We start from the raw sequence: 41,853 nt of genomic DNA on the forward strand, positions 1-41,853 counted from the left end.
ACTTTAGACTTAATGTTACCGTAAACGATGAACTAAAAGGTTCTGGAACGTACAATATCGTTGGAAATATTGTTTGGATTGATAGCGAGTTTGAAGAGCTTTTGATAGAGAACAATATTGATACAGAGCTTGTTGCTGAAACCATCGAAAACCGAAAATCTGAATTTTACGAAAACACCATAAGCAAGCCGAACATTCTCACTACGAGAAAAGTAGCTTATGTCCAGCTTAAACAAGTCAGTCTTGCGGATTTTGCTGAATTTTGCTCATGTAAAGATAAGGTTAATCTTGACCCGAATGGTAGCAGTATTCACCTAACAGACTTGGGTGGTGATTTACTGCCTAGATTGGTTAAGGCTAAACACATAACACAAGAGCAAGTTATCGACATTGTAGAACAAGACATCTCCATGCTAATTTTTGAGTTTTAGAGATATGGAATCTCAAGAGGATTGGGTTTCAGTGGATTCAAGCTTTATTCAGGAAGTATCGCTATGCGTTCAAGCTAGAATCATTGCCTTTCGCATGAATGGTGAAGAGATATTTATTGAAGTTAGCAACCCTCGGATCAACATCGAAAGCCTGTTCCATTCCTTTTTGGCCAGTGAGTCTAAAGGACGGTTTTTCAATAAGGTCTTTCGGGGCAATAAACGACTTTCTTAATGGGAGACAGTAATGACAGGTTTTAAATCAAAAAACGAGTTCAGAAAATTCATGCTTAAACAGGGGTTGCAGTGCGATGTTAGCTATGACAGCCAGTTTCAAAGATATACAGCTAATAGCTTGAAATCAACCAGAATACAGGATGTTGACTACCTAGTAGAAAAATTGCCACAAATGTCTATTAGAAGACGTGACGTTAAGCTTATTTATTAAAAGAACCTACTTGCCAGAAAAGGGAGTTTTATGATTCAGGCGTTTAACAGCTATATTGTTGAGTTTAATTTAATCAAAGTGCTTGAAATTTTAGGTGCGGTGCTAGGTGCGACAGGGGCATTGATTATGTCGTTTGCTCCAGAGATTGCACTGATAGCCTGGTCTTTATGGTTATTAAGTACAATATGCCTTGGAGCATTTGCTTATAAAGCACGGTTACCATTTTTGTTTATGCTCCAAATTGTATTTTTTGTTATCAATTTAACAGGTGTTTACAATAATATTTAGCCTTAAAGTACGCACACTTACCAGGGCTTCTTTTTACCCGTTTATTGACTTATAATATAAAAGGTATAAATTAAAAGCGAAACGATATGAATATTACAGACAGAATTAAAGAGCTTCACTCTGAAGCGGCTAAAATCCATCAAGAAGGTGTTAAGGGGTATTCCCGAATAAAGACAGCTAGGCTTCTTGGGTTGAGCCAATTAATTCAGTTTGATAAGCAAAAAACACTTCGCTTGGATGTTGGGTGCTGGATGTTAGGTCAACTGAATGAAAAGCAGATTAAAAAACAAGACGAGTTTGTTAATACTTATGTTTTGCCTGTGCCGTTGCCTGGTGAAGTGAAGGATAAAGGTCTTTTAGAAGAGGTTCTTAGTGAGAGTCGTATAACTGATGCGTTCAAACCCGTTATTATTGAAATTCTTTATGAAGGCAAGGGTGTTAATGAAGTAGGTCTTTCTGGTGTAAAGAAACAAAATCTCATGAAGATTTTAGAAACAACCAAGGCAGCACTATTGCAGAAAATGGGGAAGAATTATCCTGCATCCGCATTTATCCAGCCACTTGAAGGTAAATTGAAATGTATGAGTCCTTGGTTCTTTATTCAGTTCATTACGCAGTCATCGGGAGATAAAATAAATCGTATAGCAAAGACTGAGTTGTTTTTAGATGCAAATGAAATAGCGACAGTTCATTTAGCCACAATCATGCCTAGAGAAAAGCTCGCTATTTATGAGAGTGCCGTATGCGAAATGCTGAGTCATATTGAGAGGTTTAGGCATGAGTATGATGTTCTCATTAAAAAGATGGCTCCGCTGCTTATTGAAAGCTCTACACCGATGAAGCCTCCATTATGGATTAGTTTCTTTGACCATGATTCAAGAGCAAGAACACCAGGCCTGGTAGATTTGACGACTGTTTACAATAAAGCCAGAATTCTATCAGACCTGAGTGCGGATCAGATTCGTGAAAAATTAAAAGAAGTTTATGGCGAAAATAGTCGAGTTCGTATAAATCAGTTTGGAGAAACAAAACGAGTTATGGATAAAACTGGATTATCCCTATCTGAAATCCATAAGAAGTTGGGTTTTAAAAGCGATGTAGCATTGTTTTATCGTTCATTTAAAAAATGGGAGAAAGATTCTTCTTATACGGAATATTGGAGGCAAATGTGAATAAGCAAGACCAATCATTTTTGGGTTTTATACCTGAAAACTCTAACGAAGGAGTTTTGATGCGTGAAGGTATTCAAGCGTTGTACCGAGAGCGTAATTTAGCGTTCAATGTGGCAAATTCGTTGGCAACATTAAAAGGAAGTCCTTTTCCTAAAAGAAGTGACTTTGAATTGCCAGATATAGAGAAGATTATTCGTAGGCTTGATATGGAGATTATGCCTAATCCTTTATAGCGGTTCAAATTACGAAATATCTAAATAACAAGGTGTTTACTAATGGGTTTTAAACTAAAAAAAGCCTGTCAAAACTGTCCTTTTAGAAAAGATGTCAATATGCAGCTTAGACCAGAAAGGGCGAGAGAAATCGCATCAGGAGTGATTCACGAAAACAAAACGTTTACTTGTCATAAAACGCTTAGTGATGACAAGATAAAAGAACAACAGTGTGTTGGTGCGTTATTGGCCGTAGAAAAAGCAGGAACTCCCAATCAAATGTTTCAAATAGTAGAACGATTGGGATTGTACAATTCAAGTAGTATTAATCGGGATGTAGAAGTTTTTGGAAGTGTATCTGAAATGGAAGCTCATTACGCTTAAATAAAGATATAAACTCTTACTGAGAGCTTGAATTAATAAAAAGACAGTCAATTAAAAAAGGGCTGTTTTTTTAGTTTTATCTATTGACTAATATATAAATCTGTATATAATATGTAATCAAGGACACGGGGAAATTATCCTCAATATTGATAAAGGAGAAAATCATGTCTAATAATCAAGTAGCTGTTGTAAACCAAGTTTTAACTGCCGAACAACAAGGCATTCGTGCCGCATTACCTACACATATTAAACCTGAAAAGTTTATGCAAATTTGTGCAACTGCCGCAATGGTAAATCCTGATTTACAAGCTTGCACACACAGCTCTCTAGCAAAGTCATTCATTCAATCTGCTAAAGATGGATTAATACCTGACGGCAAAGAAGCGGCTATTGTTATCTACAATAAAAAACAAGGTAACGTATGGATTAAAGAGGCTCAATATCAGCCTATGGTTGACGGTATTCTTAAACGCTTACGTCAATCTGGTGAGGTTCCCTACATTACTGCAAAACCTGTTTATGAGGGTGATGAATTCGATTACTACATGGATATGGAAGGAGAGAAGCTACATTATCGCCCACGCTTTCAAGACAATAAAGATGAGAATATTAAGTTATTTTTTGCAATGGCCAAACTACGCACGGGAGAAGCTATTGTTGAAGTAATGACTAAAGATGAAGTTGATAACATCATGTTTTCATCTAAGTCTGCAATTGATAAAGACGGAAAACTTAATCCTTATTCAGTTTGGGCTAAATTTTACAGTCGTATGGGGTTAAAAACAGTTATTCACCGAATTGCAAAACGTTTACCAAACTCTAGTGAAGTTATGGAAATGATTGAGCGTGATATTCAGCTAAAAGAAATGAAAAACGGTGTTTATGCAGAAGATAAATCTGACAATCAAACCGAAACCCAAAATGTCCAAACTATCAGTAAAGAAGATGCAGAACAACTAAGAAAAATGGTAATGACAAGCGGAAGCAATGAGCAACAAATGTTCTCATTTATTTCTTCTAAGTCTGGTCGTATCGTTAATTCTTATAAAGAGTTAGATCAAACTCAATACCAAACACTATTACAGTTAATTGAAAAAAAGATTGCTGATAATGTGGTCAAACAGCGTGAAGCGGATATGGCCAATCAAGAAGCTATGCAAGGCGAGTTAATGCCATCTGAACACCAGGCTCAAGCATAAATAATTCGGTATAGGAGAAGAGAAATGGAAGCTGTAAATCTAATTCAAGGTTCACCTGAATGGTTGGAATTTCGCAAAAATCATTATCCTGCATCGGAAGCCCCATCAATGATGGGTACGGGTAAGTTTGTTCCAAAAACTCCTGAAGACCTTGCTCTTGTACGTATGGGTCTTAAAGAGATGGAAATCAGTGAATATCAGCAAAAGATTTTTGATGATGGCCATGAGACTGAAGAGAATGCTCGCCCTCTAGCTGAAATGATTATTGGTGAATCATTGGCAAACATGACTTGCAGAAAAGATTTTTCAGAACTTGCACTAGGCCTATCCGCTTCTCTGGATGGTGTTAACTTCGGTGGTGATATTGTATTTGAGCATAAAATCTGGAATGCAAGCATTGCTGAAAGCATTAAAAAAGGACAGTTATCACCATATTACACTTGGCAGTTAGAACAACAGTTGCTTGTGTCGGGTGCAAAAAAAGCATTGTTCGTTACATCTGATTCTTTCAAAATTTCTCTTGAAGACTTTGAAAGTCGAAAAGACAGTTTAGCTATGTATAGTGATGTTCAAACCGAACCAGATGGTACAGAGTTTCGTTATGCGGCTAATGATTTTGCATACATTGAATATGAAGCACAGCCTGGTAAAGCTGAAGAATTGATTCAAGGATGGATGAGATTTGAGGAGATTATGGCGGAAGTTTTCGCAGAAGATGAGTCTTGGGTAGAAATTGCAGAAAACTTTCTACACATCAATCAAGAGATAAAAACTCTCAATGCGAAGAAAAAAGACTTAGAAAATCGTCTAAAACCATATAAAACATCGCTAATTGATACTGTAAAAAGTTCTGGAACAACGAAAATGATAGGTGCGGGTGTTGAGGTTGTTCAAATGGTTCGTAAAGGTGGTATTGATGAAAAACTACTTGAGCAATTTTTAACACCAGAACAAATCGAGCAATGCCGAAAATCGGAATCTGTTTCTTGGCAGGTAAAAGAGTCAAAAATCAAACCGACTTCAGAACAAATTGCAAAAGCCAATGAAGTTAAAAAGAAATCTGGTGACAAGCCAAGCATTTCTATTTCAGCTATTCCGCCAAGTCCAAACGTGGCTAATGCTGGTAACTTCGCTTTTTAAGGAGTAAAAAGTGAGCTGCACAAATACATTTGAGCAAATTTTAGATAAAACAATTGAAGATTCTAATAGAAAAAACCCTGATTGGCTTCATCAAGAAATAGACTGGGAATCTTTTACTATCAAGGCCTGTGCTTCAGTAATTGATAATATTGAGTATAACTGGTTTGACACAACAACAGTCAATGAGGATGAGGCTAGGGAAGATTTCATGTTTATTATAATTATGCTCTTATTGAAATGTTATCAAGATGAATTTATAGAATCTCGTAAAGAAGATATTAGCCTAGTAAGTGCGAGATTTTCTCAAAAATTCTTACTAGGTTTTTTCCATCAAAAAACTAAATCAGAACTTCCTCATTCTCATTGGGTTAAGCAGCTCGGACTAGGTTCTTTATCAAAAAATACAGCTCTTTTAATCTCATCTATTGGGTCATTATCATCTTCATTAAATCTTTCTCTTTGCGAGATTAAAAAAATGTTTTTTACAGCCATCTACTTTGCAGAATACATAGACTGCCCCTTCAGTGCTTGTCATGAGCATAATCTCTCTGAGATTGAAGGTAAAAATGAGTTTGAATGGTTTCAAGAGATTATCGAGAAAATTTTAATTGATGAGCCTGAATTGGATCACCATCAGCTTGAAGTCACAAGTCGAATAATTATGAATAAGGTTTATGACAAACTGAACAAGAAAGTATAACCAATATGGCTTTAACGCTCGCACAGGCTAAAAAATCTCTTGGTGAGAAAGCTTTTAAACAAATTCAAAAGCAAATCAAATCTACCAGGCCTGGTAAGAATACGGCAGCAGCTAATCTAAAAAAAATAAATCCTGCTGAAGAGGCGTTGTACGTTCTTTTAAAAGAAGTCTTTGAGCCTGAATATCCTATCGAGAGAGAAGTCTGCTTATGTAAGTCCGTAGACCGTCTATGGCGTTCAGATTTCGTAATTGAATCATTAAAAGTTTCAATTGAGCTGGATGGCTGGGAATCGCATGGAAAATTACATAATTTTAAAAACGACAGGGATAAGGATTTTGAGATTCTCATGCAAGGATATGAACGTATTCGTATTTACGCTTCCCAAGCGTTGAAATCACCAGGCCTGGTAAAAGAAAAGTTGGAAAGGGTGAAACCTGTGTTAATCAAAAGGGTAGGCGGAATAAATCATGAATCTGAAAAAATTTGCTCTTGAAGCAACCGTTTCTCTTCTGGCGTGTGTATTAGCTATTATTGGATTAAGTCATTTTTTGATGTGAGCTTTGGCTTTCTTTGTCCTTAAAGGAGATTCTATGAGTATTGTGACGCTTGAAATGCAACTGGTTAGACAGGCTTTAGGTGTAACAACCAAAGAGGAAAGAAAAGGGATTCTCGGTGGGAACGAAAAGGCAAAAGAACTTTTTTTAACCTTTTGGCATAAAAGAGAATTTGTTTGTGCAAGGTGTCGATATTTCCGTTCATTAGGCGGCAAGAATTCAGGAACTAATGGAACTTGCTCTGAAGTAGCAAAAAATGACTATACCAGGCCTGAAGAGGACGCTTGCAACAGATTTGAAGAACGTACCAAGGAGGTATAAAAGTGTATTCAGAAGATGGTGACTATGAGCTTGTTTATGAATCGTCTATCCCTCAAGGAGAGGTTTATTTAATTAAGCATTTAGATGAAAATGGGGAGCATACTTATCTTTTTGCGTCTAATTCCGTTCCACTAAAAGACAATTCTGGAGATAAGAAGTTGGAAGAAAAGCCTTACCGAATAACGTTGGTTTTTTGGACAAATCAAGTTTTAAGATATTGGTTCTTTTCCTTAGAAGACCTATTGGACTTTGAAATCCTGCTAGGCGACTTGAAGGAAGTTAAGAGCATTGTGAAAGCGGTTATCCATTACCTTTCTGTATTTGAAAATGACCATTATGGCACTAATGAGAGGTCTTCTGGTGGAGGGGTTACAGCCGTTTATTGTGATACATCAATACCTGAATTTCAATTGATTAAACCTCATAAGGAGTTTTCTCAAACACTGATAAAAAAATATCAAAGTGGTGAAATAACTGACCCTGATGTTTTATATGTAATGGGTAAGATTAGGAAAAAAAGGGTTAGTTGATATGAGGGGATTGGTAATAAGACAGCCTTGGATTGAGCTTATTCTGAGTGGCAAAAAGACATGGGAAATGCGTTCAGGCTCAATCAATATTAGAGAAAGGATTGCTCTAATTGAACAAGGAACAGGTTTGATTGGCGGAGAAGCTGATTTAACCGATTGCATAAAGGGGATGTCGCACAATATCTTATGCAGTCGCACTTCTAAGCATTTTATAGAAGATGAAACTCTATTGCGAAAATGGAATGTAGCGTGGGTGCTAGAAAACGTAAAAAGATATGACAAGCCTATCCCATACCAACACCCAAAAGGGGCGGTTATATGGGTAAAAAATCTAAATATCGCCAACAAGGAATAAGTATGCAATTATCTCTTTTTGAAACAACTGTATTGCAAGGTATTCATGCCACAGGAACTACAAAGGGCTGTTATTCACATATCGAAAATAGCTTAAAGACCGATATGAGCGAAACTGTTCAAAGAGGCCTAGCTAAAGTAGGGAAATGGCAACATCGAGTCAGACAGATACAGCAAAAACTTAAAGAGATGGCATTGGTCGATAATGGCCATAAAAAAGGCTCTTGGGGTATTACCGAAAAAGGACGAAAAGTTCTTGGTATCGTAAACCATAAAATTCCTAAAATGTACTTTCAGACTGCCGAAGGTGTGGCGTTTTGGGGTGACTCTACGGAGTTAACAGAGGCGTTTATCGGGCAGTTCGACTTAATCATTACATCACCACCGTATTTATTAACTAATCATCGTGAATACGGTCATATAGGAGAGACTGAAAAAGATTATGTAGATGGAATGGTGTCTTCAATTGAAGCGTTTCTACCCATGCTTACGCCCACTGCAAGTCTTGTTTTAAATATCGGTGATTCATACAAAAAAGGTTCAGGGCATCTCTCTTTATACAAAGAAAGATTATTAATTGCTCTTGAAGACAAGCTAGGTCTGCATTTGGTGCAAAACTTCGTTTGGTACAGTCCATCGAAAATGCCTAGCGGGTACTGGGCTACCAGGGCAAAAAGAGATTGTGTAACTTCAACTGAAAACTTCTACTGGTTATCTTTGAACCCAGAGCAATGCAAAGCCAAAAATCAAAATGTATTAGTTGAGTATTCAGAGAACCAAAAAAAGTATATCGAAAAAGCAAAAAACAAAAGTCCAATTTCTCGAAAACGACCAAGTGGACAAGTGGCAAACGAAGAGTCGTTTTATCAAGACAATGGCGGTGCAATCCCATCAAACCTTTTATTTGAAACTCCAGAAGGGGCAAATTCAAAGTACAGTCAATATTGTAAAGAGCATGGGTTGCCAAGACACCCCGCAATGTATAAGTACACATTACCTCAGTTTTTTGTTAACTACTTAACAAGTAAAGGGGATGTTGTTTTTGACCCTTACAGTGGTTCGGGCAATACGGCTCTAGGTGCAGAATTATCAGAAAGACACTGGGTAAGCTGTGAACTAGCAGAGAAGTATGTGCAAGGCCATTATGGGCGAATGTTAGTTAATGGTTTAAAGCCATTAGTAGTTAAATAAAGGAAAAATAATGAATACATTTCAAGGTTTGAAAAAACTAAAAGATAAAGGGTTAACCTTATCTTTAAGAGTATGTAAAAAAGGTCGTTTTGGAGTTAAGACAAGAGCTAAAAATAATTCAAAAGCTGTCATCTTAAAACCTTCTTTGATTAAAGCTGTTCAAGCAAATACGGCTTTTAAGGTTGTTCTGAAAGCAGGTTAATAATTTAAAACCAAGAAAATATGAATATTCGTATTTTTAAGAAATAAAGGAATGAATAAAAATGACTCCAGAAAATTTAGCTGTACAAATAAAAGAGGTTTTTGATTTAGAACCTGAATCACTGCCTGTTCTTGAAAGAATGTTAGAAGATTTATCCATTCAAAACTACCGTGTAGAGAGCCTATCAATGTTGGTTAAAAAGCTTGTGCATTCAATGAGAAAAGACCCTGAGCATAATGAAAGACTAGCTAAAGAAGCTATGGATTATCTAAAAAACAATGTTCTTATTGGCAGTCCTTTGAGATGAGGTTTAATTTCTGAAAAGCTTAGGATTAAAAAAAGTAACAGCAGTATGCACTCTATAATGCCGCTTAAAGAGAATGAAGAGAATAAAGATAATGAAAGACGATAAAACAGAATACCAACCCATCAAACTAATTCAAGAGTTTAGACCGCCAGGCGATTACACTCCTGAAGAAAACGGATGGATTTGGGAGTCTTTGAGTGAGAATGAGTTTTACGAAAAGCATGACGACCACCATTTAGTCATGACAGAAGACTTAAGCTATGCATTAAGTGATTTTATAAAGGGTGGCAGGAATATTTTTCACCTAGAGCCAGAGCTTATTGAGTTATTTAAAAAAACATCTATTGAAGACCTGGTTTTAGAAGATGTAAAACTGCCTTATAACTCTTTTTATATTCACTTCGGAGAAGAGGCTGGGCTTTTGGCTCCAGGATATTTTGACGAAAGAAATAAAGAGTTTAACCCTGAATGCTTAACGACTACATCAGTTTTTTTAATTGGGGCGTATCTACACCTATCTACGGACACAAGAGGTTACAGTTCTTTGTGGATATACCTGGTTACAGATATTGATGAAGATGAAAATTTCAGTTTTCAAATGGATTTTCCTCTTGAGGTGACTGACGGACATCATGTTAAAGGTAAAAAAAATAAGCTACTTCAGCTATTTAAAGAAAGCATCTACGACAACCCTCATCAAAACGATTTGATGAACCACAAAATGAACAAGCATCCTGTCCTTGGGAATGATTTCGACTGGCATAAAGCCAAAGAAGAATGGAAGCCTGATGCACTAAAAATAGCTTGGGAAACGACTTGTAATAAAGCTTTACATATAATATTTAACGCCATTATTTATCTGACAACGCATGATTGTGATATTGAAAATGACTACCCTGACAGCTACCCTCAAAAACTGGTGAGTAAAACAAAAAGTACAAACAAGAAAGAGGCTAAACGTGCTGAGTCCAAGCTTGAGTCACAAGGCTTTACTAAAATCAATTTCTTAGGAAGAAGTTTTAAAAATATATTTAAAAAGAATGAGGGTGGTTCAAATACTTCTGTTCATTGGCGTAGAGGTCACTGGAGAAATCAGTCTTATGGCTCGAAAGATGATTTAAAAAGACGTCTTATCTGGATTAAACCCACTCTTGTGAATAATAATCCTGAACAAGAGTGTGACTTGGTAGGGCATGTTTATAATTTGTAACCAATTTAATCAAGGAATATTATGTACGCAAATAGCGAAAAAGAAATTAAGGAGTTTATTGGTAGTCTTCCTCACACAAGAGCTGCTATTTACAATGATGAAACAGGATTGGTTCTTACTAAGAAAAGCAAATGGTTTGAACCTGTTTATGCTTCAGAAGATATTGTTAGCCCTATTTTTATTAGTTACTATGAAAATGGTGATTGCTGGGGGTTAATAGCAACTTTTGAACTTTCCAATAATCATATTTGTGATATTCCAATTTCTATTAATTGGAAGGAAAATGAGAATCTTTATTTAATCCAGCAAGATGGTGTTGCTACCGAAATGGAAATTGGATTAGTTAAAGGTTATTTGTTTGAGGGTCTTAATCTCTTAGTGGGTGTTGGTTCTGATGCTGACTTTTATAGTTCAAAAATTAGCAGGGCTATGACAAGTGAAAACATAAATTGTTATTTGGGTAAAATGCACAAACCTAAGAATCATCCTCCTGTTTATTGCTTTACAAAAACAACTAAAATTGAATACCAAACATTGAACATTGATGAGGCTGAAAAGTATTTTGAAAAGGTTAGATAAACGTGCTTTACTGGCTGTAAGGCATCGCTTCCATTATTGATTTGAAAGCGATAAGAAACAGTATTGTTAGATGAACTGAGGGGTGTGTATCGAGTTATATTTTTTTACCATTGTTAACTCTGTCATAGCTTGACTTGCTGATGTTTGAGGAATGTAGATGGAACTTTCAATTTCTTGTATTTGTTGAGGGTCATTACAAGCTACATCAATTCTTAGCCTGTAATGACCATCACCAATCGTAAAGTCTGGATTATCAATTTCAATATCTATGTAAATCTGTACTAATCTTTGTTCTGTAACTTCACCAGTATCCATATTGATAAATTCATAATTACTAAACGATTCATTGATAAAAAAGTTTTGAATTTTAAATTCAAACTCTTTCAAGTCTGGATTGGTTAGGAAATCAGGAAGATATTTATTCAGTCCTTTTTTTAGCTCGTTTAAACTCATAAAGTTAACTGGCTTCTTAAAGGTCTTATCAACTTTCTCATATAGGTTGTAAACGCTTAAAACCCTTAACATTGGTATTTCCTTATTTATTTATAAATCTAGCCACGTAGCCGTTTTTATAGCCATTGATGGGGCTTCCAGTGTTGTATGCCGATAGTGCATCTGCAACATTGCCGTACCTACGGTAAAAATCACTAAAAATCACCGCTCCCATTTTCAAGTTTGTACAAGGGTCAAGAGCATCTTCATATTTAAAACCTCTCTTTGAGAATAATTTACCAGGCCCGAAATGTTGGGAGTCAATTTGTGCCAACCCGATCCCAAAGCTTAACCCTTTATCAAGAAGCTTATGAATTTCAGATTTTGCTTTTGATTTTGATTTTGGGTAAAGGCTTTTATAGCCTTTCTCATTCACACCAAGAGCATAAAGCTGATTATTAGATTCTTTTTCAACAATCAACTTCATAACTTTCCAGTGCGATTCTGGTAAACATTGCTGAATATACTTTTGAGCTGTATCAGCCTGAACATTAATAGCTATTGATAATCCCCCAAATAAGAACGTTCTTTTTAATAGGTTTATCGTTTTCATGCCAGCACCATGTTTGATTGTTCTGGTGGTTCTAATTCACTGAGATATTGAGTAAGCAAAGTACCTTCTGGAGTTTCCGAAAGCCAGACTTCAGCCGCTAAAATACATCCATTATCGTAGATACAATACTGGCTAACTCGCCATTCATTTTCTTCAGAATTAAAAGTAGGAGAAAATAAAGTTTGCAGAATTTCTTCTGAGAATAAAGGGGTGGGAGTTACGGTCGTAAAATACATATTTGAAGAAGAGCGTTTTAACTCTTTTAAACTGCTTAAATAAGCGATACATTCATTTTTTGATTGAAATGATAACATCGGACACCTTTATTGCATTGCTTGGTGTCTATGATAGAGAAGTAAATTTTATGGCAAGGATAGATTATCTATACTTTTTGTTGAATTGGATGGATTTATCTTTTAAGGATAGGTATGTTATTTTTTTATCCTGCCGTTGAATTAACAACAAAAGGCATTCCAATTCTTTCAATTACGGCATCAAGTTTGGAAGCTCCAACACAAAAATCTAATACATCTCCCTTATCCAAAAGGTCATTAATCTGATTTTCTTTATCCGCATCTATAATGACAATCTCATTATCGCCAATCGTGTATGCTGAAAAGCGTTCTGAAGGACAGTTATTCATTAACTTCTGAAAATCGTTTAACCATTTTCTTTCTGTTTTATTGAGTTTCATGTTTTAAATTACCTTTTATACCAGTCCAGGCCTGGTAATTTTTGAGCGTGATTATACAAAATTGTCGCAATGGTTTTGTTTGGCAGTAAAGCCATTAAAAATGTTAGCAATAGTAAAACAGCTTCATAAATACCTAACGGTATAAATAACACCCATCTCATCAAGAAAATTCCTTCTGTCTGTAATGATTTAACAACTACTTATGATGTCGAGTAAACTCTTCCATGTTTTTTGATGTATCCAGATAGTAAGGATTTAAAAGCCTAGCTGTTTTACGGACATCTTCTTTGGAGAGCTTGTCTGGCAACTCTTTTAAGTGACCAACAATTTCTTTAGCGGAAAAAAATAAATTATCAAATTTCTCACTACCCCAATGGCCAGGCTCCCATCCATACTCATCTGCATCAATAACGGCTACAAAGTTTTCCACCCAAGTTTTAATGCCAAAACCTTTCAGAAGGTTATTAATGGCCAAGATGTGAAAAGAGTTCTGGCGAAACGGGTTCGTAAACCCTCTATCGTAAAGGCCGTCCTTTTTAAAAGCACTTGCTTGAGCTGAGTGCCATTTTTTAGAGTCTTTTTCACCAAACACTTTACCTGCAATTGACTTTGTTTCAATTGAAAAAACTCCCTTAGTGCAAACAAGCAGGTGGTCAACTTCAGTAAAGGGTTGGTCACGGTTTGTTTTTGGAGCTGGCAGCAGGATACCGTCAAATAGAAAAACATCTTCGTAGTAAGAATTAGACTCACTAAAACGCACAGCTCCGAAATCAGAGTGCAATGTGTTATTAATGTGGTATTCAGCCGCACGGCCTTTAATATCACGAATTTCTTGAAAATCACCAGACATAAATTACTCCTCTTGCGAATTCTCTTTTTCTTTATTTTTCTGAATCCAGTCTTTAATAGCCGCTTCAGCAGCCGTTTTCATGTGAAAACCTTTCTCAACACAAAGTTTTTTAAATTCTGTATGCAGTTCTTTTGGAATTAACGGTAATCGTTGCATTTCCTTCGTATTACTCATGAGCATCCTCCAAAATAGTAGCAATTGCTTTAGCAATCTCTTCAGCCGCTTCAGCAGAAGGAGCTTCAAATTTCATGTTGATTTTTTTACCTGAATAATCCAGCGAACCTTTTACTTTACCATTGTGATCCGTAAATTGATGTTTAGGCAGTTTCTTTGGTCTGGCAACAGGCTTTTCATTCTTGTTAAGAATATCTGTTTTAATTTTTTCAACATCCTGCTTACTTAAGTCGTTTTCAACAACTTTTTTAATAATGGAGTGAAATTCATCACCAGAACCTAGTTTGTCAAAAATCTGTGCCAAAGCGTAACCAGCATGAGTCTTAATAGGAGTTAATTTCTCACTAAGAGCAGCTAGATACTCAAATGGAATCGAACCGATGCGGATCACTTTACTCACTTCACCTTTTGAACGATTTGTGATGTCGCACAATTCAGTAAATGAAAGACCTTCAGTTTCTACCATTCTTTTCCAAGCAACCGCATCATCAAGCACACTTTGTACATCACGCTCTTCATTAGCTGCATAGCTGGCTTTAAAATAGTCAAACCCACTCATTCCTCCATGCAACACTTCGCACCGCAGCGTAAGTATATTTGAGAGGATTGCTGCCTTGTATCGGTAATGGCCGTCAATTAATTTATATTTATTACCATCCATAACCACAATGGCGGGAACCAACTGACCTTCTTTGGTAAGTGATAAGGCTCTCGATTTAATTTTTTCTTCAGAGTAAAAAATACGAGCGTTAAAATGGTTTGGCTCTATTTGCTCTAACGGGATGTCTAAAATCTGATTAAGAGAGTTCTCTACGACATCTTTCTGTGTTTCAGTTTCAGCCCCATTGATAAACAATTCAGCGTCTATATTCGACTGAAGACCTTTTGTGGTTTTGCTCTCTTTATCTTCACGGGGTTTTAAACTCTTTAAGCTAAATTTCTTCGCCATTATCAAAAAGCTCCTTTGTGAAAACCTCAATTTCTTGATAAGCCTTGTCTTTTACAGGATAAATTTCTGTGACTCCTGCACCAATGCCAGAGGCGTAAACGTAAGCATTTCTAAGATGGGTTTTTGCTTTCATTAATTCCAACTCAGGGAAGTTGGCTTCAATTAGTTCAATTGTTTCTTCGGTTAGCGTTACTTTGGAGTGCGTAGGGGCTTTGGAAATAATAGCTTTAATAATCAAACTTTCATTAAATATTTTAGCGTTAGTAACTAATTCAACAACTGTATCAAGTGTTTCAATATCTGCTGGCGATGCCCCTACTGGAGTAATAACTAAGTTAGAAACAAGTAATGAAGAACGGAATTCTTTAGAGTCCTGACCACCCGTATCAACTAAGACGACTTCATATCGGCTTTGTAAGTCTTTTAACGTCTTCTTAAGCTCAACAGACTTCTCAACACACTCAATAGGCTTAAGGTTTAGTTTTTGGTCTTTATAATCTGGATCACTTTCAGCTTCAATTAATTCATTGCGTCTATCAATCCATTTTCGTGCTGTGCCTTGAGTGGGATTTCCATCAACAAGAACAATGTCAGTACCATTATTTGCGAACCAGGCCGCTAAATTAGTCGCAAGAGTGCTTTTGCCTGTGCCGCCTTTCTGTCCACCTATAAGAATAATCATTCATTTCACCTCTTGGGTTATTTGTTTTCCAAATTGATTTAAAGCTTAATTAGTATAATATCAATAAAAGAACAAAAGTACAAATGTATTTATGTATTTATGTATTTATGTACTTATGTACTTATGTGGTATTTATGCTGTTTCAATGGTATATTCTTAATGAGAAATATTTTTTTAAAAGGGATTTTATGAACAAAGATGAATTAGTTAAAGATGCTGAAGAGATAGCGTTGCATATACAGAAACTTTCCAAAAAGAAGGGGGTTCCTAGTGAGTTTTTAGCTAGCCTTGTTTATGACCGTGCATCAGATAAGGAAAAGCAAGAAGCACTACAAAGATATGTTAATGAGTTTGCAGAAGCAAGCTCAAGAGGTAGAACACCTGGATGGATTAAGATTGCGATAGGATTGTTAGCTGAAGAGCATAGAATTGATTACTCAGAAACGAGCAAGCAACTCTTATTAAACTCTTCAAACTCTTGAATCCTGGGAAATTCGCAACCAAAAAAAGCTTCACAATCTCTTAAAAGAGCGTTAGTAATGACGATGCAAGGGCGTATTGTCTTACTATTGATTCTATCAAAAGAATCATCTTCTAAAATAGCGTACCATAAAGCATAAACAGCTCTTAAATCTTCTGAAAATAGACCGCTAAATTCTAAATCTGCATTAGTCTTTTCTTCAATAGTTGTCGATTGTTGACGCTCTTGCTCCCAAAACCCAAGAACAATCTCGCTTATTCTTGGCCAAAACCACCATGCAACACTCTGCGATGTCGCAAAGTTTCTAACGTTAGAAGGAGATAATTTTAACTCATATCCCATTGTCGCCATTCGGTCTTGTAAAATCGAACCTAATTCCTTCCATGTAATATCATATTTTTCACGAATAAATTCTACTGTTGGATGGACTACGCCTTTTTCGATAAACATAAAAGAAAGCTCACTTATAGCTTATGATTTATATGATAATTATTATACTATAAATATAGTCCTTGTCATATAAGGGGATATTAGAAAGTTTGGTTTTTAATGTAGTTATTGATAGAGTATTTCAACGTTGTTGTTATATCTGCTTCTGTACTAAAGTGGGTAAAACAGACTAGATTTGTTCCAGGTAAAGGATAACTACTGTAATTGTACTGAAAACGGTTCTGGAACACTTTATGAGCCAAAAAAGCGTATTTTTTTTCTACCTTGATAACTCTATTTATTGCCATGATTTGAATAATGCTTGTGATAAGTGAACGCCTAGATTTTTCTTCTTATTCGTTCTGTATTTATTATAAGGTTTAAATAAAAAACCCTTTGAATAACGACAAAGGGTTGTTGGTTCTAAATATGAGTTTAAAAACTCGTACTATGATGCTTCACGCTGTTCACGTAAGGCTTTTCTGATACCAATAACTGCACGGCCAATAAACACCATTAAGCCTCGACTGGTTTGAATGCTTTTACGATACAGTTCTGAAGTTAAATTCGCTTCTTGCTGCATATCAAGATAACCTGTTTTTTCAAGGTATCCAGCCATAAAACAAGCCTCATCAATCTTAGCAAGAGTGGTTAAATAACGATTTGCAAAAGAGCTTGAAAACCCCGTTTCCGCATTTAGATCATTTTTTGTGTCGGCAGCAAATTCTTCTAGCTCAGTTGCACCCGCATAAAGATTTTTCACTTTTTTATGTCGTTTATTGACGTAATTTTCAAGCTCGGTTAATCGGCTATTAATAATTTTTTGCAACTCTTGATTTGTATCTCTAGCAATACTCAAAGTAGCTAATTCTTTAGGTCTATGAAGATAAGTGTCTAGTCGTTCATAGGTTAAATTGAATAAAGCTTTACCTGTTCGGCTGCGAAACGTTACATCTCGCAATAATCGCTCTCGCTGAGAAGCACCTAATATATCTCGGCTAAAGAACACCGCATTACTCACACGATTTCTTTGATTTGTTTGCTCTGTTGTTGTGGCTGATGCTTCAGTAGGATTTTCTTCTTTTACCAAAGCTTCTTCTTTAACCGCTTTGACTTCAGCGGGTTTAGCTTTTGAGGTAGTTGTTTTAGCCTTTTCTTTGGCTGTTGTTTTTGCTTCGCTCATTGTTGGTACTCCTTGGAGGGTTAGTGGAGTATTTATTATTAATGATAAAGTTAAATAGCAAGCTCCAATTTTTCTACACTTTTTATAGCTTTAGAGAAGAATTTTGTTTTTTTTAAAAAAGATGTTGACAAGGTTATTGTCGTGTGTAAAATCTAAATTAACTCAAATCCGTGAGTCTCATATCAAACAAGTTTTTCAGTTGCATTAAACTTGGTGAAATGGACGGACTGAGACTAAGAAGGCAACACTTAGTCGAACTACTCCTAAAGCATATCTTTTGCTAAACATGAATTCAGTTCATGTTCTAGCTGTTTCAAAGCGTTAAACATTTCAATCTAAAACCAATCTGATTAGCTCTCGGTGCAAAGCTAGTGTCTATTTATATCTATAAATAGTAGGCAACGGCTTTTCACTGTCTATGACAGTAAAAGCTCTAACAATTGCGTTAGAGTAATGTGACTTATTATTGCAATGAGTTACTTCCACACTTTCCAATTATGGAATCTTTTAAAGACGTACAAATGACGATTTGTATGGAATATTATTTTTTATTAAGGGTTTGACGTAACTCTATTTATTTCTTTTTAGGAGAAAACTTATGTTTATTGCACACGCTTCTGGTTCTTTAGGTAAAGACTCAGTTTTACGCTCAGTACCAAGTTCTAAAGGAGCTATCTCTGTTCTAAATTTTTCTTTGGCCGCAAAGTCAAAGAAAAAAGGACAAGATAACAAACCACAAACAATTTGGATTGATTGTTCTCTTTGGGGGGTAAGAGCCGAATCTTTGGCTCAATACTTAACAAAAGGTACTATTGTTTCAGTTAGTGGTGAGCCTGGCGTTGATTCTTTCGAGAGTCAACAAAACGGTACTGTTTTAAAGCAGACTCTAACAATTGAAGAAATTCAGATGTTAGGTGGTGGTAATCGTCCTGCTAATGGTCAGCAAAATTCTGCTCCGCAGAACAATGTTGCTCAAGGTAGTGGTTATCAACAACCTGCACAACAACAACCGATGGGAAATCAAAATTATCAATCTGCAATGCCTGGTGCAAACGTAGGATTTGAAAATGACGATGTACCATTCAGCAATTACGAGTTACGCACACTAGCATAATTCACAAATAACTTTTAACCCTTGGGGTGAGCTATCTCCCTCAAGGGGGAAGTCTCACTCCTTTTTCTACTCTTTTTCGGAGCTTCTCTAAGGTTCTGAATCCAATCGGAACCTTAGAGAAGTTTCGATTAAGGGTAATTTAGGAGATAATCATGAAAACACTTTCAAAAACCAAAGTATTTCTATTCACATTTTTAATCGTTGTAGCGACTGTTAAAGTCATTTCTGCAACAGACAATTCATTTTCAAACTATGGTGATAATTCACGTTTAGCAACAGTTATGGCTGAGAACTCTTTAAAAGGAGGTGCTTAATCATGGCTTGTTATGATGTGAATATAGTGAAGCAAACAGCTTCGCAACATGGGTGGTTAGATATTCTGAAGACCATTGCACCTACGTTAGAAGATGCAACCAAAAAACCTGGCCAACACGTACCTTGCCCTGTAAATGGCGGTACAGATGGTTTCAGATTATTTAAAGACGCACCGATTTCTGGTGCTGGATATTCAAACAAAGAAGGGGCATTCGGTGACGGATTTGCTGTTTTACAGTTTGCAACAGGATTACCTTTTAAAGAGGTTTTAACTCTTGTTGCGAATTTCCTTGGGTTAACTGAGGAAACTGTCAAATACATCAAGCCTAAACCAGTTATGCAACCAACTGCTTTTGAACTCTCTCAACGAGAGGTACTTTCCAGAAAAGGGAAGTTAAATCTTTTGTGGGGTCAATCTTCTACCGTCAAAACTGATGATAGAACGGTTCAATATCTCCGCAGTAGAGGTATCAAAGGTAGTTGGATGGTTAATCATCCTTCAATCCGTTTACACCCTAATGCTTGGTACAGAGATGGCAATGGTAATCAAGCTTCAGCACCAGCAATGGTTTTGAAGTTTACTGATTCTAACGGTACGCCATGCAATATCCATAAGACGTTTTTATCAACTAAACATACTGGTAAAAATGAATTAATGGATGATCCAAAACTTCAGATGAAGCCTTCATGTCGAATGAGTGGTGGAGCTGTTCGTTTAGGTGGTATTCAAGACGTTATCGCAAATAATGGTGTTCTTCATGTAAGTGAAGGATTCGAGAATGCGGCTAGTGTTATTGATGTGCATGGTCAACCGTGTTGGCCAACTTTAAATTGGGCTTTATTACAGGGCTTTATACCTCCTCAAGAGGTTAAGACTTTGTATGTTTGGGCTGATAACGACCCATTGGACGAAAGAGGAAATAATGCAGGTGTTAAAGCAGCTAATAAGTTGCGAGACAAACTTGCTAATCTCCGTCCAGATATTAAGGTTTTTCTAAAAATCCCTCCTAATAAGAAGGAAGATTGGAATGACTTATATGTAGCGGGAAGACTTGACTTGTTCTCTTTGGAGAGCTGATATGTTTAGTCGGAAAACTCTACCCATAAAGGGTAGAGAACCCGTTACATAGCTTTTACCAGGCCAAAAGCCTATTCGCTCTTCTCTCTGAGAGTTAATAATCTTTTGTGCCTCTCTCCAGCCTTGATGGAGAACTTCTTCAGCATTATGCTGAATCTTGGTTTACCAAGACATTGAAAAGACGTTTTCAGTGGTTTTAATCTTTAATTTGTTAATGACGATTTACAATTTTATTTTTTAACCCCTCTGGGTACTTGATTACCCAATGGGTAGTCATGTACTCGCCAAACCTAAAAAGGTAACTACTATGACTACTACAACTACAACGCTTGCTACTGTTTCTGATGCTAACACTACATTTGGTTCTGCATTTAATTTCCCTGGAATTGATGCACCTTTATCGGCTCTTGCTGATTTTGGTACTGGAACCAATATTACCCCTAACAACAATTTTATCTTTGATAAAGATGTGCTAAAGCAATTCTTATTCTCTCTTAAAGAGAATATTAATGTGCTTTTATGGGGCGATGCTGGTGCTGGTAAAACAGACCTTATTGAAGAGGTGGCGGCTCGTTTGAATCGTCAAGCAAAAATTATAAGTTTCGGTGAAGAAACCTCAATCAAGCAATTGATTGGTGGATTTACTATCTCTAATGGCGAAACGCCTTTTAGAGCTGGTGCTTTACTTGAAGCAATTCAAATTGAAGGGTGCTTGATTGGCCTGGATGAAATTAATATGGCAATGCCTGGTGTAACAGCAATGTTAAACCACTTGCTACAAAAGAAAGAAGTCACCATCCCTGAAACGGGAGAAGTGATTCAATGTGCTGAAGGTGTGCGATTTATCGCTACATCTAACACAAATATGGGTATTGATGAGAGTGGGCTTTTTGAAGGCTCTCAATCACAGAATGCTGCGACTCGTTCACGTTTCGCTGGTGTTCATGTCAAATACCTAAAAGAAGAGGATGAGGTAAAACTTATCGACCTGGCTTATCCAGGCCTGGATGAAGCTATACCTCCTCTGAAGAACAAACGTTACCCTGAATTAACTGTTCAGTTAGCCAACGCTTTGCGTTCGGCTATGCGTAACGGTGGATTATCTTTACCGTTCTCGGTAAGACAAATTCATGTATTCACAAAGGCATCGCTGTCATACGGTGATCCGAAGTTAGCTTTTAAATTCGCTTACTGGAATCTATTAGATTCTGTTGAGAGACAAACGGCTGGCGATTTGTTTAAAACTGTTTTCAATATGAAAATTGAAGACTAATTAAGCTCTCAGTTTCTTACTGAGAGAATCAAAAAACTTTAACTCCCAAGCGGGCTTGCTACTCCTCCCGTTTGGGAGAGTAGTGTGTCTGCGATAAACCGAAAAGGTAAATTATCATGACTACAACTACTAATACTCGTTCAGAAAATTCGTTTTTTGAAGTTCGTTTAAACATCTTTGCTGGCTCAAATCAACGTGTAGCTTTCGATAAGAAAGCATTGGCCTCTATGGGGTTCAATCAAATTGATTTTGACGCTGTGAAAGCAATGCTTCAAACGGCTGTATTGCCTAAAGAAGCTTTCTACTCATTCCTGGCCATTCGTAAGAGTGTTCAAGACTTCCTTTCTACTAAAGGTGTTAACCATGACCTTATGGGTCGTGTATTTAACCCTCAAGAGCGTATTGAGATTGTTACCTTTTTAAAGGAAAAACAAACTGAGTACATGGAAGAAAAAAATAAGTTCTTAATGCAGTATTCTGCCTTTACCGCTGAACAACTTGAGAAAGTTGAAAACTCAGCAGTGATGAAGGGACTTGATCCAAAACCATTGGTAGAGGCGGTTCGCAAGAATCAGCCTAAATCTTCTTATTACGACTCAAAGCTTGATTTCAGATTTTTGGATTTATCTATAACTCTTGATTCTGAGCAATGGGCTGAAGAGATTGAAAAAATAAACGAAGACATCGTAGCTCGTACAGTCTATGAGACTGAGCGTGATGCGAATGAAATTCGTGATACTGACAATCCTAGAGGGAAAGCGAAAGCTCTACTTTCTTTGGCCAGTAGGTTTAAGTCATTAGACTTCTATGTACCAGGCCTTAACAAGCTTGCGAATGAAGTTGAAACTTTAGTTTCTAATCTAGGCGGTTTAAAGCCTGCTAAAAATTATGAAGCTAAAGAAGTGATGATGCTTACTGGAGCTGCGAAAGTAGTTTCTCAAAACGCTCATGCTTTGATTCATCATAAAATGCCTTTGGCTGATTTTATGGACTCTGAAGCTGGTCGTATTGAAGCTATGTTTGCAGATGAAGACCAAGATTCTCTTGATTTATCTGGCTCTAACGAAGAAGTATCTAAAGAAACTGAAGTCTCTCATGAAGAGATGGATATGGATTCAGATATTTCATCAGTACCACCACAAACTAATCAAGCCACTTCGGTTGGTTTATTCAACTTTTAGGAGTGTGTTATGACTAATTATGTTGAATGTGAACTATACGAAGCACCTTCTGCCTCTGGCGGAAAGGTGTGGGCGGTTCCAAAATATAGACCAACTATAACGGTAACGTTATATGGGTCAGCTACAAAGTTTTGGAATCATAAGATGGCCACCATCCGTGAAGTTAAAGAAAAAGACTTTAATGATGCGGTTCAAGAAAAGGTTAATAAGGGGTATATCCGCCAAATGAAATCCGTATGGATTGATTTTGGTTCGGGTGAAATATCCTTTGAAGACCCTGATAACTCAAATAATTCAAGCTCATTAGAGACTGAATTTAAACACTCGCCACCTGAAAGCGTTATTGAAATCAAATCAGATGGCCTTTTTAACTTTTAATCTTTCGGGAACATTTTTTCCCGTTGGGAAAATGGTGTTCTCATAATAAGGAATTACCATGAAATTATTAACCACAGTAACAATAAATCCATTAGTTTCTAACGAATTTACTGATGACATGAATGCAAAGAAAATTAGTTATGAAATCTGCGATTTGTTTTTAGAAAAAGTCAAGAAAATGGTTGTTCAAAACTACAACCTGTCACTTGAGATGTTAGATAGCGTTGTGATTAACGATAGATTTGCTGATGTTTCTTCTTCAGCACTTCGGATTGCAATCACTCCAGACTATTTTGACTTGATGGGGAATTCAGCTAATCCTTCAGAGTATCATAATATGGTACTGGAGGTATGGGCTGAAAAAGATTATGGCCCTGAACTGAATGTTTATTGTGCTTTTGTTGCTATCCTTCAAGAGACAGAGCATGAGTTCTCAGATGGATGGAGAAGCAGTCCATATAAGCTTAATTAGTAAAACTATAACCCATTAGGGGTGCAATCTGCCCTTATGGGTAAATTGTGCCTCTTATAAAGAGAGACAATATTATGAAAAATTTAAAACAATCTTTACCAGCTACTATGGCTGGAATAGCTTCAAAGGCTGGCTTAAAGCTGGCCTTTGGTAGCCCTAAAACAAATGGAGAGACTATCTGGGTAACAGACATCCCTCTAAATCCAACAGAAGATGATTACAATCTAACTCTAGGTGATCTAGGGCATGAGGTTGGTCATATTCTTTTTACTGACTTTAACCAGTTCGCTTCAGGCCTGGTTCAATCATTAAACAACTGCTTTGAAGATGTTCGTATTGAATATCTTTTGGAGCGTGAGTTTCTAGGTATGGCTGATTTTTTGAATAAGTCTTACCAAGTTATGATTGATAAAGGTTATGTACAACAGCCTGATACACCTGCTAATGCTTTAGCAATGTACCTTATCAGTAAGTATATGATTGAGATTAATAATCGAGATTATATGCAAACGGATGCTGACAAGGCTTTAAGCGTTTTATCACAAACTCTTCAACAAGATGTTATTGATAGTATTGTGAGTCTTTGTGATTCACGTATGTCTTACATCGCTTCTGAAGCTTCAACAACTGCTGACAGCCTACAATTGGCCAAAGACGTTGTTAAGCTATTAGAAGATTCACAAGAGTCTGATGAACCAGAACAACCAGAAAAAGGGGGTTCGGGTAAATCTGATGAGGATTCTGACGATTCGGAGCAATCTGACTCTCAAGAAGAATCAAAAGATGATTCAGGTGAAGGTGGTGACACCGATGATAGTGAGAGTGATGAGAGTGATGAGAGTGACGAAGAATCTAATTCTTCTAATTCGAGTGATTCTGATGGGCAGAGTTCAGGTGAAGAAAACTCATCTGGTTCAAGCAATTCTCAACAAGAAAATGATTCAAGTGATTCCGAAAGCCAATCAAACGGGTCTTCTGAAAGCGAGTCTTCTGATAATTCAGATGACAAAGCTTCTTCAGGATGCTCAAAGAACGGTTCAAAAGACTTACTAGAATCTGACGTTAATGAAAAATCACCAATCTCATTAAGAGATGTTGTACAAGCTATCGCTGAAAAAGCGGCTAGTAAAGACAATTCTTTAAAAGAGTTTTTAGGTGGCAATAATATTGACAATATTGCTGAAGAATTAAGACAGGCTAATGGTTCGGGTTCAAATGCGAACTTTTATGATGAATGCTTTGTTCCAAACTTGGCTAAATACAACGAGATTAAGGCTAACTCTTCTCAAGAGATTGCTTTATTCAGAAATAAATTGGTTAAGTATTGGACAAGTCGTTCTCGTTCACGAAATGTAGTGAATGAGCATGACGGACGGTTCGCTGCAAGCGAAGCTATCCGCTGTATGGCTTCTGGAGACCAGGATTTCTTGGTTAAACGAAGTAAGCGTACAGATAAAAAACCTGCTATTTGTTTGTTGGGGGATTTATCGGGTTCAATGGATCATGAGTATGGAGATGAAACTCTTTTAGAGCTTCAAACCAAAGTCATGATTTCATTGGCAGAAACTTCCCAATTAGGAAATGTGCCTTTAAATATTCTTGGTTTTTCAGGCCGTGTTATTCCACTAAAAAAATGGAATGATCCAATGTCTAAGGCCAGGGGTGTTGTTGGTGGCCAAAAATCTATTTATGGAACACAAATCGTTCCAGCAGTTTATGAAGGAATTAGAGCTTTGACTTCTCGTAAAGAAGAGCGAAAAATTCTAATTGTCATGACAGATGGGCAAATTGGTGGCGATGTGAATGCACTTAGAAACTTAATTGCCTACACAGAAAAACACCACCCTGACATAGAATTCTATGGTTTAGGCATGGGTGTTAACCTCAAATCTGTCTTTAAAAAAGGCGGTCAGGTTAACTCTCAAAATATGTCTCAAACTGTTTTAGATATTCTTACTCAATAGGGAGGTGTTTAAAATGGCTACTGTTTTTACACATGAACTGGCAGCGTGGATTTCTCCTGAAGAATCAACATCGGTATCTTTTATCGGTGTTTCTGACCAAGGCAGAAATATTACGATTGCTAATAGAAAAGGTGACAAAGCTTATGTTTACAAAGTGGGTAGTGCTGAGTGCATTACCCCCGTTGCTTTTTCAGACTTACTAAAAAGCTCTCTCGGTACGAAATGGGGGGAAATTAAAAGTAAGTGTGAATTACTAGCAAAAATAGAGGCTTTTGAATCTTATAAAATAGACGCAAAAAAATGGTACACAAAATCAGAAGCTAAACCTAATAATTCTGTTAAAGAAGAATGGGTAATTAGTGGTGCTTTGTTTGCCTTTTAAGGAGCGTTTATTATGAGAAACTTAAAAATGATGGATGGCGTAAGCCTTCCTGAAGCTGGTTTAAATTTTATCGGTCTAGCTTATGATCCTAATTGGATGCCAGCTTTTTTGGTGTTTGAGCCGAATCATAAAGTTTTTAAAACTGATGAAAAGGGCGTTGGGTTTATTCTTGATGTTCGAGGTATTATCAGCAATATGTGGTTTACAGGTCTTTTGACTTGCGACCCTAAAGAAGTTGTCGAGAAGGTGCTAAAGGTTTGTTCTGCTTGTTATGAGGACAATAAAAACCGAATAGATACACTTGACGATTTAGAACATTATAGTATTGCCATTGAAGTCGAGCATTTTCGCACGACAGATAATAACAATACTGAGGGTAAATACATTATGTATTTTCCTCAATACAAGCCAGACATTACCTACGATGTAGGTTTGTTTGCCTTTTAATACAATTAACTCTTTGGGGGTACATCTTTTGCCCTCAAGGGGCGTGGTGTATCTCCTCTAAAATCAATTAGGGAATTACCATGAAAAATTTAAACTTCAACGTAAAAGTTAGTTATTTCGTAAAAGGGCAGCTTGAAACTAAAGAAAAAAGAGTCAGCACAACTCATGTCGGTTTGGCATGGCGTGTAGGCTTATCTTTAGTACCAATACTGTCTGCAAATCAGGTTCAAATTAAAGTTGACCCGATTTAGTAGTAACTATCCCAATCAAGCAAGGTCGCAACAGCGGCCTTGACTCCCAACCCTATCAAGCTCAAAACCCTGTGTGCTTTTTCTAAAGAGCATAGAGGCTTTTGTGCCTATCTCTTGGCCTTATTAAGAGAAAACCTTCCTTACTGCTAGGAATCTTTCAAAAAGACGCTCAGAGGACGCTCTGTGTGGTTTTAATTTATCAACTAACTTTGGGATAGCCGTATCTCATCAACTCTTAGGAGAAAACCATGTCAATTTCACTAGAAAAAATGATTAACGCTGAGAAACTTTTATTAGATGTTCAAGGCGAAGAACCAATTATTCAATGCGATTTCGATTGCATAGATGAAGAAGTACAAGAATCGGAAGATACGCTCTCTTATGAAGAGGAATATTTAAAGTGTTTTCATTCTCACTGTGACTATGCGGCTGAATTTTTAAACGCACCTGAAGCTATGGCTTTAAAGGATGAATATACATCTGTATGGGGATTAGAAGAACCTTGGAGGGAACTTGCTAAAATCTATGCGATATATGGCTATCCAGCCTATGCTTCAGATACCTGTTTAGAGGTTTACAAGCCTGGTTCTCATTTCAATGAGGATTATGCAGCATGATCCGAAATACTCAATATAAAAGACCCCAACCAATCATTATTGATTTGGACGGGGAACAGGGAAATGTTTTTTGGCTAATGTCTTTAGTTAAGAGATTTTCTGTTCAATACGGTTTAAAGGATGTGACAAAAGAAATGATGTCACACGACTATGAACACGCAATTCTTGCTTTTGAAGCGGAGTTGGGTGATTACGTCATTCTTGAAACTAAAAATCAAACCTTGCTTGCTGACCTTATGGAACGTAAGCGTTTTTTAGAACAGCCTGTGAAGGAAACTTCATCAAGCAGTCTTATTTATAATTTTTAACTAACGGGTCAACTCTTCTTTTGGGAAGTGTTTGTACTCACATAACGAGGTATTAACCATGTACAACTTACTTATAGCACTTACACAAACTACTTTGATGGCCGTAGATGCGGCACTTCCTGAAAATAAAACAAATCAAGAAGTAGCACCTTCTGCTTACGAACAATCAGCAACCGAAGAACAGCTTCAAAAAGAAGCCGATTTTTGGTCTGATTACGAATAACAATTAACTAAAACAACTAACTACCCAACGGGAATCTAATTAAACTCCCTGCGGGGGGTTATTGGGTTCTCACTAAGAATATTTCTGGAGAACTATTATGAAAACTACAACAATTTTAAATGCTGAGAAATTAGTAACTATCAACCCTTACAAAGCTGAAGACGAAGCTAAACAGGCTCTTTTGAATTCTTACAAAGATATTCAAGCCTTAACAGATAAATTTGAAAGCTTACCTAAAGATGTGAAAGTGTTTTTAGAAGAGGTGTTTAAAACCGCAACTCATGAACGTCAAGTTGTGACGGCTGTGGATGCTGAATTTGAAGGTAAAACAGTAGAGGTTGTGTCACCTAAAGGTGGTATGTACCTATCTACTGGTTACTCTAAAATCGCAGATTATGCGGTTGAAGAATTTAACGCTCGATTGACAGTGCATTAGGAGGTAGATATGAACAATTTTATATTTACCGACTCTGCTGAACAATCAATCATGATGGTTGATTATGAAAATAATTGCCATGATGACCTTATTCGTAGAAGTCTTTCTATTCTTAGAAAGATGGAAGCGATTGAGGCTGTTCAATCAGTTGTTCCAAGTGACTATTTTATAACTGATTTTAGTCTAGGAATGGCCTTTGGTCATAACGGTATTATTCTCGCTGAGAATGGTTCGATAAGAATCGTTTTAAGAGAGATTAATGATACCCGCATGGCTTTAGGGGTTGTTATTCCATCTCATTTAAAAGTTTCTAATAGCTTAGAAAATGATTTGAATAATCTCTTTAGTGTAATTTTAAACGAAATCACTAAAAGTGGTTTTACTGTGACTCATGGTACTTCTGAAAGTTTAAAAACAGCTTAAAGGAGTCGCTATGATTAAGTTCAATAAGGTACAACTTCTTCCGAAGGAAGATAGTGGCATTCATAATCTCTTAATAAGAGTGCATGGCTCCCACATTAACTCTACTTTCAAAAGAAGAGAGCCTGTCGTTATCGTCAACCCTGAGAACAATGCCAAGTGCATTCGTTATGTCATGGGTGCTGGTTCAATGGCAGGTATAACAAAATCGACTTTAGCAGTTGATTATGACGCTCTTGACACATTAGGTTTTAAGATGAGAAAGGAACAAGAATGCTTACTTATAGTTCGCAAACCTAAACCTTTTGAAGTTTATAGCTTCCTAATGCGTCATCCTGATTTATCTGTTCAATTATCTATTAAGCTTGGTGTCTTAGGCTCTTTGCTTGGTTTGCTTAGTGCGGTACAGATGGTTGTTTCTGTGTTTTCGTGAGAAAGACAGTAAAGAGCAAAATTGATTTTTTAACCCTAGAGGGGATGTATGTTCGCCCTTTTAGGGTGACTGCATCCTCTCCAATTGTGGAGATATACCGATGCTTTCAAAGAATCGAAAAATAATTTCAGCAGAAGAGTACATCATTTTTTTGCAAGAAAAAAAGGTAATGAAAAGGATCACGACATCAAGCTTGGTTAAAACCCTGTTTAATGACGGTTCCTACATTGCCAATATTGAAGGACGTAGTTTTATCTACTGTCCTTAACAGAACGTTACCTTACGGGGGATTTCATTGCTCCCGTAAGGGGTCATTGTTTTCTCCCTAATAGGTTAGAAATAATTTAAAGGAGAAAATGCCTATGGAAAAAATGATTTTTATTTGGCTGGCTTCAATTCCGTTATGGATGGTGTTGCTTGCTAGTTCGGTTTTAATTAAAAAGATATTAGTTCTTTTTTTAACCTTCTGGAGAAAGAAATCCAGTCAGGTTAAGCGAAAACTCTATTACGACACAGGACTGGTTTTTACTGGCTCTGGTGGTGTTGGGGCTATTTTAGGGATTACGGAAAAGACTGAAGGAATGGAGTTACAATTCCGCTTAGTGGCGGCTGCAACTTTTATTCTACTTGGTGTTATACTAATCTTATTAAATATGGAAGACTAATCTGGAGAGATACTATGCTTCTAAAATTTGGAATCTTTATGGGAATCGTGCTTGTAATAGCTGCCGTGCTAATCTACGGTTCAATACAAAATAACAAGCGAATCAAAGAAGATAAGAAAATGGCCAAAGCCTTTTCTTAATAACCAATAACTAATCCATGACAACTTCGGTTGTTGTGGTTACTCCAAGTGTACTGCTTTAGTGCATTTGGTCTAGCCACAATAATCATTCAAGGAGAATGTCATGGAAAACAGAATACAATCAACTCAAGCTTTATCAGTAACCAGTATTGGAAGTTTTACGGTTATGGATGTAAATAAAGTAACAGACCTCGCACCTAATTGGTTTAAAGAGGGCGTTATAGACGGTATCCGAAAAGGTCAATCTGAAGATGAAGCGATAAAAAGAATGCAATCTACTCCTTTCTTTCAAAAAGAATGGGTTGCTTAAAGAAAGCCCTTAGTTGGGCTTTTTTTATGTCTTAATTAAATTTTATTTACTTGGAATTGTTTTATAAATCTATAAAAACTAATGTAAATCTAGTCGTCTTAGTGTTGAAAATTTTGAAATAATTAAAATATTGTTGTTTTACAACATCAAGATTAACCTTCTCATTAATTTAATAAGGATTTACAATGTTTTTAAAATACATGATGACACAGTGGAAAAAAGGCAAGGTACGTGTTGGCCTTGGTATTAATAAAGATGGTACGAGCCGTGTTAGTCTATTACCAAAAGGTTTTTTTGCTAAAGTTATATCAAAGCTATTAAGCAATAAAGAAAAGCTTATTATCGGTGTAAACGCACAAAGAAAGGCAAGAAATTTTGTACGAAACAATGAAAATGTTTCAAGTAATCAAGGAGAGCTAGTTTGATTGATACCGCAGAAAAATTATATAGTAAAGTTGTTGAAGCAACGACTGTCTTTCAAAAACTCAACAGAAATTCAGTTGTTAGTTCGGGGGCATTTTCTGATAAACCAAATATATTTGTGATTGACTGTTCTTTATCTGGAAAAAGAATTGTTGCGATTTTTGATGATGCAAACAGCACGAAAATAGTAATTGGATTGGGTGACAGAGGTTCGGATTCCGCTGATATTATTGGTGAATACAAGCCAGATGAGTTTTCATCATCTCACATCTTAAACATTATGGAAGATAACCTTCAAAAAGAATGATGATTGGATTCCGTTTCATTTAAGCATAAGCCCTTGTACGGGCTTTTTTTTATACTCAATTATTGACTAATAGCTTAAACAATATATAATTCAATCCGTAATAACTTAAATAAACGAGGGTATTTGAGCTGTTTTTAGGCAGTCAAAAACTCTAAACAGGAGAAAAACATGAATTTAACAACCTTGTCTGAAAAACTTTCCAAAAAAGAAGGGGTGGTTTATTGGCGTTCAAGTAAAGAAAAGAGCGGAACCATTAATGTGAAGTTACCGTTCGAGTCAGATGATGTGGATATAATTTCTGAGCTAGTAGCCATTAATTACTTATTAACTGAGAAATGTGTGTTTGGCCATAATTTACTGGTCGGAACGGGCATTACTTTAGATGTATCAAAAGGAGCTATTAAGAAAATAGTTCTTGGTAAGAGTTCAAAAACCAACATCATGAAGTTCTCTTCATTTATTCCTTTCCTGCTGCAAGGAATTACCATCAAAACCCATAAAAAGTATAGAAAACTAGAGGTTTGTGACAGTGATGAATTTGAGACAATTAATGCAGATATTGAGAAATACACTAACACCAGGCTTTTAATTGACGCTCCTGCAATCGGAAAGGTAGCAATAACAAATCATTCTGTTGAGCGTTACTTAGAGCGTTTAAAAGAAGAGTCGGGTGAGGTTAAAACGCCTTTAAGGTCTTTGATTACACGATTAACGAATCCAGAGATTTGTCTTGTTAAATTACCTGAAGACGTTTTGAAACATAAGGCTAGAAAGTATGGTGAGGATGATAATTACAGTGTGTGGAAACACCCTTCATCAACGCTAAATTTTGGTCTTACTGAGAAAGACGGTGTGTATTCTCTTGTTACTGTTTTTATTAAGAATCAATAAGGATCAGAATCAATGAGTGCCAAGATAGAGAAATTAACAGCAGAAGAACAGAAGTTACAAGAGCATCTAAAAAAGGTGAAGGCTCAAATAAAGAAAGAGCGAGATGCGGAAAATAAAAAGAAAGCTGAAGAACGTAATAAGTGGCTTCTTATTCTGGCAAGTGGCATTGTTAAAAAAGTTAAAGCGAACCCCGTTTTAGCTGGCTCGATTACAGATATTGCTCAAGAAGCATTAAGCGAAAGTGATTATAAAAAAGTCTATGAAGGTCTTAAGTCTGAAGGCCTGGTATCAGATAATATTTAAACATTTAGGGTGCTTTATATGAATCATAGTTATGTAGCAATATCTTTTAGGTCGCTTCCAAAAGAAATTCGAGAAGCTATTGAAGAGACTATGGAATTAACAAAGTTTCAAGAGTTAATCAGAAGACCACGTTACGGGCTTGGTGTTAGAAAGGCGGCCAATCATTTTTATACAAAAATGAATAATGTTTAGGTCTTTTATGTTTAATATTTTAAATTACAACAAAAGACAAAAGATTAGCAGTATTGAAGAGCTGAAATCAGTCTTAACAAGCGATTATCAAAACAGCCATGTTGGGATAGTGTTTACTCTGCCAAGTGGTGTTAAGCAAATAAAGTATGTGTCTGTAAGCAAGAAAGGCTTTATTAGCCAGACATACAATGAAATTGAACCGTTTGATTTTTCTGTTTTAGAGAAAGCTGTTAATCAAGAGAAAGAGTGTTTACCAGGCCTGGTAAATTAGATATAATTAATACGCACTTAGAAAGCCCTTACGCAAGAGATAAGGGATAGCCCTGGTAGTAAGCAGTGTTAGCTTTCATTATCTATCTACGGGGTGAAATTGGACAGTGACGTATGGTTAACGGATAAGGTTGAGGTCTTAACACTCATACAGCCTTAAATACACTACTAAACCGCAATACTTTCGGGTACTGCGGTTTTTTTATTGCTTAAAATCTATAAAAAACGTAGATTAATTATAGTTTTCTTACCCCTAATTAATGGAAGAATATGACCTAACTTTGTGGTAAATAGACTTATTTATCGGTTAAGCAATTTTATTCATGAATTAGGAGTGCCTTATGCAATCACTAAAAAGAAAGTTGATAGCGACTGCTGTTATTACTGGAACCGTCTTATCTACAGGCTGTGTTTCTACTGGAACCAAAACATCTACTCAAGCAGAGAGTACAGGGGTTGAATCTGCTGCGTTTACAGATAAGTCTGGCAATGAGTTTAAGACGGTTACAAGCTATTCTTGTGCGGCTCCAGTAGCAAAAATATCAATCTCTCCATTGAAGTGCCAAACTGAACAATGTCAGGTGCAGAATGGCGGTAACGGTAATATGGCCGCATTAATTAGCATGGCTCGTCAACAGCAAGGTGTTAAAGACCTTTCCAATCTTGATGAAGCAATGACAACTATGATGACTTCAGCTTTAAGTTCTTCAGGGTGCTTTGAGGTATTAGATCGTCAAGCGTTAGCAGAAATGAAGCGTGAAATGGCCTTTGCAGGTAAAGAGTTTAAAGTAGATGCTGCTGATTACTTGGTTACAGGTTCGTTAACCACTCTTGATTATAAAAAAACTAAGTCGGTAGTAGGCGGTGGGTTTATTCCGCTTGCGGGAATGTTTAGTAATACAACTACAACAGCCAATATCGGAATGGATTTGCGTTTAATGAATGTAAACACTTCTCGAATCGAATATACAAAAACTTATAAATCTAATGCTTCTAACGATAATTATAGTTTTGGTGCTATTGGTGTAGCTGGTGGTGTAGCTGGTGGAGGCATGTCATTCGGTGGTGATTTAGAGCTTGAACGCTCTGTTCGTAAAGTTATTAACCAAGGCGTTGCTGATTTGATTAAATCGGCTGCCAAAGGCAAGTATGTAGTGAAAACGGAAAAGGTGGCTCTTAAATAAATACCTTTCCTTTTTATAGGTATTAATATCAACGGGCATAACGCCCGTTTTTTATGTCTGAAGATTACCTATTTGATTTAATTATGACTGTTTTTAAAACCCCGTCTTCTGTACCGCAGATTTTTGTTTCTCTTCTCCACGCATATCGTATTTTTGAGTCGTGTTAATGCTTGAATGGCCAAGAATATCACGAACGGTTATCAAGTCTTCACCAATATCCAAAAGTGTCGTAGCAAGCGTCCTACGGAGGTCGTGAGGTGAAAATTTATCCAGGCCTAGTTCAGTTTGTTTCTTTTTAAGAATGTAGTAAACAGCCTGACTTGTAAGACAGTTTGGCAGCACATTATCATTTTCTATCCTGGTAAGAGGAACAAGCCCACCTGATTTTCTAATTCTTACAAACATAGCTCCGTCTTCTGTACCACGAAACTCATTGATCCACAGCTCCAAGTTTTTTTTTGCATTCTCGGTAAGAAAAGCTTCACGCTCTTTATCACCTTTACCGATAATGGTGATACATCCTTTTGTACGGTTGTAGTGCTTATACTCAATGTTGGCCAGCTCGTTTCTACGCAAACCACAACCAAAGAGAAGGGCAATCATGGCTTTATCTCGAATTCCTCTTGGAGTGTTCATTACGCATGAATCAAGTAGTCGATACGCTTCTTCTTTAGAAAGACTTCGACCTTTAGAGACCCTACTTCCTTTGGGGCGTTTTACTCTGCGGATACGTTCTAGCTGTGCGGCATCAATAAGCTTTAATTCAAACGCTTCAGTCATAACACCACGTATGGCGGCCATGTACGTTTTGATTGTTTCTGGAGCGTAATCACGGCTCTTCATTTTGTTGATAATAGCCTGGAACTCAAAGCGGTCTATATTTTCCCAAAGGAATGAAAAAATATTAACTTTAGCATCTTCCTCCAGGCCTGATACCAATCTAACAACTTGGGAAAGGTTGCTCGTCATAGTGGCTCTACTAAGGTCTGATGGCAATGAAAATAGATAAAGAGCAACAGGATTGCTCCTGGCTCTTGATTTTTCAAGTACCTGAAGTTCATTTCTCGTTGCTTCTATTAATTGACCCATGTGAATTGACCTTGTGTTTTATCGGTATTTTTCTTTAAATAAACGACTAAAAGCATGATAATCTCGTAAATTACCCTCTGTTAAAGATTCAGCTAAATCTATGTAGTGTTGAGTCTTGCCAACTTTTAAAGCTGATACTCTACTGAATCTTCTGTAAAGGCCAAAACGCCCTTTTTTACCAGTTCTATTAATCATTCTTAAGATTAATCCATTCATTCTTAAATGAGCGTAAAGCTTCTTCTCGTTTTTCAAGGTCACGATAGTGGTTAATATCTTTATAGTTTGCGTTAGCAATTACGAGACGAGTTTGATTATTGATTTTTTCATCAAGTTCTTTTTCTACAATATCGAAAATCTCGTTAAATAATTCTTTTCTGATTTGGACTTTATCGCTCATGTTGAGTTCTCTCTTTTATTGTTATAAAAAAATCGGGTTTGGTTATTTATTTGGCTTTTGGTCGGCCTACCTGGACACGCTCGATATTCTCCGTAATATCAAGCAACACTTCCATTTCGATATGCGTCATATTCATGATTGCGTGTAACCCGACTCGAACCACTTCAGATTTATTGATACGGACACCTTTTTTTAGAAAGATATCCATAATCTCGTTGATTAGCTGATGGTCTTTCTCTGGAAAAGAGAAGGTGTCTTTAATTGTTTTTGTTTTGCTACCAGGCCTGGTGATAGGGCGTTTAATCTCAATACCCTTTGCCTTGCTCTGAAATGATGAAATATTCCCGTCTTTGCTCATAATTGTTCACTTTGCTTTATTTTTAGAGGTTATGCGTTGGTAAAACTCTTCTTCTATTTTTTTACTGGAGCTAGCTTTTCCAGCCTCGGTATTAACTTTTTGAGGTAATACTGCCTGTACATTTCATAGTAATCACGGTCAACACTATCACTATCATTTTCAGCATCTTCTATCCACTCTAAAAACATCCTAAGCTGTCTATTTAAGCTAATGAGAGCTTTTTTTCTTGCTTTTAAGAATGTCGTTTGTAATATTCTATCTATTGTTTCGGTCTCAAGGATAAAGTCGATTTTTTCAATATCAGAATGGTCTTTGATATTTCTAAAATACAAAGTTCCTTTTCTCTTCATGTAAAATTTGAACTTCTTAATTTCAATGACTGTTCTTGCAATTTTTTCTGCATCGTTTTCGATAACGTCCACAAATACTTGATAAAAAATCTTCTTTTTTAACGCTTCAAGAGTAATATTCTTATCTTTAGATAGTTTAAACTCTTCTGTTTCAACCCCAAACTTTGAAATCTTATTCATAGCTCTTTACAAGTTCCATAATAGCTTCAATTTGCTGGTTTACTTCCTTATAGCTGTATCTCAATAGAGGGTTTGAATTCATCAGTTCTTTTAGGCTTTTACGTTCTTTTTCAATTGTTTTAAACGCCTTAGTTGATTTAATTGGAAGCATTGGCAATTCATGAAATTCATCAGGAAGTTTTTCATTTAAAGAGTTGCGGATCACCATGTAATCATGTGACTGTTCCCAGCTATCAAAACTCTCGCCTTTTTGTTTTTCAAGAATATTCGCAACAAGAATAATATTTGTATTCATTGGTGCGATAGTCATTATGAAGTTTGCTGCCGAATGAATAGCTTTGCTGTCAATCGTAACGGGTACAAGGACAACATTGGACTGTTCTATTGCAGAAGCTACCGCTAACGACTTCTCATGTACGTCACCAGAAAGGTCAAATATAACGTCAATTTGCTCACTGGCGAAGTCGGGGAACTCTTCAAATGGAGAGGATGATAAAACTCGTTCATTCCCTAAAATCTTATCCAACTCATGAAACGTTTCATTGGTTCCATAACCAAAGTCTTTCCATTCTAAAGCTAGTGCCAGTGCTAGTGCGGTCTTACCAATGCCACCTTTACTACAAGAAACTGTCAATATCATATTTATTTCCTAATTAGCTTTACTATTTATAAATAATATACTAATACTTAATACAATACAAATAATTAAAAGAGTATTAACTATTAATACAGTATTAACTATTAATTTTTTAAAAAATGAAAAAAAACGGGTTTCATAGATAGGCCTAAAATCAATTATCTCGATAGTGCTAACCCATTTACTAAGGTTTGGTATAAAAAAGCTTTAAATCGCTTTGTATTGAGGATTTGTATAAAATAACCAGGCCTGGTCAATAAAAGTAAAAGAATATTAACGGTATTAACAATACAAATAGTTTGTACCTTAAATATGGCCACCCTCCCTTTAATAATTATTACTTTTTAAAAGATACATTTTAATAAGTAATATATTAGTATTGTATTATACGTACTTTTACGTATTGAAAGGCTTTTTAAAGATGTTTGTTAAACCGACTACTTTTTTACGTGTTCGCACTAAGAGGAACCATTTTATACCTCTCAAAAAGATATTTGACTAATATGGTAAATAGTATAAAATAGATAGTAAGAGATTAAAATTTATCGGAGTATTCGGTATGAAAAGTCAAAAAGAAATTGTTAATTCGGATTGGGAGGGTGGAAAACCTTTTCTTAGTAAAACAGAAAATGAAGAGGTTTCAATCGAGGCTGATTACTATAAAGGTCGTGAATACCTGTTTGATCCGAAAGCTCAAAAGCCTCAAAGCACTGGTTTTTTTGCCCGTAGAAAACGGTTTTTAACTATTTCAGGATTGTCGATATTTGTTCTATTATCACTCTTTTCAGATAATGGTGTCGGGGAGTCGATAGGTATTACTCTATTTTTGATGATGATTATTGTCGGTTTTGTGAAGTTTAATGAAATGTTAGATTCTGGCTCTGCTGATATAGTTAATCAGGACTCAATAACTGAAACTGATGATATTATGGGTCGTAACTTTTCTATAAATACGGCTGATAAACTTTTTACTGATGACCGTGATATGTTTTAGTTAACGATTCAAGGTTTATTCAGAAACCTTCTTTCTGGCAAGTTTATCCAATAAAAAGCCCCGTTGATTCGGGGCTTTGTTTTTTCCAAAAAAATCAATCACAAAACACAAATAGTCTTACTTTTTAATACCTGTTCTTGGGTTCAGGTTGGCCTGGTTAGAACCTTGATTACTTGGGTTCGGGTTGGCCTGGTTAGAACCTTGATTACTTGGGTTCAGGTTGGCCTGGTTAGAACCTTGATTACTTGGGTTCGGGTTGGCCTGGTTAGAACCTTGATTACTTGGGTTCGGGTTGGCCTGGTTAGAACCTTGATTACTTGGGTTCAGGTTGGCCTGGTTAGAACCTTGATTACTTGGGTTCGGGTTGGCCTGGTTAGAACCTTGATTACTTGGGTTCGGGTTGGCCTGGTTAGAACCTTGATTACTTGGGTTCGGGTTGGCCTGGTTAGAACCTTGATTACTTGGGTTCGGGTTGGCCTGGTTAGAACCTTGATTACTTGGGTTCAGGTTGGCCTGGTTAGAACCTTGACTCTGTTGGCCATTGTTAGGGATAGTTCCACTGTCTGTAGCATTTCTAGGTGTTCCTGGAATATAGGCCTTCGTTCCTGCAATCCCTGCTCCAGGTGAAACATGGTTCGGGTCTGCATCAGCTTTATCATCAATAGCTTCTATCTTGTTAATAATCTCATTACCAATCTTGCTGAATCCAGGCACCTTATTAGCCATGTTTTTAAGGTCATTACCACCTGCGAGTACAACATCGGCTGTTTCTGAATTTCTTGACTCAAGAACGCCTTTATCATTTAATCCAACGTTATCTAGGCTCTGAACTTGTTTGTTGCTGTTAAGCCCATCTCTATCACCCTTAATGGTGTCTTGAACCATAGTAGCTTCTGCATTGGTAGCATTAGTGTGGAATTCATGACTATCTTTAACCCATTGTTCTTCAGAGTTAAGCTGTGCAGTCGTATTATCCTTCTTATCTTTAACAGCCTCAATAAATTGGTCGGCATGAACCAATTCTTTGTTATCTTCTCTAGTCTGAAGAGTACCTTCAATATTAGCATCGTTCTGGTTAAGAACTTGTTGTTTGGCATTGTCTGGTAGTTTTTGTGCTTTACTTGCTGTAGGAGCTCCAAATTGAGAACTATAATGTTCTGCACGTTGATTAAACTCTGCCATATAAGCATCAGCAGCTTTAGAATCCCCCCTGTTCCTGGCTTCACTTGCCTGCCCCAGAAGTTGAGAACCTTCCCCTGTTGCAAAACGTTTCTGTTCTTCACTCATGCTGCTGAAAGGGGTTGCAGCACCCAACTGGATCATAGATTGATTTACTCTTTCTTCAGCATTATCAAGTTTTTCTTGATAGCCTTTAGCCTTCTCTAATTCAGCCTTTTCATCTCGCTTAAATTTCTCAGCACGTTCATTCCCTGCCTGGAGAGTTGTCTTCGCTTCTTTGTTTAAGCCTAACTTGTCCTGTATCTGTTCATTTTCCGATGTTTGTGACATGATTGTGGCAGCACCCGAAACATCATTTTTGTCAATGCCTTTTACAGCTTCAGCCGCTTCAGCAATTGCTTGAGAAGAAAACTTCTTCCCTGCACCCGCTTTAAATTCAGCTAAAGCACCAGCCTCTAATGATACACCTGCTTTGACCATTCCAGCCATGCTAGCCATTAATTCAGCACCTTGCCCTTGCCCTACTTTACCACTAGCTTCCAAACTTTTAGCTGTTTCATCCATCGTTTTAAAGGCCTGTTGGGTTCCGTTTGAATAAGTATTGCCAAACGCATTTCCCCATTCTTTTCCACCGCTAGCCGCACTAGAAAGCAAGCCAGCATTAGCGAAGGATGACCCTTGTTCAAAACTAGCCATAGCTGATGATTTTTGAGCGGCCTTAACAGAATTGTCTAGGCTTTGGCTGTAAGACTGCTTTTCAGCAACGGCCTGAGAGAAGTTATGGAAAGCACCCTTATTCTCCATTAATGAAGAATCGTGAGCGGTAACACCCTGGTCATTGGTTGTGTACTTATGACCACTACCATCAATACGTGTGGATGCACCATTATTCACCACTGGAGCTGTATCAAACTTGTTGGCATTGTGAGAGTTGGTTGCGGTATTATCCATTGAGGTGTTACCCATGTTGATATTACCCTGTGAAACCTCTCTTGATGAAGCTCCTGCATTTGTTTCTAGTGGGCGTAAAGCATTACTCGCAAAGCTTGTCATGGCCATTTCGCCACCTTTTGCAATAGCTAGGGCAATAATCGGTATGGCCATTGCCATCATTCCAGCAATATCAGATGACGCTAGTATTTGCTCCTTAATGACACCTGAACTCCAGGCACTCGTCTCCGCACCTGACGTAACACTGGCTATCATCTCCTTTGCATTATAGGAACTAATCATGTAATTCATGACAGCATACAGAGGTGCCCAAAGTTGTATCCATATAAAAGCAATAAAGTAAGATTTTAAAGCCATACCTGCTTTATCACCCGCTAAAATAATCATGATTACTACGATTGGGAAAACGGCATAAATAACAACTTCAATGACATTTCTAAGTTTAGGCATAGCACTTTGAGCGACTTGGTGTAATACGCCATAATTCATCTTGGCTCCAGTCTCAGACATGGCTACGGCAGTTGCAGTCGCTTCATCGGTTGAAGCATCAAAAAAAGTATTAGACATGATTTGTTGTTTAATAATGTCTGTTGCATTATCCGCAATATTCATATAATAAGTATATGAACCTGCTAAAGCTGATTTCAAACTTGCATTTGCAACGGCAGCAGATTCATCTGGATATAATTGTCCACCTAATCGAGAAATGACTTCATTTGATGCGTTATTTATTACTGCTGGTAGAACAGTGTTGTATGCGACATCACAAGCAACAGGACTTGGGGTTGGCGTACCATCATCATTGTATAATTGTACATACAGAGATGGGTTCACATTGGAAAGCTGTGACCACATATCTTTGCTTTGAAGTACGTCCGTAATTGATATATTTCCCGTATCAAACTCAGGGAATACACATTTATCAAAAAAGGCACTCATATTCATTCTAAAGGCGATATTTTCACTTCTAGCATTTTCAGCTTTTAGTAATAATTTTTCACCAAACAAAAGACCATTACCTGAGAATGCAATACCATCTAACGCATAGCTTGGAGTGATTACTTTCATGGCTGTTTCGTAACTTATTGTGAGCCAATCACCAATGCTAGAGCTTACGTGACCAAAAACAGCTAGAGACAAGGGTACGTTATGAACGGTAGTAGCGGCTGCTGTACCTGTTCTATCAACAATAGCAACATCAGCTTTCGGTACTAGCAAGATAAAATATAGAAATATAGCTGTTATAAACCATTTGAAGCCAGACAGAGCATCTTTAGCCCCCATCATGACTCCAATAGCAACGGCAATAAGGCCGAATAAAAATGCGGTTGAGATTAAGCTTGTGTAGTCGCTTGAGTTGGTGAGCATAGCTGCACCTTCCATGACACCACGTAACTCCTGAACATTCCAATAAGAGTATATTTCCCAAATCATTTAATTAGCCTGTTTATTTACGGATTTTAATATACCAGCCGTTTTTTCTTTAACTCTTGTAACCTCAAGAGCCAATTGTTGCTTGGCAGATAAGAAAGCGTTATAACGAATCATTTTTTCAGACATACTAGAGTTAACATCTGCATTTACACGAGTGATTTCATCTTCTAGTTGTTTAACGGCTGAGACAACACCTTCATTTTTAGCTTTTTTAGCCGATTGGAGAGCAACTCTGATACCCCTTAAGGTTCTTTGTAATAAAGCTTTTGTGTATGTAAGAGATATAACCTCTTCAGAGGTGTCAAGCGTACCTAAAATACCATTAGTACGGTATTCAGATTCCATCATTGTCCAAACAGGCAAGAAACTCATATTAACGACTTCATAATCATCCGTAGTGATATTGCCTGTACGATTCATTATTTTGTCTTGTGTGGTTTGCATTTTCGTGTGAATAATTTTCCGCAAAGAGCTAATATTCTTACTCGCACCAGTATTAGAGATAGTTTTACAATCTGTACCGCCACAAGTGTAAACAGGAATGTTAATGTTGCTAACAGCATCGGTTCCCATAAAACTATCTAATGGATCAAGCAATAA

Annotated in this window: 64 protein-coding genes (1 of these 64 only partly in view); 45 read left to right on the plus strand and 19 right to left on the minus strand. The window is 36.8% G+C overall.

Going from position 1 to position 41,853, the window contains the following annotated elements; all coding sequences use genetic code 11:
• The 17 genes from ACYQ0E_RS13490 to ACYQ0E_RS13570 form a co-directional block, all read left to right on the plus strand.
• On the plus strand, nucleotides 1–431 hold the 3' portion of the coding sequence (locus tag ACYQ0E_RS13490) for a hypothetical protein (protein ID WP_460188786.1). The gene continues 55 nt to the left of window position 1, outside the view; 431 of the gene's 486 nt are visible here — the last part of the coding sequence; its start codon lies beyond the left edge, outside the window; the stop codon is at nucleotides 429–431.
• Nucleotides 432–906: 475 nt separating this feature from the next.
• On the plus strand, nucleotides 907–1,164 hold the full coding sequence (locus ACYQ0E_RS13495) for a hypothetical protein (protein WP_460188787.1): 258 nt from the start codon (nucleotides 907–909) through the stop codon (nucleotides 1,162–1,164).
• Between the two features lie 86 nt (nucleotides 1,165–1,250).
• Nucleotides 1,251–2,336, plus strand: coding sequence for a helix-turn-helix domain-containing protein (locus tag ACYQ0E_RS13500; protein ID WP_460188788.1), 1,086 nt, complete (start codon nucleotides 1,251–1,253; stop codon nucleotides 2,334–2,336).
• The gene (locus ACYQ0E_RS13505; RefSeq protein WP_460188789.1) at nucleotides 2,333–2,569 is read left to right on the plus strand and encodes a hypothetical protein; all 237 of its coding nucleotides are present in this window, start codon (nucleotides 2,333–2,335) and stop codon (nucleotides 2,567–2,569) included. Before ACYQ0E_RS13500 ends, ACYQ0E_RS13505 begins: the two co-directional genes overlap by 4 nt.
• Before the next feature lie 42 nt (nucleotides 2,570–2,611).
• Nucleotides 2,612–2,932 (plus strand): DUF6283 family protein, encoded by a 321-nt coding sequence (locus ACYQ0E_RS13510; protein ID WP_460188790.1) that lies wholly within the window; start codon nucleotides 2,612–2,614, stop codon nucleotides 2,930–2,932.
• A gap of 164 nt (nucleotides 2,933–3,096) precedes the next feature.
• The gene (locus ACYQ0E_RS13515) at nucleotides 3,097–4,131 is read left to right on the plus strand and encodes a recombinase RecT (protein ID WP_460188791.1); all 1,035 of its coding nucleotides are present in this window, start codon (nucleotides 3,097–3,099) and stop codon (nucleotides 4,129–4,131) included.
• A gap of 24 nt (nucleotides 4,132–4,155) precedes the next feature.
• The gene (locus tag ACYQ0E_RS13520; RefSeq protein WP_460188792.1) at nucleotides 4,156–5,271 is read left to right on the plus strand and encodes a YqaJ viral recombinase family protein; all 1,116 of its coding nucleotides are present in this window, start codon (nucleotides 4,156–4,158) and stop codon (nucleotides 5,269–5,271) included.
• A gap of 10 nt (nucleotides 5,272–5,281) precedes the next feature.
• Entirely contained in the window at nucleotides 5,282–5,971 is a 690-nt protein-coding gene (locus ACYQ0E_RS13525; RefSeq protein WP_460188793.1) for a hypothetical protein, read from the plus strand.
• A 5-nt stretch (nucleotides 5,972–5,976) separates the two neighbouring features.
• Complete coding sequence (locus ACYQ0E_RS13530) at nucleotides 5,977–6,465, plus strand: hypothetical protein (protein ID WP_460188794.1); 489 nt, start codon at nucleotides 5,977–5,979, stop codon at nucleotides 6,463–6,465.
• 97 nt (nucleotides 6,466–6,562) lie between these two features.
• Nucleotides 6,563–6,847 (plus strand): hypothetical protein, encoded by a 285-nt coding sequence (locus tag ACYQ0E_RS13535; RefSeq protein ID WP_460188795.1) that lies wholly within the window; start codon nucleotides 6,563–6,565, stop codon nucleotides 6,845–6,847.
• 2 nt (nucleotides 6,848–6,849) lie between these two features.
• Nucleotides 6,850–7,377 (plus strand): hypothetical protein, encoded by a 528-nt coding sequence (locus ACYQ0E_RS13540; RefSeq protein WP_460188796.1) that lies wholly within the window; start codon nucleotides 6,850–6,852, stop codon nucleotides 7,375–7,377.
• A 1-nt stretch (nucleotide 7,378) separates the two neighbouring features.
• Nucleotides 7,379–7,732 (plus strand): ASCH domain-containing protein, encoded by a 354-nt coding sequence (locus tag ACYQ0E_RS13545; RefSeq protein ID WP_460188797.1) that lies wholly within the window; start codon nucleotides 7,379–7,381, stop codon nucleotides 7,730–7,732.
• Between the two features lie 2 nt (nucleotides 7,733–7,734).
• Nucleotides 7,735–8,922, plus strand: a complete 1,188-nt coding sequence (locus tag ACYQ0E_RS13550; RefSeq protein WP_460188798.1) for a DNA methyltransferase — start codon at nucleotides 7,735–7,737, stop codon at nucleotides 8,920–8,922.
• 10 nt (nucleotides 8,923–8,932) lie between these two features.
• Nucleotides 8,933–9,124, plus strand: coding sequence for a hypothetical protein (locus tag ACYQ0E_RS13555; protein WP_460188799.1), 192 nt, complete (start codon nucleotides 8,933–8,935; stop codon nucleotides 9,122–9,124).
• 61 nt (nucleotides 9,125–9,185) lie between these two features.
• On the plus strand, nucleotides 9,186–9,431 hold the full coding sequence (locus ACYQ0E_RS13560) for a hypothetical protein (RefSeq protein WP_460188800.1): 246 nt from the start codon (nucleotides 9,186–9,188) through the stop codon (nucleotides 9,429–9,431).
• A gap of 91 nt (nucleotides 9,432–9,522) precedes the next feature.
• Entirely contained in the window at nucleotides 9,523–10,641 is a 1,119-nt protein-coding gene (locus tag ACYQ0E_RS13565; RefSeq protein ID WP_460188801.1) for an AcrVA2 family anti-CRISPR protein, read from the plus strand.
• 21 nt (nucleotides 10,642–10,662) lie between these two features.
• Nucleotides 10,663–11,220, plus strand: coding sequence for a hypothetical protein (locus ACYQ0E_RS13570; protein WP_460188802.1), 558 nt, complete (start codon nucleotides 10,663–10,665; stop codon nucleotides 11,218–11,220).
• Between the two features lie 66 nt (nucleotides 11,221–11,286).
• On the opposite strand, the gene ACYQ0E_RS13575 is transcribed toward ACYQ0E_RS13570, so the two are convergent.
• The 9 genes from ACYQ0E_RS13575 to ACYQ0E_RS13615 form a co-directional block, all read right to left on the minus strand.
• Entirely contained in the window at nucleotides 11,287–11,745 is a 459-nt protein-coding gene (locus tag ACYQ0E_RS13575; RefSeq protein WP_460188803.1) for a hypothetical protein, read from the minus strand.
• Between the two features lie 10 nt (nucleotides 11,746–11,755).
• On the minus strand, nucleotides 11,756–12,265 hold the full coding sequence (locus ACYQ0E_RS13580) for a transglycosylase SLT domain-containing protein (RefSeq protein ID WP_460188804.1): 510 nt from the start codon (nucleotides 12,263–12,265) through the stop codon (nucleotides 11,756–11,758).
• Entirely contained in the window at nucleotides 12,262–12,579 is a 318-nt protein-coding gene (locus ACYQ0E_RS13585; protein ID WP_460188805.1) for a hypothetical protein, read from the minus strand. Before ACYQ0E_RS13585 ends, ACYQ0E_RS13580 begins: the two co-directional genes overlap by 4 nt.
• Before the next feature lie 125 nt (nucleotides 12,580–12,704).
• Nucleotides 12,705–12,959: a hypothetical protein gene (locus tag ACYQ0E_RS13590; protein ID WP_460188806.1), complete on the minus strand. Its 255-nt coding sequence runs from the start codon at nucleotides 12,957–12,959 to the stop codon at nucleotides 12,705–12,707.
• An 8-nt stretch (nucleotides 12,960–12,967) separates the two neighbouring features.
• Nucleotides 12,968–13,120: a hypothetical protein gene (locus tag ACYQ0E_RS13595; RefSeq protein WP_460188807.1), complete on the minus strand. Its 153-nt coding sequence runs from the start codon at nucleotides 13,118–13,120 to the stop codon at nucleotides 12,968–12,970.
• Nucleotides 13,121–13,155: 35 nt separating this feature from the next.
• Nucleotides 13,156–13,809 carry a nuclease-related domain-containing protein gene (locus tag ACYQ0E_RS13600; protein WP_460188808.1) on the minus strand — a complete coding sequence of 218 codons (654 nt, stop codon included), beginning with the start codon at nucleotides 13,807–13,809 and terminating at the stop codon, nucleotides 13,156–13,158.
• A gap of 3 nt (nucleotides 13,810–13,812) precedes the next feature.
• Nucleotides 13,813–13,983, minus strand: coding sequence for a hypothetical protein (locus ACYQ0E_RS13605; protein WP_460188809.1), 171 nt, complete (start codon nucleotides 13,981–13,983; stop codon nucleotides 13,813–13,815).
• Nucleotides 13,976–14,932: a ParB/RepB/Spo0J family partition protein gene (locus ACYQ0E_RS13610; RefSeq protein WP_460188810.1), complete on the minus strand. Its 957-nt coding sequence runs from the start codon at nucleotides 14,930–14,932 to the stop codon at nucleotides 13,976–13,978. The genes ACYQ0E_RS13605 and ACYQ0E_RS13610 overlap by 8 nt, the downstream gene beginning before the upstream one ends.
• Entirely contained in the window at nucleotides 14,916–15,614 is a 699-nt protein-coding gene (locus ACYQ0E_RS13615) for a division plane positioning ATPase MipZ (protein ID WP_460188811.1), read from the minus strand. The genes ACYQ0E_RS13610 and ACYQ0E_RS13615 overlap by 17 nt, the downstream gene beginning before the upstream one ends.
• Nucleotides 15,615–15,802: 188 nt before the next feature.
• On the opposite strand from ACYQ0E_RS13615, the gene ACYQ0E_RS13620 reads away from it, so the two are divergent.
• Nucleotides 15,803–16,096 carry a hypothetical protein gene (locus ACYQ0E_RS13620; protein WP_460188812.1) on the plus strand — a complete coding sequence of 98 codons (294 nt, stop codon included), beginning with the start codon at nucleotides 15,803–15,805 and terminating at the stop codon, nucleotides 16,094–16,096.
• On the opposite strand, the gene ACYQ0E_RS13625 is transcribed toward ACYQ0E_RS13620, so the two are convergent.
• Nucleotides 16,048–16,545, minus strand: coding sequence for a hypothetical protein (locus tag ACYQ0E_RS13625; RefSeq protein ID WP_460188813.1), 498 nt, complete (start codon nucleotides 16,543–16,545; stop codon nucleotides 16,048–16,050). The two genes, ACYQ0E_RS13620 and ACYQ0E_RS13625, sit on opposite strands and share 49 nt — an antisense overlap.
• A gap of 427 nt (nucleotides 16,546–16,972) precedes the next feature.
• Nucleotides 16,973–17,707 (minus strand): hypothetical protein, encoded by a 735-nt coding sequence (locus tag ACYQ0E_RS13630; RefSeq protein ID WP_460188814.1) that lies wholly within the window; start codon nucleotides 17,705–17,707, stop codon nucleotides 16,973–16,975.
• Between the two features lie 598 nt (nucleotides 17,708–18,305).
• Between ACYQ0E_RS13630 and ACYQ0E_RS13635 the strand changes: the two genes are divergently transcribed.
• From ACYQ0E_RS13635 to ACYQ0E_RS13760, 26 genes are all read left to right on the plus strand, one after another.
• Nucleotides 18,306–18,821 (plus strand): single-stranded DNA-binding protein, encoded by a 516-nt coding sequence (locus tag ACYQ0E_RS13635; RefSeq protein WP_460188815.1) that lies wholly within the window; start codon nucleotides 18,306–18,308, stop codon nucleotides 18,819–18,821.
• A 152-nt stretch (nucleotides 18,822–18,973) separates the two neighbouring features.
• Nucleotides 18,974–19,135: a hypothetical protein gene (locus ACYQ0E_RS13640; protein WP_460188816.1), complete on the plus strand. Its 162-nt coding sequence runs from the start codon at nucleotides 18,974–18,976 to the stop codon at nucleotides 19,133–19,135.
• Between the two features lie 2 nt (nucleotides 19,136–19,137).
• On the plus strand, nucleotides 19,138–20,214 hold the full coding sequence (locus tag ACYQ0E_RS13645; protein ID WP_460188817.1) for a DUF7146 domain-containing protein: 1,077 nt from the start codon (nucleotides 19,138–19,140) through the stop codon (nucleotides 20,212–20,214).
• 307 nt (nucleotides 20,215–20,521) lie between these two features.
• A complete protein-coding gene (locus ACYQ0E_RS13650) occupies nucleotides 20,522–21,487 on the plus strand; it encodes an AAA family ATPase (RefSeq protein WP_460188818.1) in 966 nt (321 codons plus the stop codon).
• A gap of 116 nt (nucleotides 21,488–21,603) precedes the next feature.
• Nucleotides 21,604–22,668 (plus strand): DUF3150 domain-containing protein, encoded by a 1,065-nt coding sequence (locus ACYQ0E_RS13655; protein ID WP_460188819.1) that lies wholly within the window; start codon nucleotides 21,604–21,606, stop codon nucleotides 22,666–22,668.
• 9 nt (nucleotides 22,669–22,677) lie between these two features.
• Entirely contained in the window at nucleotides 22,678–23,046 is a 369-nt protein-coding gene (locus ACYQ0E_RS13660; protein WP_460188820.1) for a hypothetical protein, read from the plus strand.
• 58 nt (nucleotides 23,047–23,104) lie between these two features.
• Nucleotides 23,105–23,518, plus strand: a complete 414-nt coding sequence (locus tag ACYQ0E_RS13665) for a hypothetical protein (RefSeq protein WP_460188821.1) — start codon at nucleotides 23,105–23,107, stop codon at nucleotides 23,516–23,518.
• Between the two features lie 74 nt (nucleotides 23,519–23,592).
• Nucleotides 23,593–25,482, plus strand: coding sequence for a hypothetical protein (locus tag ACYQ0E_RS13670; RefSeq protein ID WP_460188822.1), 1,890 nt, complete (start codon nucleotides 23,593–23,595; stop codon nucleotides 25,480–25,482).
• Between the two features lie 13 nt (nucleotides 25,483–25,495).
• Nucleotides 25,496–25,864 (plus strand): hypothetical protein, encoded by a 369-nt coding sequence (locus tag ACYQ0E_RS13675; RefSeq protein ID WP_460188823.1) that lies wholly within the window; start codon nucleotides 25,496–25,498, stop codon nucleotides 25,862–25,864.
• A 12-nt stretch (nucleotides 25,865–25,876) separates the two neighbouring features.
• A complete protein-coding gene (locus ACYQ0E_RS13680) occupies nucleotides 25,877–26,311 on the plus strand; it encodes a hypothetical protein (RefSeq protein ID WP_460188824.1) in 435 nt (144 codons plus the stop codon).
• 80 nt (nucleotides 26,312–26,391) lie between these two features.
• Nucleotides 26,392–26,562 (plus strand): hypothetical protein, encoded by a 171-nt coding sequence (locus ACYQ0E_RS13685; RefSeq protein WP_460188825.1) that lies wholly within the window; start codon nucleotides 26,392–26,394, stop codon nucleotides 26,560–26,562.
• Nucleotides 26,563–26,810: 248 nt separating this feature from the next.
• Complete coding sequence (locus tag ACYQ0E_RS13690) at nucleotides 26,811–27,179, plus strand: hypothetical protein (RefSeq protein WP_460188826.1); 369 nt, start codon at nucleotides 26,811–26,813, stop codon at nucleotides 27,177–27,179.
• A gap of 77 nt (nucleotides 27,180–27,256) precedes the next feature.
• The gene (locus ACYQ0E_RS13695; RefSeq protein WP_460188827.1) at nucleotides 27,257–27,487 is read left to right on the plus strand and encodes a hypothetical protein; all 231 of its coding nucleotides are present in this window, start codon (nucleotides 27,257–27,259) and stop codon (nucleotides 27,485–27,487) included.
• Between the two features lie 58 nt (nucleotides 27,488–27,545).
• The gene (locus ACYQ0E_RS13700; protein WP_460188828.1) at nucleotides 27,546–27,710 is read left to right on the plus strand and encodes a hypothetical protein; all 165 of its coding nucleotides are present in this window, start codon (nucleotides 27,546–27,548) and stop codon (nucleotides 27,708–27,710) included.
• 97 nt (nucleotides 27,711–27,807) lie between these two features.
• Entirely contained in the window at nucleotides 27,808–28,146 is a 339-nt protein-coding gene (locus ACYQ0E_RS13705; protein ID WP_460188829.1) for a hypothetical protein, read from the plus strand.
• A 9-nt stretch (nucleotides 28,147–28,155) separates the two neighbouring features.
• Complete coding sequence (locus ACYQ0E_RS13710; RefSeq protein ID WP_460188830.1) at nucleotides 28,156–28,569, plus strand: hypothetical protein; 414 nt, start codon at nucleotides 28,156–28,158, stop codon at nucleotides 28,567–28,569.
• A 10-nt stretch (nucleotides 28,570–28,579) separates the two neighbouring features.
• Nucleotides 28,580–28,999, plus strand: coding sequence for a hypothetical protein (locus ACYQ0E_RS13715; protein ID WP_460188831.1), 420 nt, complete (start codon nucleotides 28,580–28,582; stop codon nucleotides 28,997–28,999).
• Between the two features lie 362 nt (nucleotides 29,000–29,361).
• A complete protein-coding gene (locus ACYQ0E_RS13720) occupies nucleotides 29,362–29,664 on the plus strand; it encodes a hypothetical protein (protein WP_460188832.1) in 303 nt (100 codons plus the stop codon).
• Between the two features lie 243 nt (nucleotides 29,665–29,907).
• Entirely contained in the window at nucleotides 29,908–30,114 is a 207-nt protein-coding gene (locus ACYQ0E_RS13725) for a hypothetical protein (RefSeq protein WP_460188833.1), read from the plus strand.
• 185 nt (nucleotides 30,115–30,299) lie between these two features.
• Nucleotides 30,300–30,539, plus strand: coding sequence for a hypothetical protein (locus ACYQ0E_RS13730; RefSeq protein WP_460188834.1), 240 nt, complete (start codon nucleotides 30,300–30,302; stop codon nucleotides 30,537–30,539).
• Nucleotides 30,536–30,844, plus strand: a complete 309-nt coding sequence (locus ACYQ0E_RS13735) for a hypothetical protein (RefSeq protein ID WP_460188835.1) — start codon at nucleotides 30,536–30,538, stop codon at nucleotides 30,842–30,844. The genes ACYQ0E_RS13730 and ACYQ0E_RS13735 overlap by 4 nt, the downstream gene beginning before the upstream one ends.
• Before the next feature lie 168 nt (nucleotides 30,845–31,012).
• Nucleotides 31,013–31,735 (plus strand): hypothetical protein, encoded by a 723-nt coding sequence (locus ACYQ0E_RS13740; RefSeq protein WP_460188836.1) that lies wholly within the window; start codon nucleotides 31,013–31,015, stop codon nucleotides 31,733–31,735.
• Between the two features lie 12 nt (nucleotides 31,736–31,747).
• On the plus strand, nucleotides 31,748–32,038 hold the full coding sequence (locus ACYQ0E_RS13745) for a hypothetical protein (RefSeq protein ID WP_460188837.1): 291 nt from the start codon (nucleotides 31,748–31,750) through the stop codon (nucleotides 32,036–32,038).
• Nucleotides 32,039–32,056: 18 nt separating this feature from the next.
• A complete protein-coding gene (locus ACYQ0E_RS13750) occupies nucleotides 32,057–32,230 on the plus strand; it encodes a hypothetical protein (RefSeq protein WP_460188838.1) in 174 nt (57 codons plus the stop codon).
• A gap of 7 nt (nucleotides 32,231–32,237) precedes the next feature.
• A complete protein-coding gene (locus ACYQ0E_RS13755) occupies nucleotides 32,238–32,501 on the plus strand; it encodes a hypothetical protein (protein ID WP_460188839.1) in 264 nt (87 codons plus the stop codon).
• A 340-nt stretch (nucleotides 32,502–32,841) separates the two neighbouring features.
• Nucleotides 32,842–33,684, plus strand: a complete 843-nt coding sequence (locus ACYQ0E_RS13760; RefSeq protein ID WP_460188840.1) for a CsgG/HfaB family protein — start codon at nucleotides 32,842–32,844, stop codon at nucleotides 33,682–33,684.
• 93 nt (nucleotides 33,685–33,777) lie between these two features.
• Here the strand turns inward: ACYQ0E_RS13760 and ACYQ0E_RS13765 are convergent, their stop codons facing one another.
• The 6 genes from ACYQ0E_RS13765 to ACYQ0E_RS13790 are packed head-to-tail and all read right to left on the minus strand — an operon-like array spanning nucleotide 33,778 to nucleotide 36,692.
• Entirely contained in the window at nucleotides 33,778–34,773 is a 996-nt protein-coding gene (locus ACYQ0E_RS13765; protein ID WP_460188841.1) for a tyrosine-type recombinase/integrase, read from the minus strand.
• 18 nt (nucleotides 34,774–34,791) lie between these two features.
• Complete coding sequence (locus ACYQ0E_RS13770) at nucleotides 34,792–34,968, minus strand: hypothetical protein (RefSeq protein WP_460188842.1); 177 nt, start codon at nucleotides 34,966–34,968, stop codon at nucleotides 34,792–34,794.
• Nucleotides 34,961–35,170 carry a hypothetical protein gene (locus ACYQ0E_RS13775; RefSeq protein ID WP_460188843.1) on the minus strand — a complete coding sequence of 70 codons (210 nt, stop codon included), beginning with the start codon at nucleotides 35,168–35,170 and terminating at the stop codon, nucleotides 34,961–34,963. Before ACYQ0E_RS13775 ends, ACYQ0E_RS13770 begins: the two co-directional genes overlap by 8 nt.
• 46 nt (nucleotides 35,171–35,216) lie before the next feature.
• On the minus strand, nucleotides 35,217–35,528 hold the full coding sequence (locus ACYQ0E_RS13780; RefSeq protein WP_460188844.1) for a hypothetical protein: 312 nt from the start codon (nucleotides 35,526–35,528) through the stop codon (nucleotides 35,217–35,219).
• A gap of 53 nt (nucleotides 35,529–35,581) precedes the next feature.
• On the minus strand, nucleotides 35,582–36,058 hold the full coding sequence (locus tag ACYQ0E_RS13785; protein WP_460188845.1) for a hypothetical protein: 477 nt from the start codon (nucleotides 36,056–36,058) through the stop codon (nucleotides 35,582–35,584).
• The gene (locus ACYQ0E_RS13790; protein ID WP_460188846.1) at nucleotides 36,051–36,692 is read right to left on the minus strand and encodes a P-loop NTPase family protein; all 642 of its coding nucleotides are present in this window, start codon (nucleotides 36,690–36,692) and stop codon (nucleotides 36,051–36,053) included. Before ACYQ0E_RS13790 ends, ACYQ0E_RS13785 begins: the two co-directional genes overlap by 8 nt.
• A 562-nt stretch (nucleotides 36,693–37,254) precedes the next feature.
• Between ACYQ0E_RS13790 and ACYQ0E_RS13795 the strand changes: the two genes are divergently transcribed.
• Nucleotides 37,255–37,689, plus strand: a complete 435-nt coding sequence (locus ACYQ0E_RS13795) for a hypothetical protein (protein WP_460188847.1) — start codon at nucleotides 37,255–37,257, stop codon at nucleotides 37,687–37,689.
• 117 nt (nucleotides 37,690–37,806) lie between these two features.
• Here the strand turns inward: ACYQ0E_RS13795 and ACYQ0E_RS13800 are convergent, their stop codons facing one another.
• Both ACYQ0E_RS13800 and ACYQ0E_RS13805 read right to left on the minus strand, forming a co-directional pair.
• Complete coding sequence (locus ACYQ0E_RS13800) at nucleotides 37,807–41,253, minus strand: conjugal transfer protein TraG N-terminal domain-containing protein (RefSeq protein WP_460188848.1); 3,447 nt, start codon at nucleotides 41,251–41,253, stop codon at nucleotides 37,807–37,809.
• A partial coding sequence (locus ACYQ0E_RS13805) for a hypothetical protein (protein WP_460188849.1) occupies nucleotides 41,254–41,853 on the minus strand: 600 nt, incomplete at its 5' end.

This window comes from Thiomicrorhabdus hydrogeniphila (genome assembly GCF_054656895.1).

Bases quoted from the DNA above. Each gene is read 5' to 3' on its own strand.
- ACYQ0E_RS13560 (WP_460188800.1), top strand. From the start codon at position 9,186: ATGACTCCAGAAAATTTAGCTGTACAAATAAAAGAGGTTTTTGATTTA.
- ACYQ0E_RS13620 (WP_460188812.1), top strand. From the start codon at position 15,803: ATGAACAAAGATGAATTAGTTAAAGATGCTGAAGAGATAGCGTTGCAT.
- ACYQ0E_RS13555 (WP_460188799.1), top strand. From the start codon at position 8,933: ATGAATACATTTCAAGGTTTGAAAAAACTAAAAGATAAAGGGTTAACC.
- ACYQ0E_RS13580 (WP_460188804.1), bottom strand. From the start codon at position 12,265: ATGAAAACGATAAACCTATTAAAAAGAACGTTCTTATTTGGGGGATTA.
- ACYQ0E_RS13535 (WP_460188795.1), top strand. From the start codon at position 6,563: ATGAGTATTGTGACGCTTGAAATGCAACTGGTTAGACAGGCTTTAGGT.
- ACYQ0E_RS13670 (WP_460188822.1), top strand. From the start codon at position 23,593: ATGAAAAATTTAAAACAATCTTTACCAGCTACTATGGCTGGAATAGCT.
- ACYQ0E_RS13795 (WP_460188847.1), top strand. From the start codon at position 37,255: ATGAAAAGTCAAAAAGAAATTGTTAATTCGGATTGGGAGGGTGGAAAA.
- ACYQ0E_RS13510 (WP_460188790.1), top strand. From the start codon at position 2,612: ATGGGTTTTAAACTAAAAAAAGCCTGTCAAAACTGTCCTTTTAGAAAA.
- ACYQ0E_RS13585 (WP_460188805.1), bottom strand. From the start codon at position 12,579: ATGTTATCATTTCAATCAAAAAATGAATGTATCGCTTATTTAAGCAGT.
- ACYQ0E_RS13690 (WP_460188826.1), top strand. From the start codon at position 26,811: ATGTCAATTTCACTAGAAAAAATGATTAACGCTGAGAAACTTTTATTA.
- ACYQ0E_RS13720 (WP_460188832.1), top strand. From the start codon at position 29,362: ATGGAAAAAATGATTTTTATTTGGCTGGCTTCAATTCCGTTATGGATG.
- ACYQ0E_RS13750 (WP_460188838.1), top strand. From the start codon at position 32,057: ATGAATCATAGTTATGTAGCAATATCTTTTAGGTCGCTTCCAAAAGAA.
- ACYQ0E_RS13600 (WP_460188808.1), bottom strand. From the start codon at position 13,809: ATGTCTGGTGATTTTCAAGAAATTCGTGATATTAAAGGCCGTGCGGCT.
- ACYQ0E_RS13755 (WP_460188839.1), top strand. From the start codon at position 32,238: ATGTTTAATATTTTAAATTACAACAAAAGACAAAAGATTAGCAGTATT.
- ACYQ0E_RS13605 (WP_460188809.1), bottom strand. From the start codon at position 13,983: ATGAGTAATACGAAGGAAATGCAACGATTACCGTTAATTCCAAAAGAA.
- ACYQ0E_RS13495 (WP_460188787.1), top strand. From the start codon at position 907: ATGATTCAGGCGTTTAACAGCTATATTGTTGAGTTTAATTTAATCAAA.
- ACYQ0E_RS13590 (WP_460188806.1), bottom strand. From the start codon at position 12,959: ATGAAACTCAATAAAACAGAAAGAAAATGGTTAAACGATTTTCAGAAG.
- ACYQ0E_RS13725 (WP_460188833.1), top strand. From the start codon at position 29,908: ATGGAAAACAGAATACAATCAACTCAAGCTTTATCAGTAACCAGTATT.
- ACYQ0E_RS13675 (WP_460188823.1), top strand. From the start codon at position 25,496: ATGGCTACTGTTTTTACACATGAACTGGCAGCGTGGATTTCTCCTGAA.
- ACYQ0E_RS13745 (WP_460188837.1), top strand. From the start codon at position 31,748: ATGAGTGCCAAGATAGAGAAATTAACAGCAGAAGAACAGAAGTTACAA.
- ACYQ0E_RS13765 (WP_460188841.1), bottom strand. From the start codon at position 34,773: ATGGGTCAATTAATAGAAGCAACGAGAAATGAACTTCAGGTACTTGAA.
- ACYQ0E_RS13615 (WP_460188811.1), bottom strand. From the start codon at position 15,614: ATGATTATTCTTATAGGTGGACAGAAAGGCGGCACAGGCAAAAGCACT.
- ACYQ0E_RS13565 (WP_460188801.1), top strand. From the start codon at position 9,523: ATGAAAGACGATAAAACAGAATACCAACCCATCAAACTAATTCAAGAG.
- ACYQ0E_RS13680 (WP_460188824.1), top strand. From the start codon at position 25,877: ATGAGAAACTTAAAAATGATGGATGGCGTAAGCCTTCCTGAAGCTGGT.
- ACYQ0E_RS13625 (WP_460188813.1), bottom strand. From the start codon at position 16,545: ATGTTTATCGAAAAAGGCGTAGTCCATCCAACAGTAGAATTTATTCGT.
- ACYQ0E_RS13650 (WP_460188818.1), top strand. From the start codon at position 20,522: ATGACTACTACAACTACAACGCTTGCTACTGTTTCTGATGCTAACACT.
- ACYQ0E_RS13630 (WP_460188814.1), bottom strand. From the start codon at position 17,707: ATGAGCGAAGCAAAAACAACAGCCAAAGAAAAGGCTAAAACAACTACC.
- ACYQ0E_RS13760 (WP_460188840.1), top strand. From the start codon at position 32,842: ATGCAATCACTAAAAAGAAAGTTGATAGCGACTGCTGTTATTACTGGA.
- ACYQ0E_RS13610 (WP_460188810.1), bottom strand. From the start codon at position 14,932: ATGGCGAAGAAATTTAGCTTAAAGAGTTTAAAACCCCGTGAAGATAAA.
- ACYQ0E_RS13500 (WP_460188788.1), top strand. From the start codon at position 1,251: ATGAATATTACAGACAGAATTAAAGAGCTTCACTCTGAAGCGGCTAAA.
- ACYQ0E_RS13530 (WP_460188794.1), top strand. From the start codon at position 5,977: ATGGCTTTAACGCTCGCACAGGCTAAAAAATCTCTTGGTGAGAAAGCT.
- ACYQ0E_RS13635 (WP_460188815.1), top strand. From the start codon at position 18,306: ATGTTTATTGCACACGCTTCTGGTTCTTTAGGTAAAGACTCAGTTTTA.
- ACYQ0E_RS13775 (WP_460188843.1), bottom strand. From the start codon at position 35,170: ATGAGCGATAAAGTCCAAATCAGAAAAGAATTATTTAACGAGATTTTC.
- ACYQ0E_RS13700 (WP_460188828.1), top strand. From the start codon at position 27,546: ATGTACAACTTACTTATAGCACTTACACAAACTACTTTGATGGCCGTA.
- ACYQ0E_RS13520 (WP_460188792.1), top strand. From the start codon at position 4,156: ATGGAAGCTGTAAATCTAATTCAAGGTTCACCTGAATGGTTGGAATTT.
- ACYQ0E_RS13705 (WP_460188829.1), top strand. From the start codon at position 27,808: ATGAAAACTACAACAATTTTAAATGCTGAGAAATTAGTAACTATCAAC.
- ACYQ0E_RS13665 (WP_460188821.1), top strand. From the start codon at position 23,105: ATGAAATTATTAACCACAGTAACAATAAATCCATTAGTTTCTAACGAA.
- ACYQ0E_RS13785 (WP_460188845.1), bottom strand. From the start codon at position 36,058: ATGAATAAGATTTCAAAGTTTGGGGTTGAAACAGAAGAGTTTAAACTA.
- ACYQ0E_RS13550 (WP_460188798.1), top strand. From the start codon at position 7,735: ATGCAATTATCTCTTTTTGAAACAACTGTATTGCAAGGTATTCATGCC.
- ACYQ0E_RS13515 (WP_460188791.1), top strand. From the start codon at position 3,097: ATGTCTAATAATCAAGTAGCTGTTGTAAACCAAGTTTTAACTGCCGAA.
- ACYQ0E_RS13710 (WP_460188830.1), top strand. From the start codon at position 28,156: ATGAACAATTTTATATTTACCGACTCTGCTGAACAATCAATCATGATG.
- ACYQ0E_RS13715 (WP_460188831.1), top strand. From the start codon at position 28,580: ATGATTAAGTTCAATAAGGTACAACTTCTTCCGAAGGAAGATAGTGGC.
- ACYQ0E_RS13640 (WP_460188816.1), top strand. From the start codon at position 18,974: ATGAAAACACTTTCAAAAACCAAAGTATTTCTATTCACATTTTTAATC.
- ACYQ0E_RS13655 (WP_460188819.1), top strand. From the start codon at position 21,604: ATGACTACAACTACTAATACTCGTTCAGAAAATTCGTTTTTTGAAGTT.
- ACYQ0E_RS13770 (WP_460188842.1), bottom strand. From the start codon at position 34,968: ATGATTAATAGAACTGGTAAAAAAGGGCGTTTTGGCCTTTACAGAAGA.
- ACYQ0E_RS13800 (WP_460188848.1), bottom strand. From the start codon at position 41,253: ATGATTTGGGAAATATACTCTTATTGGAATGTTCAGGAGTTACGTGGT.
- ACYQ0E_RS13730 (WP_460188834.1), top strand. From the start codon at position 30,300: ATGTTTTTAAAATACATGATGACACAGTGGAAAAAAGGCAAGGTACGT.
- ACYQ0E_RS13695 (WP_460188827.1), top strand. From the start codon at position 27,257: ATGTCTTTAGTTAAGAGATTTTCTGTTCAATACGGTTTAAAGGATGTG.
- ACYQ0E_RS13780 (WP_460188844.1), bottom strand. From the start codon at position 35,528: ATGAGCAAAGACGGGAATATTTCATCATTTCAGAGCAAGGCAAAGGGT.
- ACYQ0E_RS13545 (WP_460188797.1), top strand. From the start codon at position 7,379: ATGAGGGGATTGGTAATAAGACAGCCTTGGATTGAGCTTATTCTGAGT.
- ACYQ0E_RS13660 (WP_460188820.1), top strand. From the start codon at position 22,678: ATGACTAATTATGTTGAATGTGAACTATACGAAGCACCTTCTGCCTCT.
- ACYQ0E_RS13740 (WP_460188836.1), top strand. From the start codon at position 31,013: ATGAATTTAACAACCTTGTCTGAAAAACTTTCCAAAAAAGAAGGGGTG.
- ACYQ0E_RS13645 (WP_460188817.1), top strand. From the start codon at position 19,138: ATGGCTTGTTATGATGTGAATATAGTGAAGCAAACAGCTTCGCAACAT.
- ACYQ0E_RS13685 (WP_460188825.1), top strand. From the start codon at position 26,392: ATGAAAAATTTAAACTTCAACGTAAAAGTTAGTTATTTCGTAAAAGGG.
- ACYQ0E_RS13575 (WP_460188803.1), bottom strand. From the start codon at position 11,745: ATGTTAAGGGTTTTAAGCGTTTACAACCTATATGAGAAAGTTGATAAG.
- ACYQ0E_RS13570 (WP_460188802.1), top strand. From the start codon at position 10,663: ATGTACGCAAATAGCGAAAAAGAAATTAAGGAGTTTATTGGTAGTCTT.
- ACYQ0E_RS13595 (WP_460188807.1), bottom strand. From the start codon at position 13,120: ATGAGATGGGTGTTATTTATACCGTTAGGTATTTATGAAGCTGTTTTA.